The following is a 57671-nucleotide window of genomic DNA, read 5'->3' on the forward strand; positions in this document are numbered from 1 at the left end:
CCTATATGTTTGTAAAATTATTTTCGTGATGCAGACATTTATTTACATAGCGCGATATTAATTTAATCATCAGGATTAAATTATTCTCTTTCCGCGAATTATTCGTCGGGGTATGGAATTATTTAATTAAAAAAGGGCCGGCGGGTTAATATTGCTTTACGTTAAAGGATGCCGGACAATGACATTTTTAACTGACGATTAACATTACGATGAAACACCCGTTGGAATCGCTGCTGACTGCGGGGGGCATTTTATTGATGGCCCTTATCTCTTGCTTACTGCTGCCCGCGCCGTCGCTGGGTCTGGTGCTGGCGCAGAAGCTGGTTCAGACCTTTCATATGGTCGACCTGAACCAGCTCTACACCATTTTGTTCTGCGTGTGGTTTTTACTGCTCGGCGCTATCGAATTCTTCATCCTGCGTTTCGTCTGGCGCCGCTGGTTTTCACTGGCGTCGTAAGCCAATAAAAAAGCCGGGTGGCAGCGATGCCTTACCCGGCCTTTGTTTCCTCAATTTCAATGCGCCCGACTATGGTTCTCTTTGCGGTAAGCCCCAGGGGGCTGATGGAAGGTGCGGGTAAAGATGCGCGTAAACGTCTGCTGCGATTCAAAGCCGTAGCGCAGGCAGATTTCGTACACGCGCTCGTCAGATTCACGCAGATCCCGCGCCGCCAGCAGCAGCTTGCGTTCGCGAATATAGCGCCCAAGGCTTTCGCCTTTGTACTGCATAAACAGCCGCTGTAAATGCCACTTGGAGTAACCCGCGTGGCGGGCGATCTCTTCGATGCGTAGCGGCTGGTGTAGGTTGTCATCGATCCATTCGACAATCGTATCAATGACCTGAGCGGAAATCGTCATGCTGCTCTCCCCCTCTGTTTCTTGGTTCAACATTATTCCCACCACTCACGAAATTGTTGCGTGCTTTCACTCACCCGAACCGGCTCGCCCATCTCCGGCGTCAGCAGCCGATAATTTTTATCCTTGCTGGCCCGCGCCAGCTGGATCAGCGGATCGTTCCAGGTATGCTTCGCCAGCACGAAGCGTCCGTTATGCCCCGGCACCACCGCTTTCGCGTTGAGGTCCGCCGAGGCCTGCGCCGTTTCATCCGGCAGCATGTGAATGTACTTCCAGTCCTGGTCGTACTGGCCGTTTTCCATGATGGCTAAATCCACTTCGCCAAACTGCTCGCCGATGGCCTTAAAGTGCGGGCCATAACCGGAGTCGCCGCTGTAGTAGACCTTCTGCTCTGGCGTGACGAACATGAAGCTGCCCCACAGGGTCTGGTCACGCTTAATGCCGCGCCCGGAGAAGTGGCGCGCGGGCAGGACGTGAACCGTCAGCGCATCGCTGATGTGCACCGACTGGTTCCAGTCCCGTTCGTCGATAATGTCCGGGCTCATGCCCCAGTAGCGCAGGTGTGAGCCGACGCCGAGCGGCGTGACGACGCGCTTCACCTTCGGCAGCAGCGCCCGGATGGTGGCGTAGTCCAGATGGTCGTAGTGATCGTGCGAGATAATCAGCAGGTCGATTTCGGGCATGCTCTCCGCGCGCCACGGGTACTCTCCCGCAAACGCTTTATTGAGGAACGAGAACGGCGCGGCGTAGTTGCCGAGGACCGGGTCGATCAGGATGCGTTTACCCGCCAGCTGCATATACCACGAGGAGTGGCCGAGCCACACCAGCGTGTCCTGCTCCAGAGGCAGGCTCGCCAGATCGGTTTTCACCAGCGGCAGCGGCCGCGCCGGGCGGGCGTTTTCGGTTTTACGGGTGAGGAACTGCCACCACGCCACCAGCATGTTTTGCTGCCCGGTAAAGCCTGGCGTCGGGAGCGTGTTGTGGAACTTCCCGTCGCGATAGTGCGGAGAAGCCTCCACTTCCGTGAGCTGCGCACCCTGCGGCGGCTGGCCAAATCCGGCATTCAGAACAAACGGTAAACTCGCAGCTGAAGCAATAATCATGACGAACACCACGCAGATGAAGAGAGGCTTTTTCATATCCTGACCCGAAAACGCGCGCCATCCGATGGTTTACGCGGGGGAAACTTGATTATGAGTGAGTAAGCACTCATTATAGATATGATGATAAAGTCGTCAAGACGTTTTCGATCTTTGACATTCCGCGTTGCAGGCCGTCAAAGCACGTGTTTCAATCAGGGTTTTTATAATTGAAAGGGGGAAAAATTTAGTGGCACGTCCGAAGAGTGAAGATAAAAAACAGGCCTTACTGGAAGCCGCAACGGTGGCATTTGCACAGTCAGGTATTGCCGCCTCAACGGCGTTAATTGCCCGTAACGCGGGCGTCGCTGAAGGCACGCTGTTTCGCTACTTTGCTACAAAAGACGATCTGCTGAATGCCCTTTACCTGCACCTCAAGCAGGATCTCTGCCAGACCATGCTGGCGAACCTCGATCGCACCCTCACGCTTCCTAAAGAGCATACCCGCAATATCTGGAACAGCTACGTGGACTGGGGTATTCGTAACCCCGTGGCGCATGCGGCGATCCGCCAGATTGGCGTCAGTGAAAAGCTGAGCGCCGAAACGGAACAGGCGGTGAAAGAGATGTTCCCGGAACTTCACGAGCTGTGCCGCCGCTCGGTGCGCCCGGTGTTTATGTCCGATGAATTCAAAACGTTTGGCGATGCGCTTTTCTTATCGCTGGCGGAAACCACCATGGAGTTTGCCACCCGCGATCCGTCCCGCGCCACCGATTTTAAAGCGCTGGGTTTCGAAGCCATGTGGCGCGGGCTGGCTCAGGAGGATAACGATGGACAGTAATTCCCTGCAGGCGCACGCGAAACGCGTCGCGCTGGAGATGCCTTTCACCGAACACTGCTGGCCGTTTGGCCCCGAGTACGACGTGTTTAAGGTGGGCGGGAAAATTTTTATGCTGATGGCCACCGCGCACGGACGCCCCCACGTTAGCCTGAAGTCCGACCCGGAAAAATCCCTGTTAAATCAGCAGATTTACCGTGGCGTTGAGCCGGGCTACCACCTCAATAAAAAACACTGGATTTCGCTCTACGGCACCGACGACATCACGCCTGAACTGGTCGCCGACCTGATCGCGGATTCGTGGAATCTGGTCGTCGATAAGCTGCCGAAAAAAGACCAGAAGTGGATACGCCCTGCCTGATTGTTCGTCTGTGCCGAACAGTATAACCGCTCGAATCGCACTTATCTTTTGCCGCTTCGCGCGGTAATCTGCTCTCCTTTCGCGCCCGCGCAAGGGCGAATTTCATTACCAGGAGTAGTTATGGATATCATTTCTGTCGCCCTGAAACGCCACTCTACCAAGGCGTTCGACCCAACCAAAAAACTGACCGCTGAAGAAGCGGAGAAAATCAAAACCCTGCTGCAGTACAGCCCGTCCAGCACCAACTCCCAGCCGTGGCACTTCATTGTAGCCAGCACCGAGGAAGGTAAAGCCCGCGTGGCGAAATCCGCCGCGGGTACCTACGTGTTCAACGAACGCAAAATGCTGGATGCTTCTCACGTGGTGGTGTTCTGCGCGAAAACCGCGATGGACGACGCCTGGCTTGAGCGCGTTGTCGACCAGGAAGAAGCCGATGGTCGTTTCAACACGCCGGAAGCGAAAGCGGCCAATAACAAAGGACGCCACTATTTTGCCGATATGCACCGCGTGGATCTGAAAGATGACGACCAGTGGATGGCGAAGCAGGTTTACCTGAACGTCGGCAACTTCCTGCTGGGCGTGGGCGCGATGGGTCTGGACGCCGTGCCAATCGAAGGCTTCGACGCCGCTATCCTCGACGAAGAGTTTGGCCTGAAAGAGAAAGGCTTCACCAGCCTGGTGGTGGTGCCGGTTGGGCATCACAGCGTGGAAGATTTCAACGCCACCCTGCCGAAGTCTCGTCTGCCGCTGAGCACGATTGTGACCGAGTGCTGATCGTTACAGGCACGTCGGATCCGGCGTGCTTTTTCCAATAGCGATAAATGCCCCACCAGGAGAGAAAAAACAGCACCGCTATCAACACGATCACTCCATCGCAACGGTTTTTGAGCGACCCGCGCGATCATTTTACCAACAATGGTTGTCCTGAAGTGGACCCGGAAGTTTTCGCGCTTTATCCGAGAGATAAATACAATCATGATTTTCTCTCTGCAGAATATAATGCGCACACTTTCCTTATTGAAAACCCCGTCGGGGTTACACTCTCGCCTTCCCTTTATCCGGCTGTTAACGTTTATTCCGATCGCTCTTTACTGGTTGCTTTTGCTGCATATCCCCTGGGACAACAATGGGGGTTATGGACTCGATCTGCCGATGAATCTTCTTTGCTGGGGAGTGATTTCTTTACTGGCATTGATTATCTGGACCTTCATCGTACGGAGCAAGGTGCGCTACTCGTCCACGTTTTTACTGCTATTGGCTGGAGCGATATTATCCACACTTCCGGTTATCTGGTCGCCCGGTGAGGGTTTGCCTGTGGCCGCGCCGCGCCTGGCTGGGATGTGGGGAGGTGTTCTGCTCTATCTGACGCTGCTACAGCAGCCTCTTCGGGAAAAAGAGCGGATTTTTCTGTTTTACCTGCTCTGGGTCGCTGCGGTTATCGAAACGGCGATCGCGCTGACGGGACTCTTTTTTCCGGCCCGCTTGCCCTGGCCGCTGAACGATCTGGCGCTTAGTTATGGTGGAACCGCAGCAGGCATTTTTCAGCAACGTAATGTCACCGCCTCTTTCCTCGCCACCGGCCTGACGACATCACTCTTCCTGCTTGGCAACTGGCGCAGGACTGCAGCTCACCCCGCTGCTGCAAATGCCCGCACCCTCGCGCTGGCGGCATCGGTCATCGTGATGTCTGCCACCCTCGTGATTCTGTCCTCCCGTATCGGATGGCTCGGAGGAATAACCGGCATCCTGATAACATCGTTGCTCTACGGCCAATCGTCTTTTCGGTGGCGTACCTCAGGCAAACGTCGTCTCTTGCTGGTGGTGTTACCGCTGGTAGGGGGGTTGTCAGGTGTCGAATTCCTCTCCCAACCGGTGATTGAGACTCTGCGGCACGAGGGCTCAAATCATCAACGCTGGTTGACCCTTGAGTACACGCTACGCATGATTATGACGCACCCCTGGCGTGGCTGTGGACTGGGCCTGTTTGAACCGGCCTACCAATCTTTTATGGCTGCCTTGCCGTTTGATAACCCTAACCGCGAGATGATGCAGCATCCTCATAATGAGACGCTTTTTATCTGGGCTGAGGGTGGCATTGTGGCACTGATGGGGGGGTTGTGCCTTCTGGCGGGCTGGGTTGTACTCTTGCGCAGGCGCAAAAATCTGTGGCAGTGGGCAGCGCTATTGACCACGCTCCCTATACTTCTGCATACCCAGGTGGAGTTTCCACTTTACTACTCGGTGGCTCATTTCTTTGCAGTGCTGCTACTTCTGGCGGCAGCTGAGAGCCGTACCCGCACATTGCGCCTGCCTCATGCGCTGTTTCGTCTGCCGATGGCAATGGCGGCGCTGTACGGTATCGTGTTTTCCTTTCAGCTTTTTAGCGCCAGTATTTCGCTTGGTCGATTCGAGGCCGCCAGGCTGGCAGAGCCTCAAAGTATTACACGGCTGTACGTCTCATGGCTTATGCAGATGCGCTACCAGCGAGATCTCTCGCTATTACATCTGGCGGCCTTTAATAAGAGCAGGGATATCCGTGAGCTTGAAGCCTACGCTCGGGAAAATGCGGGATGGATAGCCCTTCATATGGACGAAAACGCCTGGAACGATCAGGTTGCGCTTTTAATCTATTTGCATCGTCCACGTGAGGCTGCGTTGATAAAGGCGCGGGCACGGCGACTGATGCCGTGGGATGCGCGGTTTAACTAGCGCCTTTTAAATAGGGTAATACGGAGCGGTACCCCCGCCCGTCGTTCCTGCAACGAGCCGAACGGAACCTTATGGTGAGAGAAAGAGAAACTTTTGGCACTGACTGAAGGAAAGCTCAAACAGAAAGAAGAGAGGCCGGGCATACTGCCCGGTTTTTGGGTTACTGATAGGTGATATCCAGGGTGGCAGTGGCGTTTGCTATGCCGGGTTTTACCTGATTTTTTGTTTGAATATAGCGAGCAGTAATGGGGAAACTCTCCTGTCCACCAGAAGAGGTTTTAAGCAGCAATCTTTCGTTAATTTTTAAAGGCAGCTCGTTGTAAATTAATTGCACACCAATCCCTTCCGCAACCCCATCAGCGCCTTGATTAGTCAAGGCAAGAATGCCCGGATCGTCTGCATCGCTGTTCTGGGTTCCATTTAACGTCAAATTGACGTTTGCATTAGCATCGCAATTTAATTTTAGGTCAAGCGTACTGGTTTTATCGGAAATCGTTCCTACAGACGTAAACTGGCCAGCCTGTACATTTCCCAGTTCAAAAGATAAACTATTTCCGGACGTAATCTCACATGCAACCTGCGTAATTTGCGCGGCTGAAGATAAACTCCACGTCACGTTAGCATTCGCCGCGGTATTATCATTATTCACTGATTGCAAGGTCATAAGTGCCCCGGCATCGAGCATTCCTGACGTGATATTTCCCGTTTTAACCAGTTCAATTTTAGGGGGGTAGACGCCCCAACCGCCGCTGCCAGGAAATTGAATTGCCAGCGTTCCAGGCGCAGCCGTCGCATAGCCGCCGCCGTGTGACCATGAAAAAATACTTGCCCGTATGCCAACCCCCGGAACATTCGTCTCAAAGACATTTTCCAGGGACGTAGGAATTGCACCGTGATATTTCATGACGGCATATAAATCGCATTCTCCGCCCGAATTATAATAATAAAAGCCTGGATATGCAGGCGTACCCGTTGTCGTTGCTATTACGCTGCCAACGGGGGTGTCTCGCTGAGCGATCACAGATGTAAAACTCGCGGTTTGTACTGGATCGGTGTCAGCGTAGCCATTTACGCACGCATTTACGCCAAAGGATATAAAAAGAAAAAATAACAAATAACATTTCATCAAAAATCTCATATATCGCACCTAATCATGATTCTGATGAAAACGATTCTAGTCATTCAGTTTATAATTCACAGCGCTGGTTTGTCCTTTTCAGGATCGCATCAATTATATTTCACCACAAACGATACAACGGTATTCGCTTTTCCCGCCGATACTGGCTGCGTAACGGATTCATATTTAGCTGAAAAATTCATCGTTACCGAGGTTTGCCCTGGCGAAAGCTGAAAGCCGGAGCTGGCGCTATCGGGCGGAATGATGGCACCGTTGCTGCCAAAGATCGCCAGCGCCAGACCGCTGGCGGCATCCTCTCCGCTCTCGAGTGCATAAAGCGTGTTATTTTGCGGATCCGATGTGCCGGAGAATGTCACCGTCGCCTCGCTTGCCGCCGGACCACAGTTTTTTAGCATAATTGAAAAGGGTTTCGCCGGTGAGGTATCGCCCACTTCAGAAAATTGCTCTCGCGCTACCGTCCCCATATCCACCGCCATACTTTCAGAGTCCGGGGCCACCTCGCAGGTATTATCCTGAATCGTGCCCGTAATATTAACCATCCCATCATGGCCAAGTACCACAGCGCTGCATCCCGCACTCAGCAGAAGCGCCGCGCAATATGCTATAAATATTCTCATTACACTTTGTTCACTGGTAGGTTAAATCAAAATAGAGCACCGCCGCGGCGTCCCCGGGTGTGACCGGTACTTTGGTCGACTTATAGCGCAGTAGAAAAGATAGCGTGTTTGACCCTTCGTCCAGAGCAAAGACCTGCGGTTTGGGCTTATCAAACGGGATGGTTTTACCGCCATTGTCCAGCAGCTCTACGCCGACGCCTGAAGCCACGGTCCCTCCCGTTCCGCTATCGGTAAGGCCCAGTAACGTCGGGTTATCTTTATCCGGAACACCGCTGAAAGATACGCTCACGCTGGCAAGCTTACTGTAACAGTCGGTAAGATCGATATTCATCGCCTTAAACGCCGAAGTACTCCCGACGACGGGGAAATCTTTGCCGGAGAACGTTCCAATGGTCACTTTTTTATTAAATTCTACCTCACAGCCGCTGGCGACCACTTTTCCCGTCACCTTCAGCACGCTGTCTGTCGCCCCGGCCGGAAGCTGCCCCGCAGCCATCGTCAGCAGTCCGACCGCAGGGGGCAGAATATAGGTTCTGATTTTCATGGCTTATCTTTCCCTGATTAGCGGCAAATCACTTTTGCCTGAGTTAACGGCGCGCTTTCTGCATCTTCGGGGAGCGTGTATGTGACGGTACAGTTTTTATCCCGCCCTTCTCCCCACTGCACTTTCAGCGCCCCCTTTAGCGCCAGGCCTGAGAGATAAACCTGCCCATCATCACCGACGATACTGCCTGTGCCTTCATCATCCCGCGTGACGGTCGCGCCAAAGGGTACTGGCTCGTTGTTGTGTAATAGCGTCAGCAGTGCGCGAATACCCACACGTGCATCAAACTTCGCACGCACCAGTGCCCCCTTTGTGGGCACGACATCCACCACGGCGTTATCAAGATCGACCTTGTCACCCAGCGTGGTAGTGTCCAGCGCCATGCGGTTCTTACGATAGTTGGTTGCAAAGGGCACAATCGCGTAACCGCGCCAGTCTGTTTTTACCCCAGTCACGTTATCCACATTCACCCGATTGGCCCCTGGAGCCTCAATCAGCACGTTGGTTTCTCCCAGCGGCTGGCTAAAGGTGATTCCATGACGATGGGCAACCACCCCGCCCGAGATACCATACGTCAGCTGTCGAGCGTGCCCGTTGTCGCTATAGTTGTACCCCAGGTTACTGCTGCCATAGCCGCCCTGGTGGGCAATGCTGGCGCTACCGCTGCGGCCAACGTCCTGGTTACTGTAGCCCTGCTGGACGCTGTAGCTTAGGTTGTTGTCCTTAAGCAGAGTGCCGCTAATCCCGGCGTTGCGTGAAACGCTCCCGCTATTGTCATGGTTAACGCTCATGGTTGCGAAAGCATTGCTCGGCGATAAACTCCCCTTTGGCGAGAGCCACTTACCGATCGGTAGCGACACGCTGAGCGCAATCATCTTGTCTGCCTCCGGCTGCCCGGACGATTTGCTGTAGTTGTAGCTCATGCCCATGTTGATATCGTGCCAGGTCGTGTTGTAGCCGAACTGCACCAGCGTATCCTTACCGTCGGTATGCCAATACGTTTGCTGGCTCCCGCTCAGGTAAATCGATCCCAGTCCACCGAGCTGCTGCGAGATATTTACCTGCAGCTTGCCGCGTTTGGTGTAATACAGGTTGTAATAGTCGAACCAGTGCGGATGATCGTTATTCGGATCGTTGTCCTCGTTTTCCGGGTCGCTGTTATAGCCATCCATATGCTTGTAGGTGGTATCTGCAAAGGTGTAATAGCCCGCCGTGGAATAGCGATAACCCAGCAACTGGAAGTTAGTACCCAGCTCGTTCAGAGATTTGGCATACAACATTCGTAGAGACTGTCCGGCATGTTGGCTATCGTCAATAAGCGTACTTCGGGCGTGAGTCAGATCCGCCGAAATGGCACCCCAGTTGCCCATATTTACGCCAGCCCCAAGAGCCATCGCGCGATAGTTGCCGGAAAACTGTGTACCGCCATATAGCGTAAAGCCGTGCGGCAGTCCCCAGATCAGCGTTCCTTGCCCAAAGCCGATCTCATCCTGTTGGTCGTTACTGGTACGATAGTGACCAGCCGTCAGGGCATATTTAATCCGGCCTTCACGCTGCAACAGAGGTACTGCGGAATAAGGCACCGAGTAGGAGTTTATCGAGCCGTCCTTCTCCTTTATTTCAACCGTCAGATCGCCGCTGGAGGAGGTAGGAAAGAGATCGTCAATCGCAAAGGCACCCGGCGCGACGTAGGTTTGATACACCACGTAGCCGTTCTGCTTGATAGTGACCTGAGCATTACTTTTGGCGATCCCCCGCACCGTCGGGGCAAAGCCTTTCAGGCTGTCTGGTAACATGTTGTCATCAGAGGCGAGTTGCACGCCTCGAAAGCTCAGGCTGTCGAAGATTTCGCCGGAAGTATAGCTATCACCTGCCGTCAGCTCGGCCCTGAAGGGGATGATAGCCCGCTCGATAGTGCCGTTAACATGCTGCCATTGGCTGATCGTCTCCCCATTACTGCTTGTCGTGCGATTAAAGGTGGAATACTCGCGATAGCGCCAGGGCCCCAGGTTTACGCCGCTGTTAAGCCCCAGAAAGCTGCTGTTGCTTTTTCCGGAACTGTCCTTGCTGTCTGACCCATTAAAGCTGTAGTTCAGCAAAAGGGCGTTAATACCCTCATCCCACTTTTCCGGTGGAATATAGCCGCGGGCACTGTTTTTAAGCGCCACCTGCGGCACGCTGATGTCCAGCCTCTGATGGCCAAAATCAAAACTGGCTTTTGCCCCCTCGATCAGCGAAGCAATGTTGATGCACTGCCCTTCCGCTGCCGTTTTTTTCTCTTCCGGAATAGTAATATCTACGCCCAGATCGCTCAAAGTCTTTGCAGAAAGACAGGCAACCAGCCCGGTATCGTCCGGGGCGATGGACTGCGCATCAATTGTTTTTATAGATTTAAATTCAACGTCATGGCTGGTGATGAAATCATTATTCAGAAAAATATCGACGCGGTAGATTCCAGGCGCCTGGCCAGCCCCGTTTTCAAAGCTGGAAAGATCTGCTACCTCACCTTTACCATCATTTAAAAACGCCGGGTTGAAATATTCATCGGCCTTAACAACGCCGTTAAATAAACAAAAGCCGATAATCGCCGCCAGCGGCGATAAACGCCATCTGAGTGCCAAGTTGGCACGCGAATTTTTTCTGGATCCCATTACACTTCCCCTACTGCGCTCAGGCTTTGCAGACCAGAGCAGGTGTGATTGCGCCGAAATCATTTAATGTTTGATAAGAGACAACGCCTGACGCGGCACCGGTGAGCCGTACGCTCTGGTTGCCCAGCGGTGGAATCATCACGTTAGGCTGCTTTTTGCCGCCGACGGTGAAATTAACCAGCGTGACAAAATAAGGGGAGGGGTTAGAGATCGTTAACCCGCTATCCTGCATCTGGCAACGTAGCATCGCCGGCGCATCGGCTGGCTTCACAGTCAAATGTTGCGGGCGCACAAACAGTTTAATGATCGACTGTGTTGCAATCTGCAAGGTATTGGCTGCCTGTGTTTTTTTCTCGACCGAAGGGATAGCCTTATTATTAAAATAAAAGACGCTTTCCCTGTCCTCCGGTAACGCAGCACCGTTATACATAATTCGCAGTACATTCGTTTTGTTAGGCTTAAGCACAAACAACGGCGGAGTGATAATAAAGCTCGCCACTTTAGCGCCATGCGTATCGGATACCCAAGACTGCACCAGGAAAGATTCTTTATCGTTGGTATTATTCACATTCATGCTGACCTGTTTTTCACCCTGCGGGTAAATAATACGCGTGCCGCCGAGAGCGACGCCTGCAGCATGGGCTGGATTTATTATCACTAAAGATAAAACAATCACTGCCAGTGACGAATAATGGGACAAGTTAAAAGAGAGCACAGATTTCATTTCAATATTCCAGAGTAATGAACAAATTTCCTTCTGACAGATTTTTCCAAAACAGATCATTGATAAATGACGGAAAAATTCACTGCGGCGCTGGCATCACCAGCTATAATATTCGATGAGACCGCTCGATATTTCGCAGTAAATAACAGATTATTTTCTCCATCAGCTAATGCAGTTTTTGCGAGCGGTGTGGAGTTGGGCGTAATAACATGCCCTTTATCATCAAAAATACCCAGACCTACCCCTTTGGCTGCATCCGCACCAAATCCAGCCATAAAAACCTGCGGATCCCGTGGATCCGTTGCACCGGTAAAGACAACGCTGGTGAACTGACTGATAGTGTCATCACAATTTTCCAGCTTGATTGAAAAAGGAGTTGCCGCCGCCCAGCTTCCTATGGCACTAAACGTTCCCGTTTTAACCTGATCCATCATGATGCTCTGGTGAAGGCTTTGCGCATCGATCGCACAGGCAGCATTGACCGCAGCACCATAAAAATGAATGCTCCCTCCGGACAGGGTCTGACCAGCTGCCACAGTTGCGTGGGTCATACAAAGGTATGGCACCAATATTATTGCCAGTCGTAAATACATCTTTCCCCCCTTTATGGGTATGAAATGCGCCAGGCCGGACCTGGTCTGGCGCGAGCCTGAATATCAGGAATAGGTAATTTGGAAAGTGGCGACAGATTCAACCGCACCCGCAGTAGCGGTATCACCGGTCTTAACATAATCTACGCTCATTGGGATTTTGTTAGTGCCGGTGGCCAGCGTCTGAGAGGAAGATGCTTTACCCAGATCCAGTTTGTTACCGTCCGGTCCGAACAGCTGCAGCGCAACGCCCGTCGCAGCACCTGAGCCAGCGGTGTTAGCAAGCGCACCAGCCTGATCTGGCGTTGACTGACCGTTAAAGGTTACCGTCGCGTTGGTGTACGTGGTCACATCGCAGTCTTCCAGCGAAATGTTGAACGCTTTAGCCTGACCAGAGGCCACGCCTTTTTCTCCCATACTCTCCAGGGTAACCTGATCCAGCATAATCACGCCGTTTTCAGAGTCAGCACTCACAGAACAAGGTGCGTCTGCTACTGAACCAATGAACTGGATTGTCCCGCCGCTGACGGTAGTGGTGCTTGCTGCCTGAGCAGTAAATGCCGCGCCAGCCATGATAGAGGCCACAACGATTGAGATAACCTGCTTATTCATAATAATTACTCCTGATAGTTAAATGTCCCTTATAAAGGTTCAACAAAATAACCACGTAATGGTGTTTTGTTGCTGGATTTATTTTTACAATTCAAACGAGTGGTAACAATTAAAAGCCAGTCCTATTGAGGACTTTAAAAAGGACAATATAAAAAAGGATATATTTTCACACAACCCATAAGCTATGTCCGTTCAGCAAGGATTCTGTTGTCTTTAATTTATTAGGGAAATCTAATTTTAAATATTTCTGGAGTAATCCGTTGAATATCTTTCTACGTCTTATAAGCGGCATTCTTATTATTGCTGCTGCGCAGAATACCTACGCAACTGTCGCCGTAGGTGGAACGCGTGTTTTATATGATGGTTCTAAAAAAGAGGTCTCAATCAGCGTCCGTAATCCGGATGCCACCCCTTATTTAATCCAGACAGTAGTTAATAATCTGACCGAAAACGTGCAAAAACCGCCGTTCGTCATTACCCCACCGTTATATCGTCTTAATGGCGGTAATGAAAATCTGATGCGCATTATCCTCACCGGAACCTTGCCGCAAGATAGAGAATCGATGTACTGGCTGCGTATCAAGGCGATACCCTCGGCGCCACGTGAAAAAAATACGCTGCAAATTGCTGTTGCCACCAATATCAAGCTTATTTACCGTCCGGCGGCGCTGAAAAACATGGACGTCGAAAAAGAGAGCGCGAAACTCAGTTGGCGTATTGTTGGAAATAAACTCGAAGTGACTAATGCCTCGCCATGCTTTATTAACTTCAACGAAATTACCCTCGCGGGTAAGAAGCTCACGAATGTTTCCTGGGCCGCACCTGAAAGTACCACCTCCTTTACCCTGCCCTCAGGCGTAACCGGAGGCAACCTTAAATTTAACGTCATTAGCGACTTTGGCGCTATTGGCGAAATGCACACAACCTCTATTTAATGGATTCTTATTATGCGTTATACAACTAATATCGTTTTTTCTTCCGCTCTGGCGCTGATGACAGCATTTGCGTTCCCACAAGGTGCGTTTGCTGGTGACCCTGTGAATCTTCAGGTGACGGGTACCGTGGTAGCCTCACCCTGTGAAATCTCGGGTAATGCTGATGTGCCGGTGAATCTTGGCGACAGTCTCCAGACCGCCGATTTGAACGCCGCGGGTAGCAGCTCTGCATGGATACCCGTGAATGTTTCGCTGCAAAATTGTCCGGCGGGAACTTCCAGCGTTACCGCTACCTTTAGCGGTGATGCAGATGCAGCAGATCCAGAGTCCCTTTATGTGAATAGTGGCGATGCCAAGAATGTCGCCGTTCAGCTTCAGGGTTTAGCGGATGAAAAATATGGCGATGGCAAAACTGCGACTCTGCAGATTGCTGATGCAGCAGATGGTAAACCGACATGGAATATGCAGGCCCGCGCCTTCAGCAAAAATGGCGGCGTAACGCCTGGCTCCATTGTCGCTAACATCACGATGACTTTTGCCTATAACTAAATTCTTACGCTTCATGGAACCGCCATCGGAAGGCGGTTTCGCATTGATTTACGATTCGGCAGGCATGATCTAACAACACGCAACATCTCCCTCAAAAGTTCTGATGGTAGTTCATTTTAACTCCAGGCCATAACCCTCACACCTTCTCCCGGTGGCGCAATTTAATCTGAGCCCCTCAAGCAAAATCTTCTATTATTAGTGATAAATAACATCTTTCAGGACTTTTAAGCTCATGAAACCAGTGAACCATTTTCATAATCTCATCGCAGGGATTAGCGACGCTTCTCGCATCAAAACCGCCCGCGCACGCCAGCTCATCTCGCTTGATAATCATGCGGAGCCAATGACTTTTATTCTTCATGACGGCATAGCCGCAGCATATCGCAACAGCGATCAATTGTTATTGAAATACTTTAAAGCACCAATGATCTTAGGCGTGAACGAACTGGTCGATATTAACGCGGATACATTTGTGAAGGCTTATACCACCATTCATTATGAGATTATGCCAAGCAAAAACGTTCTGGAGGTGATCAACCATGAGAGCCTGTGGAAAGATATCTCTTATGTTTATATGTATGGCATAAAACAGCTCCTTCATGCTCATAAAACGTCCGCCGGTCTTTCTACCTATGAACTTATTCGGCTAAATCTGATGGCGCTGATGAGCGAAGATGAGGATCTTCGGTCGCAAATCAACGTAAGCGATTATATTCAGGAGAAAACGCGTATCTCCCGCAGCCGAGTAATGAAAATTCTTAGCGACTTACGCAACGGCGGTTATATCGAAGTAAATCGAGGAATCCTTATTACAATTAATAAACTTCCAGAAAGATATTAACATTTCCGAATCAGCCTGATGACGGAGGGTGGTAATTTTCACTGTTTTTTTTGAACTTTTTTAGTATTCTGGGATGACGTCATCGCATGGTTATTTCTTTGTAGAGGGCGTCAACACGGAGCGTAATTTTTATATATAACGCTCTTAGGGAAAATTTAAACCTGAAGTGAACGTTCTCGCAATGATCTTATAACGTATTACGTTGATTTCCCGCTAACCTCCTGCGCAACCGCACTATGAATCGCCGAGGCGATCTCGTTCTGACAACGGTCCCCCTTCCCTGCTCCGGCCGGAAGCAGGCGATCTTCTCTTCAGGTGCATCAGCGTTGCGTTTGCATAATGAATTCACAGCGGTCATTATGGTAGCTGCAACAATACAGGAGATGTTATGCAGGAATTAATTGCTCAGGTTGAAGAGTTAGGCATTGAAATTAATCACACCACCTCTTTAGTGATTATCTTTGGTATTATTTTTCTCACCGCCATCATCGTTCATTTTATTCTGCACAAGCTGGTGCTGCGCGCATTCGAGAAGCGCGCGCAGGCCAGCAGCCATTTGTGGCTGCAGATCATTACCCAGAATAAATTATTTCACCGTCTGGCATTTACCCTGCAGGGGATAATCGTCAACGTTCAGGCGGTACTGTGGCTGCAAAAAGGCAGCGAAGCGGCGGAAATGCTCACCACCTGCGCGAAGCTGTGGGTGATGGTGTATGCCCTGCTCTCCTTCTTCTCGCTGCTGGACGTGATATTTAATCTGTCGCAAAAGATGGCGACCGCGTCGCAGCTGCCGCTGAAGGGGATCTTCCAGGGCATCAAGCTGGTGAGCGCAATTCTGGTGGGGATTTTGATTATCTCCCTGCTGATCGGCCAGTCCCCGGCGATTCTGATCAGCGGCCTGGGGGCCATGGCAGCCGTTCTGATGCTGGTCTTTAAGGATCCGATTCTCGGTCTGGTTGCCGGGATACAGCTCTCCGCCAACGACATGCTCAAGCTCGGCGACTGGCTGGAGATGCCGAAGTACGGCGCCAACGGCACGGTGACGGACATCGGCCTGACCACCGTGAAGGTGCGCAACTTCGATAACACCATCACCACCATCCCGACGTGGGCGCTGGTCTCCGACGCCTTTATCAACTGGAGCGGGATGTCCGCCTCGGGCGGGCGACGCATCAAGCGCAGCCTGAATATCGATACTACCAGCATTCATTTTCTCGACGAGCAGGAGCAGCAGAAGCTGATTCAGTCCAGGCTGCTGAAGCCCTATCTGGCCGCGCGCCATGAGGAAATTAGCCTGTGGAATCAGCAGAACGGCGAAGGGGAATCGGTATTAAACCTGCGCAAGATGACCAATATCGGCACCTTCCGCGCCTACCTGAATGAATATTTGCGCAATCACCCGCGCATTCGCAAAGATATGACGCTAATGGTGCGCCAGCTCGCGCCGGACGCCAACGGTCTGCCGATTGAAATATATGCCTTCACCAACACGGTAGTCTGGGCGGAATATGAGGAGATTCAGGCCGACATCTTCGACCATATTTTCGCGGTGGTGGATGAATTTGGTCTGCGTATTCACCAGTCGCCAACCGGGAACGATATTCGCTCCCTGGCGGGCGTTATCGCAAAATAATCAGGTGCTGGCGCGGGAAATAAAGCGCCAGTCCATCATCACCCTTTCCGTGGGCGCATCCGGGTTGTCGATCTTGTTTAAGAGCAGATCGACCGCCTTGCGCCCGATATCCCGCGACGGCTGCTCAATGGTGGTGAGCGAAATCATCTCCGCCAGCTCGGTGCCGTCAAAGCCCACGACCGCAATATCCTCCGGCACCCGCAGCCCGGCCTGCTGAATGGCGCGCAGCGCGCCCGCCGCCAGCGTGTCGGAAACGGCAAATACCGCGTCCGGCGGATTCTCTTTCAGCAGATTTTGCATCGCGGCCATGCCCGCACCGGAGCTGAGATCGCTGGCATACTCCACGGCCTGATAGTCCAGATCCCGCAGGTGGATCACGCTCTTGTAGCCGCGCTCGCGCAGGCGGGCATATTTGTAGCTGAGATCGTGGTTGATCATTGCGATGCGCTTGCGGCCGCCGTCGGCCAGCCGGCTGACGGCATGCTGTGAAGCGTCCACATCATTGATGCCGACGCAGGAGACCGCGCCCGCATCGGCGTATTCGGCGCACTGCACCCACGGGGCAGAACCAATCAGCGCGGCAAGTTCCGGCAGCTTCGAGAAGGCGTCCATGGTGATAATCCCGTCGACGATTTTGCCGGAAAGCAGGCTTAAGCCCGAGCGGGAGCGCTCAATGTCCGAGCCGGAGTTGCACAGCAGAATGCGGTAGCCGTTTTTCTCGGCCTCGGCTTCGATGCCCTTCACCACCTCGGCGCAGAACGGGTTGGCAATGTTGGACACCATCACCAGGATCATATAGCTGCGGGCGGTGCGCAGCTGACGGGCGAGCAGGTTTGGCTGGTAGTTGCTCTCCTGAATCGCCCGCAGAACGCGCTCGCGGTTTTTCGCCTTCACGGTGTCGCTGTTATTCAGCACGCGGGAGACCGTCGCCACGGAGACCCCGGCCAGCTGAGCGATTTTCTGAATTGACATAGCGACGACACATCCTGCGGTTAGCGTTTTGTGCAGGCTACCATAAATTTATTGCCCGGCGAACCGGGCAACGCGTTATTGTTCCACGCGCACCCAGCGCTGCTGCTGATGGCTTTTCACAATAGCATCAATGATATACATCACGTTTGCGCCATCGTGAAACGTTGCAAACTGCGGCGCCTCCGGCATCGCGCCCGCCTGCACGGCGCGGTAGAACTGCGCCATCATATTTTTGAAGGCGTCCGGCCAGCCTTCAATATGCCCGCCGGGGAAGTGGGCGCTGTCGGCAACGTCAGGGTTCATCAGCCCCGGATCGTCGGTGAGCGTCTGGTTGGCCTGCGCGCGATGGCCGATCCACAGCTGCTGCGGCACCTCCTGATCCCACGCCAGCGAGCGCTCGCTGCCGTTGATCTCAAACGTCAGGCGGTTTTTACGCCCGGCGCTCACCTGCGAGACGCTAAAGCTGCCCTTGCTGCCGTCGTCAAAGCGGAACAGCACCGAGCCGAAGTCTTCGGTGGTAACCGGTTTGTCTTCATACTCCGCCTGCTCGTCGTGGGAGAAGGTTTGATTTCCGCCCCTGCTGGCCCTGCGCGTCGGCCAGACGATGGAGAGATCCGCCATCACCTCGGTAATGCGCCGCCCGGTGACGAACTGCACCGTGTCGCACCAGTGGGAGCCGATATCCGCCACCGCGCGCGATGCGCCGCCGAGCGCGGCATCCACCCGCCAGTTGTAGTCGGTTTCCAGCAGCATCCAGTCCTGCAGATAGCTGCCGTGCGAGGCAAAAAGCCGCCCGACGCTGCCCGCACGCAGCATGCTCGCCGCCTGGCGCACCATCGCAAACTGCCGATAGACGAAGCTCACGCCGTGCACCGCGCCCGCCTGCTCCGCCAGCGCCACCAGCTCGCGCGCCTCGTCCGGGGTCATGCACAGCGGCTTTTCGGAAAACACGTGCTTGCCCGCGCGCAGGATCCGGCGGTTAATCTCGGCGTGAAGGTGGTTCGGCGTGCAGTTGTGCACTACGTGCAGATCGGGGTGCGCCAGCAGATCCTCTACGCTGGCGTAGACGTGCGGCATATTCATGGCACGCGCCTTTTCCTGCGCTTTGGCAAGCGTGCCGTCGCAGAGGGCCACAACCTGCACAAAACCGAGACGCCGCAGCGCCTCGATATGCGCCGGGCCGATAAACCCGCTGCCGATAATCCCGACGTTAATCATGCTTGCCTCCAGCGGCGAAATCATCAAACGCGCGCCCGGAGACCGGAATGATGTGGCGGCGAATAAATTCGCTGCCTTCGCGCGCGCCGGTATCGCCGTCCTTCAGGCAGCACTCCCACTCCAGCACCGCCCAGCCGTCATAGTCGTACTGGGTCAGCTTGCTGAAAATGCCCTTAAAGTCGATCTGCCCGTCGCCGAGCGACCGGAAGCGACCGGCGCGGTTGATCCACGGCTGGTAGCCGCCGTATACGCCGCTGCGTCCGCTGGGGCGGAACTCCGCATCCTTCACGTGGAACGCCTTGATGCGCGCGTGGTAGATGTCGATAAAGGTCAGGTAGTCCATCTGCTGCAGCAGCATATGGCTCGGGTCAAAGAGAATATTGCAGCGCGGATGGTTATCCACCTGCGCCAGAAAACGCTCGAAGGTCACGCCGTCGTGCAGATCTTCCCCCGGGTGCAGCTCAAAGCAGACGTCCACCCCCTGCTCGTCGAAGGTATCCAGAATCGGCCGCCAGCGGTTTGCCAGCGCCTCGAACGCTTCCTGAAAACGCTGTTCGTTATGGGGCGGCCACGGGTAGAAAAACGGCCAGGCCAGCGAGCCAGAGAAGGTGGCGTGCGCTTTCAGGCCTAATCTTGCCGAGGCGACCGCCGCCTGCTTAAGCTTATCCGTGGCCCACGCCCGACGCGCCGCATCGTTACCGCGCACGGACGCGGGCGCGAAGTGGTCAAACGCGTCGCTGTAGGCGGGGTTTACCGCCACGAGCTGCCCTTCCAGATGGGTCGACAGCTCGCTGATGGCCAGCCCGTTCGCGGCCAGCTTACCGCTGATGTCATCGCAGTAGGCCTGGCTCTCTGCGGCTTTCTCCACGTCAAAAATGTGCGGATGGTTGCAGGGGATCTGCACCGCCTTATAACCTTTATCTGCCGCCCATCCAGCCAGCCCGTCGAGCGAGTTAAACGGCGCTTCTGCGCCAATAAACTGCGAGAGAAAAATGCCGGGCCCTTTTATCGTCCTCATACCACCTCCTGAACGTTACGCCTTGTCATCGTCATACTTAAACGTGAGAAGGAAAATCAGCGCGATCGCCGCGGCAGCCACCGCCGGGATCCACCAGAATGTCACCCACGCCTGCGGCACGGTCTGCCCGGCCACCAGGCGGTTATAGAGCGCGCCGGAAATCTGCGAGCCGAGGAGCATGCCGATGCCGTAGGTGAACATCACGATCATGCTCTGGGCCTGACCTTTCACCTTTTCGCCCGCCACGCGGTCGGTGTAGATAAAGCCGACGACAAAGAAGAAATCGTAGCAGACGCCGTGGAGCAGAATGCCGAGGTACAGCAGGATGCGCCCCTCCTCGCTGACGCCCAGCGCGAACATGGCGTAACGCACAAACCACGCCAGCATGCCGATCAGCAGCATGACCTTCACGCCCAGACGGCGGAACAGCAGCGGAATGACCAGCATGAAGAAGATCTCGGACATCTGCCCGAACGACATGGCGGTGCTGACGTCCGCAATCCCGGCATCCGCCAGGTACGAGGCGGTGTAGGCGTAGTAGGTGCCGAGCGGAACGGAGATCAGCATCGCGCAGACGGAGAAAACGAAGAAGTGGCGGGTTTTGAGCAGCGCAAAGGCATCCGCGCAGAAGAGATCGCGCACCTTCACCGGCAGGCCTTTCGCCGGAGCAGGCGTGTGCGGCAGCGTCAGGCTGTAGAGAGCCAGCAGCACGGAGCTGGCCGCCGCCACCTGGAAGATGGTGACGCTGGACGCCACGCCGGTGACGCCAATGAAAATGCCCGCCACGATCCAGCCGATGGTGCCGAACACGCGCACCACCGGGAAGGTTTTATCCACGTTCGCCAGGCTGTGAAACGCGATGTTGTTGGTCAGCGCCAGCGTCGGCATGTAGCAGAGCGTGTAGCCAAACAGCAGGCCAATCAGCAGCGCGCCGTTTTCGGCAATCAGCGCGCCCGGCACGAACCAGAGGATTGCAGCCCCCGCCAGGTGCATCACCGCCATCACCTTCTGCGAGGCGAAGAAGCGGTCCACCAGCATCCCGAGCACGAACGGCGAGAGAATGGAGGCGATTGGCCCGGCGGAGAACGCATCGCCAATCAGCAGAGACATGTTGTGCTGGGTCATCACCAGGCCGAGCGTAACTGACCAGCTACCCCAGATAAAAAACTGCAAAAACATCATTAGCGACAGCCGCGGCACCAGCAGCCGGTGCTGCGCTATCGCCTTTTCACTACTTTCAGTTGACACCATGATAAGCCCCACCCGGAAAAAGTAATCGATTACAAAACGGTTCAGATAAAAAGTAATCGATTACAAAATAAAGATCCTGTGGATCGTAGAAGATTTGGGAGAGGGGTCACGATAAAGATGGAGCAGTCTTTTGTAGGCCCGGTAAGCGCAGCGCCACCGGGGGTGAAGGCGGGGTGATGGTGCGGCCTGGTGCCCTCACCCCAGCCCTCTCCCACAGGGAGAGGGTGCAAACACTAAAAACGGCAACCAGGTTGCCGTTTTGCTTTTACCTTCGAGAGAGCTTAAACGCAATAAACAGGAACACCACCCACACCGGCAGCAGCATTGCCGAAAGTCGCATCTCATCCATAGTGCACATCAGCACCAGAATCAGCCCCAGGAACGCGATACAGATATAGTTCCCCGCCGGGTAGAGCAGCGCCTTAAACTGCGTCTCGCGCCCCTTGCGGCGCATCGCCGCGCGAAAGCGCAGGTGCGCCAGGCAGATCATGATCCAGTTCAGCAGCAGCGTGGCAACCACCAGCGCCATCAGCAGGCCGAAGGCCTGTTTCGGCAAAAGGTAGTTAATTAGCACTACCAGAGAGGTAATCGCGCCGGAAAGGAACAGCGAGTTAACCGGCACGCCGCGACGGCTGACGCGGGTGAGGAACTTCGGCGCGTTGCCCTGTACGGAGAGGCCAAACAGCATACGGCTATTAGAGTAAACGCCGCTGTTATAGACCGACAGCGAGGCCACGAGGATGACGAAGTTCAGCGCCGAAGCCACCACGTTGCTGTTGAGATCGTGGAAAATCATCACGAACGGGCTGCTGTCGGACTTCACTTCCACCCACGGGTAGAGCGCCAGCAGCACCACCAGCGAGCCGATATAGAACAGCAGAATACGGTACACCACCTGGTTGACCGCTTTCGGAATGCTTTTGTGCGGGTCGCGCGCTTCGGCAGCGGTGATACCGATCAGCTCCAGCCCGCCGAAGGAGAACATGATCACCGCCAGGGAGAGGATCAGCCCTTTCCAGCCGGTCGCCAGAAAGCCGCCGTGCTGCCACAGGTTGTCGATAGTGGCCCGCTCGCCGCCGTGGCCGGAGAACAGCAGCCACAGGCCAAAGCCGATCATGCCGATAATCGCCAGCACCTTGATCAGCGCAAACCAGAACTCGGTTTCGCCATACAGCCGCACGTTGACGAGGTTAACGGCGTTAATGATGATGAAGAAGGCCGCCGCCCAAATCCACGTGGGCACGTCCGGGAGCCAGTACTGCATGTAGATGCCTGCGGCGGTCAGCTCCGCCATCCCCACCAGCACGAACATCACCCAGTAGTTCCAGCCGGAGAGGAAGCCTGCGAACGGGCCCCAGTATTTATAGGCAAAGTGTGCGAAGGAGCCTGACACCGGCTCTTCAACGACCATCTCGCCGAGCTGGCGCATGATCAGGAAGGCGATAATCCCGGCGATAGCGTAACCCAGCAGAACCGCCGGGCCGGCCATCTGAATGGCGGGGCCGATACCGAGAAACAGCCCGGTACCTATCGCGCCGCCGAGGGCAATTAACTGAATATGTCGATTTTGCAAACCACGTTGCAGCGTCGGATTCTGATCCGACGAGGCTTCAGCGCTACCATGGCCTGAAGCGGATGACGCGTCTTTCACGCCCTACCCCTGTCTCTTTTTTAGAAGGGGCACGTTTTAACACTTCATGCTGGTGGTAGCAAGCTTAACGCCGGGCCAGCGCGTGCGCCCGGCGGATAAACGTCACGACCCGATAATTCCGCCGTCCGCTTTAACTATCACTACCGTTGACGAACGCGGGCGTCCGTTCGGGCTGGCGTCCGGCCAGTTGGAGACGGCGCGCGGATTGGCCGGATCGGTAATATCATCCCCGCCCTCCCCCGGATGCTGAATGTTGATAAACAGCGTCCGGTTGTCCGGCGTAAACGCAATGCCGGTGATTTCGCACCCGCGCGGCCCGGTCAGGAACCGGCGATACTCGTTGGTGCCCGGAATGGTGGCCACCATCTGGTTATTACCCATCCCCTCGTAGGCTTTCTTATTGATGGTGCTGGAGGAGACGTCGGTCTGGATCCACAGGACGCCCTGATGATCGAACGACAGTCCGTCCGGGCTGCCGAATGCCGCGCCCTGCATGGAGCCTTTGGCCTTCGGATCGTCGCCGTCGGTGCGTCCGGCCATGACCAGAATATCCCACTTAAAGCGTGCAGCAGCAGGGTCCGCTCCGTCTTCGTGCCAGTGCATAATATGACCAAACACGTTGTTGGCGCGCGGGTTGGCGGCATCCACCGGCGCCTTCCCCTCTTTTCCGCGATCGCTGTTGTTGGTGAGCGTACAGTAGACGCTGCCGCTGGCGTGCGGATCGACGGCTATCCACTCGGGACGATCCATTTTGGTTGCCCCCACCGCGTCGGCCGCCAGGCGGGTTTTAATCAGCAGATCGCCCTGGCTTTCAAATCCTTTGCTTTTATCCAGGCCATTTTGCCCGAAGACCAGCGGCAGCCAGTCGCCGCTCCCGTCCTCGTTGAACCTGGCGACGTACAGCGTACCGGAGGTCAGCAGCTGCATATTGGCTTCACGGTTAGCGGGATCGTATTTTTTGTCCGAGACAAACTTATAGATGTACTCAAACTTCTGATCGTCACCCATATAGACCACCACGCGGTTATCGGCGGCGAGCGTGACGGCAGCCCCCTCATGCTTGAAGCGGCCCAGGGCGGTGTGCTTGCGCGGGGTGGAGGTCGGGTTGTAGGGATCGATCTCCACGACCCAGCCGAAACGGTTGGGTTCGTTAGGTGTTTTATCGACGCTGAACCGCTCATCCACCTCGTTCCAGCGGTAGGATTCATCGCTGTCGCTGATGCCGTAGCGTTTTTCCAGCGGGTTGCGATCGGCTTTTTTGACAAAAATATCCGACCAGTTTTCCTCGCAGGTGAGATAGGTGCCCCACGGCGTATGCCCGTTGGCGCAGTTTTGCATGGTGCCCAGCACGCGTTCCCCCTGCGGGTCAGCGGCGGTTTTCATTAAGTCCTGATGCCGCGCCGGGCCGGTAAGCTGCATCGGCGTATTGACGGTGATGCGGCGGGCATAGGAGGACGGGCGTACCACCTGCCAGTCGCTGCCCGCTTTTTTCACTTCCACTACCGAGACGCCCATCGCGTTCTGCCCCTTGCGGGCCTTGTCGAGGCTCCAGTTCGCCGTACCGTCGGTAAACAGCATCCCGTTGTCGATGTATTCATGGTTCAGCGCCAGCAGGCCATGCTCCGGATTTTGCTCCCCCTGCGGCAGGCTGAACCACGCCATGCCGTCGTGGTGCATGCCCGCCTGCACGGCCTGTTCGTCCGTGGTGTTGCTGGCGTCCGGCTTAAAGGCCGGCATGTTGCCCTTGATCCCCGTCGGGTCACCCCAGCGATAGAACGGGCGGGCAATATAGCCTTCCGGCACCCTGACCGTATCCTCCGTAGAGACGTCGATGCTGGTAAAGCCCAGGGAAACCGCCTTTGCCAGCGCGGAAGGCTTCGATACCGCGGCAACGGCATTTTCGGGTTTGATCAAAAAGGGGAATGAAACGGCAGCCCCCGCCACGGCGCCCATCTGAAGAAAACGGCGGCGGGAGAGGAACACCTCTGCTACCTCGGAGAATACCGGGTTTGCGCTGCGGTTAGCGATGTCGTCGCGATGTTCTTTTTTAAATACGGATTTGAGGGGTCTGCCCATAGCGGCTTCCTGTCATTGGCCAAGAGGTAAGGAGTTGGCGACCAGTGTAAGAAGCTTTTATTACAATTTTATAACACAGTGACGGAAGGATGGGGGCATCCGTGCCCCGGATAACGAGGTGGAACGCTTAGAACTCGTAGCCAACCGAGACCTTAAAGGTACGCGGCTCGCCCTGAGTGATGTAGGTACCGGAATCGTCCACGCTGGCCCAGTAGTTTTCGTTGGTCACGTTGTCGATGCCCGCGCGCACGGTCATCTGGTTTGCGTTGTGGTTCACCGCGAAGCGATAGCGCATGCCCAGATCCAGCGTGGTGTAGCTGTCGAGCTTTTTGGTGTTCGCGAGGTCAGCATACTGCGTGCCGGAGTGGTTCACGCGCGCGGTCGCCGTCAGGCCGTCAACCGGCTTGATGTCGTACTCCGCGCCCAGCACGGCGTAGAAGTTCGGAATGCCGATCGCATCGTTGCCCTGGTTCACGCCGTTTTTGGTTTTCGTCAGCTCCGCCTGCAGCCAGGTGGCGCTGGCGTTCAGGCGCATCCCGAGCATCGGCTCGCCGAAGACGTTCAGCTCCACGCCCCGGTTACGCTGTTCCGCGTCCAGGCCGTAGTGATTGTTAGCATCGAGGATCGCCGAGGGCATTTTGATCTCAAACAGCGCCAGCGAGCCGCCCACGCGCCCGAAGTCCGCCTTCACGCCCACTTCGTTCTGCTTAGAGTGAACGATGCCGGTGCTCTGGCCGTAGTTGGTGGCGGTGTTAGGTGCGGTTTTGCCCGGCTGCAGCGCTTCGGTGTGGTTAGCGTAGAGGGAAATTTCCTCCCACGGTTTGTAGACCACGCCGTAGGTTGGCATCCAGCGGCTGCCGTCGAAACCGTCCGCGTCGTTCTCTGCGCCGGTAATTTTGTTATACCCGCGAACGACCACTTTCTGATGGCGCGCGCCTGCGGTGAACAGCAGCGTGTCGTCCAGCACGCCCAGCGTGTCGCTCAGCAGCCAGCCCTGAGTGCGGGTGCGCCCGCTGGTCAGCGGATCGCTGTATTTACCGCCGGAGCCGTTGAAGTTGGTGCTGTCCGGCATATCAACGCCGGTGTTGTGGTAGATGTTGGTGGTCGGGTTATCCTTCGTCGCCGACATTTTCCACGCGATTTTTTCGTTTTTGGTCATTGCGGAATACCCGACGTTCACCTTGTGCGAGACGAAGCCGGTGTTGAAGTTGCCGCGAATGCCCGCCATGCCGCTGACGGAATCGCTGATGCGGTTGGTATCCAGACGGCTGACCGTCGCCTTGCCGCTCTTGTCGACCAGCTTCGGCGCGCTGTAGATCCCTTCTTCATGCGCGTGCTGCGCGCCCAGGCCGGTATAGGCCGTCCAGCTATCGGTGATGTCGTACTCGCTGCGCCACATCCCGAACTCGTTTTCGATATCGCTGTAGGCCCACTTCTGCGAGAAGTTACGATCGTTTTTCGGCGGTTCAGGCACGAAATCCACCGCCGAGATGTTGACGCTGGTCGGGCTGCCGTGGAAGGTTTTTTTCTGATAGCCCAGGTCCAGCGAGGTGCGGAAGCGGTCGCCTTTGTAGTCCAGGCCGGTGGAGAGCAGCGTGGTGCGGCGGCGATCGTTCGGTACGCCGGTTTCCCCTTCACGATGCACGAGGTTCACGCGCGCGCCGAACTGGTCGCTATCGCCAAAGCGACGGCCCGCATCCAGCGTGGTGCCAATCTGCGAATCCGAGGTGTAGTCCACGCCCACTTTCGCCTGCGGGGTGTCGCCCGCGTGTTTTGGCTCAAGGTTGATCATCCCGCCCACGCCGGAGCTTGCCGCACCGTTCATCAGGGAATTAGCCCCTTTGAAGATCTCGATGCGGTCGACCATCTGGGCATCCACCACCTGACGCGGCAGCACGCCGGACAGGCCGCCAAAGGTCATGTCGTCGCCGTCAAACTTCAGGCCGCGAATGCGGAAGGTTTCCGCGCTGTTGCCGTACCCCTGAACGAACTGCACGCCCGCGTCGTTGGCGACCACGTCAGCAATGGTTTTCGCCTGCTGATCTTCCACCAGCTTTGAGGTGTAGCTGATGATGTTGAACGGCACGTCCATGGCGTTCTGCTGGCCGAGCATCCCCATGCGTCCGCCGTTCGCCACCTGCCCGTCAAGGAAGGCCGGCACCAGCTGGTCGCCGCCGGGTTTAAAGTCGCCGGCAGGTGCAGACTGCACAACGATGGTGTCTTCTTGTTTATCCTCCGCCGCCCAGGCGGAATGTGTAACCGCGCCAATGGCGAGCGCCAGCAGCGTTTTGTGCATTTTGGTGTTGTTCATCGTTAACTCGTTTGAAAGTGCGCGCAAAAATGACCCGTTGACGGGCCTTAGAATGTTTTAGCTGCAATGCAAATGAGAACTATACGCATTATCTATACTTTGGCAAGCGCAAATGTCCGCAGGATCCTGCTCATCCTTTAGCACAATAAAAAGCGGGGGTATTTCCGAAGATGAAGAGGTAGGCAGAAGCGTTCACCGGAACGATCTGAATACTAATGCCATGGTCGCGTTGACGGAAAAAATCGGGAATAGCATGACGAAAAGGTTCGTCTTTTTTGGGGCGTTCATTCGTATCGCTGGAGATCATAATGACTCGCCCCTCTTCTCGCCAGTAACGGAAGGCAATTTTATTGCTGATGGCAACCGGCTCCTGACCCGCCTGGCTGTATTCTCCGGTGGAGTCGTAACTGCCAGTACCGTTATTAAACGTAAACGTCATGAGGGTATCTACTCGCGAATTTTCGTCAACAATAATGAGATGACTCTCACAGGTAAAATGATTCCGCTGATAATGCGTATACCAGGCATAAAAAAGTGGCGCGATAATCATCAAAAGGATGAACAGCCAGTGAACATTCCGGCTAGTCATTTTCATGATATTGCTCCCTGTACATAATGGAATCACATTGTGCACCAGCAACCTCAGGCAATTTATCGCACACAATCACCGATGTCCCATTTTGATAACGATTGAGCGTGATATAGGCCACCTCACCAGCGTTGCACTGGATGGGGTAACGTTTAGTCAGTGCAATATAAATACGCTGACTTTTTATTTTGTCATGCAACGAGGAATAAACGTCGCACCCTGCAATATTGCCGATCGGTTGATAGGTTTCAAACCCGGCGCGTTGTTCATGCAGCTGTTGAAAGAGAACCAGACACGAAAGAATAAATAACAATGCAGCGATGCCATACGCTACTTTCCCTGAGAGAAAGCGGAAACGGTTCTCCGCTGCGCGCGGTGTCGGGACAGAAGCTTCAGTATGCAGGCCGGCAGGCGAAGCCGCATCCGTCGTGATAAAGGCGTCGAGCGTACCCGTCTGAATTTGAGCGACCGACTTAAACCCCGCCTTGGGTACGGTTTGCACAACATTATCTGCCAGCCCCGCCATCTTAAGGGCTTTACGAATTGAGGCGATAGTCTGGTAGAGGGCGTTAGTCGTGACAACTGCCCCCTGTTTTTCCCATACCGCTGAGAAAAGATAACGCTGCGTAAGCACCTCGCCGTTGTGTTCAAGCAGCTGTAGCAGGCACTCGCTAACCGGAGCATGCAGGAACACAGCGCGCTCAGGGTAGCCTGAAAGTGAGCACAGTCGACGCAGCTCAGGCTCAAAAAGCACGGTGCCGTTTATCAGAAAGACGGGCTTCATGACGCACCGGCCGTTAACGTGCAGGGATTTAGTACATTCATCATTATTATACTTTCGCGTCCGTATCCGTTTTCTGATTCAGAAATTAGTGATTTATTATCAATAAACTACGCGTTTACACGCCCAGTTTTTCGTCTCCTTCCACCCCGCTTGAGGATCAACTTAATCAGTATAAATCATTTATCTTCACTCCTCTTTGCCGCAGAGGAACCGTAACCTATGCGGTATCGAAAAGGCGCTGTCAGGCTTCTCATTACCCGGCGGTGCCAACAGAAAGAAATGCTGAATCTTTTTCAAAATTTGCATTTTTATGTTGAGTGGTCGGTTGTATATCAATTTTCAGGATAAACGTAATAAAAATAAAAAACATCTGACGTTTTATTCCAAAAATACAACTTATATCGACAAAAACTCCATGCCCGGATGAGGTACAACCGGTTTCTCATAGCGCACAGGGATGTGTATTGGAAAGCATTTATTGCAGCCATATAATCCACCCTATAAACGGTATGGATTATCTCAGCGCTTATATGTAGTGATGCAAGTTCGTCTTCATTTAATATGGGTATTAGATATGGGTTATCGTCTATATGGGTTTATGATCGGAGATGACATTCATTTTGACATTTCTAACCGCAGGCTCTACCGCCTTACTGGCATCCAGAGTGATAAAAGCATTGCATTTGCCTCCATTTATTTTAATGAAACAATGCTCAGGCTTTTCCTGTATTTGTTGATGAATGGCAGAACCCAGCCCATTCCCAAAGAAGAGCTCTTTGAAGAAATTTGGGAGTCGCATAATCTGAGCCCGTCCACACAACGGCTGTGGCAGGTTCTGCGCAATCTCAATAACAAACTGAGTATGCTAGGGTTACCAGAAAATTTTATTCGCAATATTAAAGGGTGTGGTTACATCATTAATTATTCGGATGTGATCCCCGTTTATTACAGAACGAGCGAACTCCCGGCTCATTCTGTTAAAAAAGAGGAGAAGACAGATAGCCTGAGTGAGTGATGTCAACTCAGGTTCTTGCCCTGAGCACTCGCGTGCGAGGGGCTTTTTTTTGTCATCTCTCTTCTGCATCACTTTTTTCGTTAATGATTTATTAGCACTGTTGTTTGGTTTATACCAACACTGGAATTATATATGAGCATAATCAACCATTTTGCCAATTTAAAAGTTCGTAAGAAGTTATTCTTTGGTTTTTCTCTCGTCCTGCTCGTGACGATTGTTATTCTGATTTCAGGTTTGCTGGGTCTCAGCAACATTCAGGATAAAGTCGAAAAGAACGGCCATACCACGGACCTGTTTAACGCCCTGACGCAGGTTCGCTTAGGCCGGACGAATTTTCAGTACACGCTCGACCAGAAGTACCTTGATCAGACCAACGCCGCCACCCAGCGCATGCAGAGTATTGTCGCCAGTATGGAAAAATTGTCCTGGTCCCCGGAAGGAAAAAAAGCGCTGGACGATACGGCAAATGCGGTGAACAGCTACGTCGCCACCCTGCTGCCTTTCACAAAATCCCTTTCTGAGAAGAAAATCAGCGAACAGAAACTGAGCACTCAGGGGCTGTGCGATAACTCCGGCCTGGCTTCCACGCTCAGCCGCAACGGCACGCTGGACGCTTCGCACGCTCTTGTGGCCGCGCAGATTGCGTTTGTCATGAGCGACATTGATTCTCAGGTTACCCTCTATAAACAGCATCCTACGGATGCGTTAATGAAAGGGATCCGCGCGCGTCTGGACATCGCAAAATCTGACACCGAACAACTGTTATCGGTTGCTACCGAGGAACAAAAAGTTTGGCTGCAGTCAGGCCTGGAAGATATGCAAAACGTCGCGGCTGAGTTAATAAATTATCAAAGCGTCTGGAATCAACAGTCGACGCTCTCCGATACCTTAACCGGTAAAGCGATAACGCTGACGCAGGCCATCCAGACGTTATTTAGCCTGCAGCAGAAAAAAGTGTCTGATACGGTTGATAGCGTTCAGATACAGATGGGCATTGTTGCTGCCATCGGTCTTGTGCTCGGCGTCCTGTTAGCAATGGGCATCACCCTGTCCATCACCCGTCCGCTTGATGAGACCCTGCGTGTCGCTGAGCAAATCGCCCAGGGCGACCTCACCAGCACCCTGACCAGTACACGTCGCGATGAGCCAGGTCTGCTCATGCAGGCCGTTGCGACCATGAATGCAAACCTGAAAAACATCATTCATGACGTGCGCAATGGGGTGGATAGCGTCGCCCGTTCGTCTTCAGAAATTGCCGCAGGCAATATGGATCTGTCGTCGCGCACCGAACAGCAGTCAGCCGCCGTCGTCGAAACCGCCGCCAGCATGGAAGAGTTGACTTCTACCGTCGCGCTCAACGCCGAGAATGCTAATCATGCGCGCCAGCTGGCTGATGAAGCCGCGCAAAATGCGACGGAAGGGAGCCAGATCTCATTGAAGGTGATCGATACGATGAAAAACGTGCGCAGCAGTTCGCACCGCATTTCAGAGATCACCACCGTGATTAACAGTATCGCCTTCCAGACCAATATTCTGGCGCTTAATGCCGCCGTTGAGGCCGCCAGAGCGGGCGACCAGGGTAAAGGCTTCGCCGTGGTTGCCGCCGAAGTGAGGACTCTTGCCCAGCGCAGCGCGCAGTCAGCAAAAGAGATTGAAAACCTGATTAACGAATCGGTCGTGCAGGTGGATGCGGGCTTTAGTCTGGTTGAAAGCGCCGGCGATGCGATGACGAAAATAGAGACATCAGTGGCGCAGGTGCGTGACATCATGAACGAAATTGCCGCCGCCACCGATGAGCAAAGCCGCGGAATTTCGCAGATTGCCCAGGCGATGGCAGAAATGGACACCACCACTCAGCAAAATGCCGCCCTGGTGGAGGAGTCTTCCGCTGCGGCAAGTTCGCTGGAGGAACAGGCTGTGCAGCTTGAAAAAGTGGTGTCGATTTTCCGTGTATCAAACGGGCACAAAATCCGCCAAAGAGAAAGCCAGCTCACCGCCAGCGTGACCCCTCTTAAACGATCTTCTACCCATGATCGGGACGACTGGGTCAAATTCTGATAACCACCGCGCGGCTGTCCGGAGAGGGCGCCGCGCGCTTAAGGCTCACGATGATAACCACGACAAAATGGCTCACCCGCTTCAACGCCCTGTTGGCTCGCCTGCTTACCCTCGCCCCGGAAAGAACCCTGAGCGCGGCCATCGAGAAGCGCGAGATTATGCCGGTTTACCAGCCCTTTTTTGACAGCCAGACGGGCACTATCGCGGGTATTGAGGTACTCGCACGCTGGAATCATCCCCTGTACGGCCCCGTGTCTCCAGATACCTTTATCCCGCTGGCGGAGAAACACCGGCTTATCGCCCCGCTAACGCATCATCTGATTCAGCAGGTCATTGCCGATCTTCAGCATCGGATCCACCTATTCCCGGACCGGCTCTATATCAACCTTAATCTGAGCGCCTGTAACTGCCTCGATCCGCGCTTCGAGACGGATACGCTTGAGCTTTTGCAAAAACTCGTGTCGAGTCAGGTCCAGCTGGTTATCGAAATTACGGAACGCGATCCGCTACATTTCACTCCCCAGTTAAGCGAATGGTTTGCAACGCTCCGACGATCGAATATTTCCCTGGCACTGGATGACTTTGGGACTGGCTATTCCAACTTCTCTTACATTCACGCGCTGGAGCCCGAATTCATCAAGATAGACAAACTGTTTGTCGGCCAGATTAGTGAAAATGGCGATACCCGACTGGTAGACAGCCTTATCGAATTGGCGAAAAAAATGCGCCTGAGGATCATTGCCGAGGGCGTAGAAACAAAGGCTCAGGCCGACTACCTGCGCTTAAAGGACAGCGATTTTTTGCAGGGTTACTATTTCGGTAGGCCTATGAAGATCGATGAACTCGTCGGGAAAGTTAATGCTTGCTGAAGAACAGCCACTCTGCACTGGGGGCGGCTGCAATGACATTATTTTTTTGATATCGGTGCCGTGAATTTTATCGTGAGTCACGAGGGAAACAGGATCCTCATCCTGCCACTGCCCTCATTATCGCTTAGATAATTTTAACCGGCAGCGTCTCCAGCGTGCGGAGAATCAGGCTTCGATTCGACCATTTCGCGTCGCCGTCCAGAGCGATCGTCCCGCGTTCGCTTAAGGCCATCGCCAGCGTTTCAGCCTGACACTGCGCCAGCAGTTGTCCAATACACTGGTGTACACCGGCGCCAAATCCCAGCTGACGCTGTCCGTTCCTGCGGCCAGGAATAAAGCGCCACGCCTCTTCAAAGACGCTTTCATCCCGATTCGCCGAACCGAGGCATAACAAGATGTTATCCACGGCTTTAAGTTCACGCTCCAGAAACTGCACGGGAGCCACAACCCTTCGCCTGCCCATCTGCAGCGGAGACTCAAAGCGCATGGTTTCACTGACGATTTCTTTCATCCGGAGAGTGTTATTTCTGACGCGTTCCTGTAATTCAGGATGCTGTGCCAGCATATATATGAGGTTTCCGGTTAACGCTTCGCTGGTTTCACTGCCGCCGATAAGCATCGTGACGCAGTCGGTGCTAAAGCGTGCGGCAAGCGCATCCCGATCGCCGCCATATCCTTTCAGAAGGCTGCGATAAAAAAGCGAGTCGTAACCCTGTCCGTGCGCCTGCGCGAGTTGTCGAAAACTGTCATCCAGACGGGAAAGCGCCACGATCAGCCGCTCAAGTCCCTCCCGATCGATGGCGCTGGGATCCAATAAGAGCCGGATGGCATTTTTCTCTTGTTCAACCACCTCCTGCTGCGCTTCCGGCAGGTTGAGCCAGGCGGTAAACAGTTTCCCCCAGAGCGGCGCTGCTATCTGGCGTATGCCGTCAAAAGGGCCGGCGGCCGTTAAATCTGCCACCACTGAATGCGACTCCTCAGAAACAAGGCGGGTTAACGCCGCCCAGGATTCGCCGGTAAAAAGAGCCTGCAGCGCCTGACGGTGCGCGCGATGCACATTCCCGTCTTCAAACAGCACAATGCCATAGAGAAGGTCCCGCAAAGGGGGCGACAGGCTGAAGCACTGTTTTTCCATTTCGGTATGAACATCTTCAGGTATGCCAGAAGAGACAAACGCCCGCTCTTTTAGCGCCTGATAAACATCCTGATAGCGGGTAAGCACCCACGTTTTACCGATTCGCGCCACCGGCTGGTGGTGTCGCATATGGTGATAGACGCTATGAAGATTTTCCTGAAAGACAGGTGAGGCGGGATTAAACCGAAGTGCTTTGTCGACATATGCCACGGGTGAACCCTCATTGCAGGATTAATCACCTTTCAGTAAAGCAGGGATGTGTTTCAGTTCAAATGTACGTTATGACTCCGAATGTCGCATCCGGCTCACACCGTCATCGTGCATCGGTATCTCTTCCCAGCTTCCTGTTTGCAAATCCTCTAGGTGAGGATTGGGTGATTTCGGTATCGCTTTATCCTCAGAGCACTTTCCATTCGACAAACCAGTGATAAACCATTGCACGGGCTCAGTGAAGCGTTTACAACAAGCAAAGCACCGTTAATAATTCCTTCGCGATAGTGTGTAGCTCCAGTTCGAATGAAGTTTATGGCTGCGGGTCTGACTATGATGCGCTGGTCAAGCGATATGCGCTGCTCAACATAGTCTGCAGCAGGGATCGGAAATCCCATACCCCATACTGTATTCATATACAGCAATTAAGCTTTTGAAATTCATCAAGTGCTGATCAGATTGGTCTTAGGTGGTAAACTCCACTAAATTCTAAAACAACCAAACTACTCGTATGCTTAAGCTATTCTCAAAATATTTGACTGTTGGCGTTTTCAACACCGCTATTCACTGGTTCGTCTTTGCGGTATGCGTCTATATGTTTTCTGTGAACCAGGCAGCGGCTAACCTTCTGGCATTCGCGACTGCGGTAACTTTCTCATTCTTCGCAAATGCGGCCTTTACCTTCAAGTCAAAGCCAAAGGTGAGAGGGTATTTTCTGTTTGTTTCCTTCATGGGGCTTATGAGCATTCTGGTTGGAAAGATATCTGATTATTATCAGATCGCCCCCATCATAACTCTTGTTGAGTTTTCGCTGATAAGCCTAGTGTGCGGGTTCTTTTATTCAAAACACATTGTCTTTAGGGAAGAAAAATGAAGATTTCTCTGGTTGTTCCCGTCTTCAATGAAGAGGACGCGATACCAATTTTTTACAAAACCGTCAGAGAGTTTGAAGAACTTAAACCATATGAAGTAGAGATAGTCTTCATCAATGACGGAAGCAAGGATGCAACCGAGGCGATCATAAATTCAATAGCCATATCAGACCCTCTCGTTAAGCCGCTATCCTTCACGCGAAACTTTGGAAAAGAGCCAGCGTTATTCGCAGGGCTTGACCACGCAACCGGCAACGCGATTATCCCAATCGACGTAGATCTGCAGGATCCTATCGAGGTCATACCTCACCTTATCAATAAGTGGCAGGCCGGTGCTGACATGGTTCTGGCTAAACGAACAGACCGGTCTACAGATGGCAGGCTTAAGCGCAAGACGGCTGAATGGTTCTATAAGCTGCATAACAAAATCAGTAATCCGCAGATTGAAGAGAACGTTGGCGATTTCCGCCTGATGTCTCGCGAAGTAGTGGAAAATATCAAGCTCATGCCCGAAAGAAATCTCTTCATGAAAGGCGTATTGAGCTGGGTAGGCGGACAGACTGATGTCGTTGAGTATGCTCGTGCAGAACGTGTGGCAGGTAATACAAAATTCAATGGGTGGAAGCTCTGGAATCTGGCTCTGGAAGGTATTACAAGTTTCTCCACATTCCCTCTTCGCATGTGGACTTATATCGGCCTCGCCGTCGCTGGGATGGCTTTCCTGTATGGCGCATGGATGATTATAAATACCCTTGCCTTTGGTAATCCAGTTCGTGGCTACCCCTCCCTGCTTGTTTCTGTCCTGTTCCTGGGTGGCATACAGTTGATTGGGATTGGAGTGCTTGGGGAGTATGTCGGAAGGATATACACAGAAGTCAAAAACAGACCTCGTTATGTTTTGAAAAATAAAAGCTGATAGCGCAGGAATATAAAATGTTTAAAAAAGATGAGAAGACATTTCTAATCTCTCTGTCTATTATGATTTTGCTGTACATTTCACCTATCATCCTTGCTGACCGTCTTTACATAGATGATATATTGAGATCGCAGTATGGATATAAAAACTGGGGTCTTAATGGCAGACCCCTTGCAGATGCAGTAATGGCTCTGGTAAACATGACGCTTGGAGAGATCGTTGATATTTCTCCACTACCTTTGCTGATAGCTTGTGGGGCATATGTTCTTTGCTCGTTGGCATACTATAAAACAGCTATTAACTTTATTGGTCCTTTCAAGGCCGGTTTGCTTTTCTTCTTTGTAATAGCAAACCCATTCCTGCTGGAGAACCTTTCTTATAAGTTTGATGTCCTTCCAATGATTTTGTCGGCGGCGGTCTTACTGCTTCCTTTTTGCGGAATCAGAAATTTAAACTTAAAATTAGTGGCAGGAGTCCTGTGCGTAGCGGCATCGCTAAGTCTTTACCAAGCTTCAATTGGCTTCTTTTGTGCACTGGCACTTATTGAGCTCGCTATAGCTTACAGGAAAAACAACGCTACTGATTGTAACCTTCTGAAAGTTTTGTGCATAAGGGTAGCGTCACTGTTTATTGGCTATTTAGTATACAGCCTCATTGCTAAGTATTTCATTCAAGGTGACTACAACGAAACACATTCACAAATGATTGGATTTAATTCCGAGGGTTTTCAATCAGTAATTGATACATCCAGAGGAATGAATTATCAGTTAATGAGGACAGTTGGTGAAATGCCAGTTGTTGTATATGCTGTTGCAATTCTTGCTGTTGTTTTTTCGGTTTACTCAGTATACGCAAGAAAAGCCTCATGGTCCGCATCCAGATTTATCATTTGTCTGGCGGTAATAACGTCTCCTGCAACCATATATTTGCTTTCCTTTATTCACTTAAGTTTATTAAAGAATCCTATATTTGTTCATAGAGTCTTAGTGTCCTTCTGCGGCATTATAATGTACGTTGTTTTGATGACGCTTTTTTACATTCAGAGAAAGACTCTTTTGACCCTTCTCCTGGCTCCTCTATTTTTATTTGCAAATTATTACTCTTTTGCATATGGAAATGCACTAAAATATCAAAAGGAATATGACGTAAAGCTTTCTAGTGAGTTAGCCCAAGCTGTATCACGTGACGATCCAGACGGAGTTAAACAGGTTCGCATATTTGGAACCCAAGGCTCATCAATACAAAGACTAAACGCCATCAAAAGACTACCTTCTCTTGAGCCTCTTATCCCACTTTATTACACGGGTGGCTGGTGGGGAACTCATCTTATAAAAATGTATGATATTACAAATGAGATAACCGGAGAGAGCAATTTAAATAGAGCATGTGCAATGCGAGAAATTGAGGCTAATCAAAGATACAGAATTTACTCCGATAAAAGTGTAATTCTAATTTCTTTTGAAGTACCGCACTGCAACGTCGAATAAATTAAATGGCCCTTCCGGGCCATTCTTATTTTGGAGAAACAGGCCAATCTATTTTTGGTGAAGTCGATGAGTCAACCTTATCAAGTGTATCCAAATAATCCAGCCAAAGATTATACTGCGCCAGTTCGTCACCTTTAAGGCGACCTATTGCAGCCTTGCCAGGCCATTGTTTAATATTGATATTTGCATTATCCAGGCCGATTAGGCGCATTTTTCTGCTTCAGCAATAGCGATAAGTCGCTCCTGCGTAGGGGTTGGAACTTGCTCCCATGCAGGAAGACCATTATCACCGGCAACACGATATTTATCGGCATGAGCTACAGACGTAAATTCAAGAAAACAATCTTTACTTACTTCCCATCATCTGGCTAGGAGCGAGCCGCGACGTAATCATCCTTCATATCGACAGGATAAAATGCGTTGTTTTTTGCGCTGTAAATATATTCTGACATTATTTATGCTCCAATTGCTTCCCAGGCAACTGTGACAGCCATCCCTGAGTGATTGTTTTGTTGGTTAAATCGACTGCGATTACATTGAGTCGAATTTGGGTAGTTGAGATCGCTTCCGCAGTTGCGAAGCATGGTGTATTCGTAGTGGTTTGTGCGCCATTTGCTCGGAAGTTCAGAACCCCGTTAGGGAACGGAATGGCAAAAGTATCCAACGCGAAATCAGTGCTTGCATTTGCAGCAGGGATGCTGATTGTGCCCCACTGCCGAATCTGTCCTGAAGGTAGTTTTTCATAACCTTTCGTGACAGCAGACACCTGGAATGAGCTCATATCAGGTATCTGCCCAGCCCCCGCACCGACATTTTTAGTGGCAGCAGTTCCTAAACCAAGGCTTGTTCTGGCTCCTGCAGCATCGGTAGCACCAATCCCGCCCCAAGCAATAGAGAGTGCTATTATAGTTCCAGTGCTAGTCTGAGCCCCCATGTTCCGGCGTTGTCAATTACGACAGATTTTGAGGAATAAGGTGATGACATATCGGACACGCTACCTGATGCCCCGAATTGGGCAATTCCTTAATTTACCCTTGCACCAACCAGAGTATTCGCTCCGGTCCCTCCTCCTTGAATGGTTAAAGGTAATGAATTGCCAGCAGAGTCTTGTCCCCCCCCAGTTTCCTGAATTAGATACATAGAAGAAGACCCCTGAAGTTGGTGCTGATACCGTGCTTATATTCCCGCTTTATCCAAAGCTGTTCACTCCAAGGTTTGTTCTGGCACCCAAAAGCGTGTTGGCGCTAGTGCCGCCGCCCGCCAGTGGTAATGGAAGGGCATTGCCTACGGAATCCTGCCCCCCAGTATCCACTGGGGGTCACATAGAAGAAGACACCACCGGATGGAGCAGAAACTGTGGTAACCGAACCATCATTATTGAACGACTGAAGACCGAGGTTAGTCTTGGCTGTTGTCACAGTGCCGTCTGCTTTGATGTCTCCGAACGGGTTACTTCTGGAAAGGAAGTTGCCAAGGACATAGCTTACTGTGCCTGCAGTCATCATATTTGCGGCAATGTCATTTGCAGACCAGGCGCGGGCCACCGTACCCTCCTGGCGCATTGGCCTGGCAAAAGCGGGGATAGAGGACTTCCGTTTTAACGACCTCCGGCATACCTGGGCTAGCTGGTTAACTCAGTCCGGCGTGCCGCTGTCCGTTCTGCAAGAAATGGGCAGTTGAGAGTCGATCGAAATGGTCCGTCGTTATGCTCACCTGGCACCGAACCACTTAAGCGAACATGCACGGAAAATTGATGCCATTTTTGGCAACCATGGCACAAATACGACACAAGGAGAAAATCAGGCTGGGTTGAAACTGGCGTAAGTACCTATATTTAAATGGCACGCCCTGTAGGATTCGAACCTACGACCTACGGCTTAGAAGGCCGTTGCTCTATCCAACTGAGCTAAGGGCGCACTGAGAAGAGTGAACTTCGCGGTGGTGAAACGCGAAGAATTATACGGTCAATGGCAGGTGAGTCAATGCCTTTTCCGTTTTCGGGGGCAATTACCGCTAGCCGATTGTAAATACGGCTATTTTCTCAACATTTCTCGCTGTTTCACCGTAAAATTTAGCGCTGCGAAAAGGCTTAGTTGCATTTAAGTAACGCCTGCTGTTTTCCTGCTCGTCGGCTCGTCACACTAGAGCGAGGTTTCCCGGCCGCCTGGAGGCTGACAGACAACAGGACAATGGAGTGACAGCGCAAAACCCGTTCGATACGCCCCCCCGGTTACAGTTTATTTCTCAGGACATCGTCGGCATCAAACTGGAGCCTGTCGTCGCCCTCACCTCTCAGCGTCAGGTTGGCGTGGAGGTGCTTAGCATTCTGTCCGAACCGCAGCACAGCGAGGATTTTTTCCACCATCGGTCGGCAGGCTGGTCAATGACGCTGCTCGAAGCGCAGCTTGCCGCACTAAAAAAGACGCCGCACGGTAATAACCTTTTTATTAATCTGCCGATAACCGTTCTGACAGAGCCAGCGTCTTTTCAGCGGCTCATCAATCTGAAAAACACGCCGCTGAATATCGAGATTGTTGACCTCTCTGCCTTTCTGGCGTTCTCTGCCGCTCAGAAGCAGCGCGTCATTCAAAACCTGTCGAAACTCCGGGAACAGGGGCACAGTATATGGCTGGATGACATCGACGAATCTGTCATTCAGCCGTTTTTATTTTGTCGATTACCGTTGAACGGCATCAAAATTGATAAGGGCGCATTCTGGCGTTTACGCGCCACACCCGCGCTGAGGCAGCTAGTTTCACGTTGCTTTCAGCTGGCCGGGAGCGTACTCATCGAAGGTATTGAGACTGAACGCGATCGCACCTGGGCACTGCAGGCAGGCGCAGATCTCGGCCAGGGTTATTACTGGCCGTCCTGGACATGGCCGGAGGATTAAAGAGCCATTTCCAGGAGGGAGACCATGCGAATGACAGTGCGCCGTTACCGGCGGCGGCGTACAGGAAGTGATGCACTGGGATTTACGCGCTCACCTTTTGCTCCCCCCTTTTTCGACCGGCTCGAGTTTTTGAGCCAGTCCATCAGCCAGCCCCGAAAAACCGACGCTCCGTTTATCATTCTGGTCACGGAGGATCATTTTCTGCGCACCGGTTTTCTCAATGGGCAGTTTCCCCTGAGCAGCTGTTGCGACTATACCTCGCTGGATGATGCCCTCGGCGCTCAGGCCCAATGGCCTTCAGCGCGTCTGGTGGTGGATGTTGAAAGCCGTTCCACCGGGCTGATCGATCAGCTGGATCAGTTAAGAAGGCATAGCCTGTATCCCCCCTTCCTGACGCCGTGGCTACTGGTCCGGGCAGATAATTATGATACCCGCCTCTTCTGCAAAGCGGCGGGACCTTTTCACGTGCTGGAACGTCAGATGAACGCGGCAGGTCTTCAGCACAGCCTGATGGATACCCGTCCACCGCAGGGGTCCGATAAAGACTGGTTTTCCCGCAACGAATGGCCCATTTTGCAGGAGCTTGCCCGCGGTAAGACGCTACGTCAGATCGCCCTTCTGCAGAATCGCCCCTATAGCCGCATTATCTACCGTCTGAGCTGCATCCTGCTTAAGCTGGGGCTGAGCCATCGCCAGGAATTGTTACACCTTCTTAATAACCTTTCAGACTGCACGTTCTAACTTACTCACTAACCTCTTATTTCCTAAAGCGGTTTAGGAATTTACTTACCATCCATGTTATTGAATGGTTAAATTTTAACAATGTATTCGATTTTATAACTATTCCTAATTTATGGCTCGGAACCATGTGAAATGTCACAGAATGAATCAAAGGCAGCACTTTCCTCCATCCGTTAAGTGAATGCAGAAGGCGTTAATAAGATGATAATGATGTAAAAACAAGCAGCTTCGCTTCACACTCCAGGAGCGGAAAGCAAAGTGGGTAGCATGTTCTCCTGCGCGATGATGGCGTGACGTTGATGCGCCTTAAGCACTTTCAGATGAAGGTTTGACACCTTGCGAGGGCACTTTTTCGCCTCTTTTACCCTGGCTCGCCCTAAGAACTGACGCCCTCTTTCGTTAACAAACACGCAACATAAAGAGACATCTGTTATTTTTTGTTATTACATAAAGATGAAAAGGTGCGGTAAATGGGATAACAGGATATTTCCGCTAAATTTAAAAACATAGCCATTCAGATCCAGAAGATAATACAAACCAATAAGCGGAGATTAATTTACAGGGTTTTCGGAAAAAACTTACTCTGTATAATAAGATGCGTACCAAATCTGAATAAGAAAAATCTTTTTGCCAACACCAGCCAAATGAGATGACCGCGCTGAGGCACTGTTCTTTTCATTACGTAAACAAGGATGCTTTCGCTCTTTCCAGGGAAATACTACGGTATAGGGATCTGCACTTTATATCCTTCCGGCATTTCGAGAGTTTTACAAAACTCTGCATAACGCTTTTAACAATCTGAGGCATTAAAAATGAAACCGGCATCCGTTATCATTATGGACGAACATCCTATCGTCAGAATGTCGATAGAGGTCCTGCTACAGAAAAATAAAAATATCACAGTCAAGCTTAAGTCTGGCGATAGCCATGAAGTTCTTGACTGCATTCGCAATCATCCTATCGATTTGGTGATCCTTGACATCGAACTCACGGGCACAGACGCCTTCGCTTTACTGAAGAGAATCAGAAACTTAAACAAAGACATCAAGGTTCTGTTCCTCTCCTCTAAATCAGAGTTATTTTACGCGGGTCGTGCGATTCGCGCCGGGGCCAACGGCTTCGTCAGTAAACGAAAAGATTTGGGAGAGATCTACAACGCCGTAGAGATGATTTTGATGGGCTATTCTTTTTTCCCGTCTGAAACGCTGAATTTTATTAACCATATGGGTTCGGGAAAAGGGATGGCAGTGGATATGCCATTATCGAATCGCGAGGTCACGGTATTACGTTATCTGGCGAATGGATTATCCAATAAGGAGATTGCTGAGCAGTTACTGTTAAGCAATAAGACCATTAGTGCGCACAAATCCAATATTTATTCCAAGCTTGGCGTACAAAGCATCGTGGAATTAATAGATTACGCCAAAGCGCACGAGCTGCTATAACCTGAATTCACTCCCTGCAGTTTATCCGAGCTGCAGGGAGTGCGGTCAGTGCTAATTATAATTAATCATGAAGGTGGCATCCGCATCAGCCCGTCCGGGCTGAGGGTTATCGGCCGTGGCAATATAATTGGCATAAAATGACAGAGTCGCATTCCCCTGTGCATCAACCGTAACCGGCTGGCTGGCCTGCTGAAGCGCCAGACGCGTTTTATCCGCATCCCTGATCTCGACGGCGACGTGGCTCGCTGTACTGGCGTCATTCAGCGCCAGCAGCCCGCTATTGCTCCCGTCGGCCTTACCCGAGAACGTAATGGACGCCGCCCCGGGCGGACAGCCGGTCAGCTTCAGCGTGAAGGGCATAGGCTGCGTGCGGCTCCCCGTGGTGTTGAGCTGCCTGGTGGGCCAGGTGCCCAGCGTGACCGTTTTGTCGCTATCGTTACCCTCTGCCACGCAGGTGAAATCGACAATATTGCCGTAGAGCCGAATATTAATTTCGCCCAATGCGGTTTCCGCCTGAGCCTGGGTGCAAAGCGCAAAGAGCGCCACGGTGATAAAACGGATCCCGTTTCGCATATCTGCTCCTTAGTCGTAATCCACGCGCAAATATCCGCGCGAGGTAAAGCGCCCTTCCGCTGGCTTGTTGCCCGTCACGCTCACCGGCCAGACCCGGATCCCCACCTGTGCCTGCGCGCTGTCGTCCAGGCGGAACGGAATTTTGCTCGTCAGGTTGTTAGGCGTGAGCGGCGCACCGCTCTCGTTGGCAATGATGAACCCCACATCCGGGTTATCCGACACCAGCGCATTATCGGAGACCTTTTCAGCCTCGACGCGCATCGTCAGCATGGCGTTTGCCTCCACGTTGGTGCATTTAATCGCGATGGTTTTGCTCTGCGATGAGACCCCCTCCGGCTTGTTACCCACGCCCGCCTTGCTGAACAGGGAGGCGCCGATGTCGCCGAAATCAAATTCAACCACATTGCCGGCGTTGATGGCGCAGCTCTGGGGCACCTGAATGGTTCCGCTGTAGCTGATGGTGTAGACCGGCGTGGTCAACGGATCGGAGGAGGTGGTGGTGACGTAAACCCGGAACATAGTGGCACGCGGGATCACCACCATATTGATAAAGCGTCGGGTCACCTTAAGACGGAAAATAAGGCTGGAATCCTGCACGCCAAACGGTTTGTTTTTTGAAACGTTAGGATGGCTTCCCATCTGGATATAGCTTTTGGGGGGATAAAACGCGCCGGCATAGCTGTCCGTGATCTTCATCGCCCCGTCCAGATAGTCGTTAAGCTTCAGATACTGATAGCCATCGCTGGTCCCGGTGATCGGGTAATCCGTCACGTAGCTGCGCTTGGTGGTATTCCCGACGGTGCCCTTCGGGCAGACGGCGTTTACCCCCACCCACTGCGATTTCTCGCTGAGGGTGACAACCTGCCCGACCAGGTTATTCGAGCTGTTGAATTTATCCGTCAGGTCGTAATGCACCTCCGTCGGCACGCCCTTTTCATTGACGCACACGGTGGCTAACGCGTTTGTCGCGGGCAGGAGTGCCAGAAGCGACAGGGCAAAGATATGGATTTTAATCACAGCGGATCCCCTTAAGTGTGATGGCCTGTTGCAGGCTCTTTTCAGGCAAGCTGTAAGGCGCACGGCACTGGGACTGCGCCCCGTTACCCCACTGGACCAGCAGTTCGCCCTCCAGCGGCAGCCCACTCAGGTAAATTTGCCCGTCATCCCCCACCATGCTGGTCACCCCGCTCTGGGTTTCGCGCACCACCGCACCGAACGGCACCGGCTGGTTGCCGCGCGTTACCGTCAGCAGGGCGCGCACGCCAATGCGGGTATCAAAGCTGGCGCGGACCAGCGCGCCTTTGGTCGGCACCACGCTGCTCACGTTGTTTTCGATATCGGTGTTGTTGCTCATGGTATTGGTATCCAGCGCCACGCGGTTGTAGCGGTAGACGGTGGCATACGGCATGACCGCGTAGCCTCGCCAGTCGGTCTTCACGCCGGTCTGGTTTTCCACGCTGACGCCTGATGCCCCCGGCGCCTTAATCAGCACGTTGGTATCGCCCAGCGGCTGGCTGAAGGTCACGCCGTCGGCATGGCCAACCACTCCGCCGGAGAGCTGCCAGTTGAGATCGTGCTGATCGCGGGAATAGTTGTAGCCCACGCCCAGCGTGCCGTAGGTCGCCTGCCAGTTGGCGCTGGCGCTTCCGCTTGAGCCGTTGGTGCTGGCGTGTCCCTGGGTCACGCTGTAGTTCAGGTTGCGGTCCTCCAGCAGCGTGCCGCTGACGCCGGTTTGCCAGCTCGTGTCGCCATCGCTGTTTCGGCTGGCGGATGCGGTGGCATAGGCGCGATCGATCGCGCTGTCCCGGCGATAGCCCTGGCGGGTAAAGAGGCTAAACGGCACGGAGACGTTAAACGACGCGATCCGGTCGGTACCGTCGATCCCGACGGATTTGTTCCACGACCATGACAGGGAGTAGTTGACCCCCTTCACGCCCCCCGCGTAGCCCAGCTGATACCAGAGGTTCGTTTCGTCCGTCCCCCAGTAGGTTTGCTCGCTCCCGGAGATATAGACCGAGCCGTAATCCCCCAGCGACTGGGAAATGTTGAGCTGGAAGCGGCCCTTTTTATTCCACGTCAGGTTGTGATAGCTCTGCACGTCCGGCACATCGTTATCGTCCTGGCTATCGGCATACTGGTAGCCCTCCATGGAGCGCCAGGCCACGTCGTCCAGGGTATAAAACCCCTTCGTTGAGTAGCGGTAGCCCAGCAGCTGGAAGTTGGTGCCAAATCCGTTCAGCGATTTTGCATAGAGAAAACGCAGGGACTGACCTTCATGTTTGCTGTCGTCCGCGAGCTGGCTGCGGGCGTGGGTGATATCGACGGAGACTGCGCCCCAGTCACCGAGGTTTTTCCCGGCGCCGACGGCCACTGCGGTATAGCGTGACGCCAGCTGGGTGCCGCCATAGAGCGTAAAGCCGTTGGCAAGGCCGGTAATCAGGGTGCCCTGAGCGAAGAACGGTGTATCCTGGTCGCTGTTACCGCTGCGGTAGTCCCCCGCCACGAGGTCATATTTCCAGCGCCCTTCACGCTGCAGGAGCGGCACGGTGGAATACGGTACGGTGTAGCGCTGCTGGCTGCCGTCTTTCTCTTCCACCGTGACGTCCAGGTCACCGCTGGAGGAGGTCGGGTTAAGATCGGTGATGGCGAACGCGCCGGGCTGGACGTAGCTTTGATAGATAACGTAGCCGTTCTGGCGAACCACCACTTTGGCGGGCGTACGGGCAATACCGCGCACGGTCGGCGCGTAGCCCTGCAGGCTGTCGGGGTACATGCTGTCAGACGAATAGAGCCGCCCGCCGCGAAAACCGACGCTGTCGAAAACGTCATTCCCGGTGTTGCTGTCGCCCAGCACCAGCTCACTTTTCAGCGGGATAACTGTGCGCTGCGCCCAGGTGCCAATATTCTGCCACTCGCTGCGCCGCTTGCCGTTATTTTGCGTGTAGCGCCATGCGCCGTTGTTGCGTAAACGCCAGGCACCATAGTTCAGCCCGCTCTGCAGGTTCAGGTAATAGCTATCGTCTTCGCTTCCCCGGTTGCCCGTGAAGCTGTAGTTCACCAGCGCGGCGGGAATGCCTTCATCCCACTGTTCAGGCGGAATATAGCCGCGCGCGCTATTCTGCATCGCCACCTGCGGCAGGCTGACGTTCAGGCGCTGTGAGGCAAAGTTAAATGCCGTTTCGCTGCCGGGAATGGCCGTGGTCAACGGAACGCACGTTTCACCCTGCACCTTCGCCAGCTCGGGAAATGCGGCAACGTTGACGCCAAAGCGATCGAGCATCGCGCGCGTAATGCACGGCGACAGGCCGCCCGCCACCGGCGGCGTGTTCTCGGCCTGTTCAAAACGCACGTCCTGGGTGCCGATAAACTCATCGTTACGCCAGATATCCACGCGATAGATGCCGGGTGCCTGCTGGTGCCCCTGTTCAAAACGCGACAAATCCGCCACGCTGGCGGTGTCGTCGGACAAGAAGGCCGGGTTGAAGTAGCTTTCGCTCCAGCCGGCCTGCGGCCAGAGCGCGGCCATCAGCGCCAGCGCAACCGGGCAGTAACGTCCCTGGTGGTTTTTCATCGCCCTGACTCTGCTCACAGGTTGACGCTGCGCGCCGGTGTAATGGCGCCGTAGTCATTCACGCTCTGCCAGGAGAGCGTACCGCCGGCCCCGGCGGGCAGCACCTGCTGAGCCGAGTTTTTCGGCGCCACCATCAGGTTTTCCAGCGTCTGACCGCCCAGCTTCAGGTTGACCAGAGTGATGTAATACGGCGAGGCGTTGCTGACTTTGAGATGATTCCCCACGCGCTCAAAACGCAGCTGGGAAAGCGCCTCATCCGGCTGCATCGCCAGGTTATTCGGGCGCACAAAGAGCTTGATGCGCGAAAGGATCGCCAGCTGCAGCACGTTATTGTTTTCTGTTTTCGCTTTGTTCACTGACGGGATCGCCTTCACGTTCATGTAAAAGAGCGATTCGCGATCGACAGGCAGCGCCGGACCGGCGTAAATAATACGCAGCGTGTTTTCGCTGTCCGGCTCGCTAACAAACAGCGGTGGCGTGACGGCAAAGGTTTTTTCCTTTTGCCCGCTGGCATTTTCGATCCACGCGTTAATTAAATAGCGTTCTTGTTTATTGCTGTTGGTGATCGCCAGCGACGTTTGCTTCGCATCCGCCGGGTAAATAACGCGCGTGGCCCCCAGCGCAATACCGCCGGAAGCATTCGCGCATGCGGAAACCATCATTAAAATAAACGATAAAAGCAGTCCTGGTTTAATTAGCATATTCATCAAAACCGTACCTTTAATAATGTGTTCGCAGGTGTTATGGATAAATCAACGTAAACCAGACATCCGACTGAATATTGCCTGGCACGAGGTGTTCGGAAATAGCGCGATAGCGGGCGCTAAAATGAAATGCGAGCTCGCTGGTATTCACGGGCAACCAGCTGACGGCCGTCGCATTCGGGATAATCTGACGCTGCTGCTCATCAAAAAGCGCCAGCCCCACGCCGCTGCTGACAGGCGTTTCACCTGGCCGCGATGTCGCCAGAAAAACCTGCGGATCTTCCGCGGGCGTCACGCCCTGAAACTGGATCCCCACGATGCGCGAGACATCCACGCTGCAGTCCAGCAGCCGCACGGTGAACGGCACATTAACCGTTGAAAAGCTGCCCACACCGGAAAATGAATTGGTTCGGTACTGCCCCATGTCGATGCGCATATTCTGGCTGTCGGGCGCCACGGCGCAGCCGCCGTTTACCAGCTCCCCCCGAAGATGCACCTTGCCGCCTTCGATCACCACGGTATGCGCCGATGCCGGGCAGGCCATCGCAAGGGTTAACAGCAGTAGTGTTCCAGTCCTTGTCATCCTTCGTTCCTGGCAGTAGCGTATGACGGGCCTCGTCCCTGAGGCCTGAACATCCCTGTGCGAGGGTATTATTCGTATTTCATTACGAAGGTGGCGTCAGCGTTCGCCTGGCCTGGCTCGGTGGTCGCAGCCGTTGATTTGTAGCGCGCGGTGAATTGCAGGGTGTTAGTCCCTTTAATCAGGTCTTTCGCGGCAGAGAAGGTGGCACCGTCCGGGGTCAGCACGCTGGATTTGCTGTCGAGGATCTCGATACCCACGCCTTTCGCGGTGTTGTCGTTGTTACCGGACGTCACGGCCAGCAGGGTTTTGTCGGTCGCGTCGATCTGGCCGGTGAAAGCAACGGCAGCGGTTTTAGCAACCAGCGGATCGCAGTCATTCAGTTCAATGTTGAACGGAATATTAGAGGTGGTGTCGCCCACTTTGGTGAATTTCGCGGTACGATACTGACCGAGATTAACCGTCTGCTCGGAAGAATCGGTATTTACTGAACAAGCAGCATTAACCAGTTCACCTTTAAAATGCACGGTACCGCCATTTACGGTAACCGGCGTAACTGGGTCGGCTGCATTAGCGGCACCCGCGACCAGGGCCAGTGTTGCAATAACAGAAGAAGCAATGTTGCTGAGTTTCATGTCTATTCCTTTAAAATGTAAATAACCCTTCCCGCGAAAAATCGGGAATAAGAAATACGTTCAATTGCGTAATTGAAAACTTATTTCGGAGGAGACAAAGTAGCTCAGGAAGCAATTTTTAAATATGTCAAAACACTGCCATTTCGCCAGGTCACATCCTAATACCGCCTAAGAAATTGACCATCACTTAAGAAGGGTTTTTGCCCCTCACGGATGAAAACTCGTAAAGGGTGACTGACAGCGGGGCTCGCTTCTGACAAAATACAGGCAATCCCCCCTTTCAAACGTTACAGACGGAATCTTCTCTCTGATGGCAGCAAAGATTATTGACGGTAAAACGATTGCGCAGCAGGTGCGCTCTGAGGTCGCGGAAAAAGTGAAGGCGCGTAAAGCGGCCGGAAAGCGCGCCCCAGGGCTGGCCGTTGTGCTGGTTGGCAGCAACCCGGCATCGCAGATTTATGTCGGCAGCAAACGCAAAGCGTGTGAAGAGGTGGGGTTCGTCTCCCGCTCTTACGATTTGCCGGAAACCACCAGCGAAGCGGAACTGCTGGAACTTATTGACACCCTGAATGCCGATAAAGAGATCGACGGCATTCTGGTTCAGCTGCCGCTGCCTGCGGGCATCGACAACGTGAAGGTGCTGGAGCGCATCGCGCCGGATAAAGACGTTGACGGTTTCCACCCGTACAACGTGGGCCGCCTGTGCCAGCGCGCGCCGCGTCTGCGCCCGTGCACCCCGCGCGGCATCGTGACGCTGCTGGAGCGTTATAACATCGACACCTACGGCCTGAACGCCGTGGTCATCGGTGCGTCCAACATCGTGGGCCGTCCGATGAGCATGGAGCTGCTGCTGGCAGGCTGCACAACCACCGTGACCCACCGCTTCACCAAAAACCTGCGTCACCACGTTGAAAACGCCGATCTGCTGATCGTCGCGGTCGGCAAGCCGGGCTTTATTCCGGGCGAGTGGATCAAAGAGGGCGCGATTGTCGTGGACGTCGGGATTAACCGTCTGGAAAACGGCAAAGTGGTCGGCGACGTGGTGTACGAAGATGCGGCGGCTCGCGCCTCTTACATCACGCCAGTACCGGGCGGCGTTGGCCCGATGACCGTCGCAACCCTGATTCAGAATACTTTGCAGGCATGCGAAGAGTACCACGATGTAGAGGAAGCATAAGATGGCCACATTTTCATTAGGCAAACACCCGCACGTTGAGCTGTGCGATCTGCTCAAGCTGGAAGGCTGGAGCGAAAGCGGCGCGCAGGCGAAAATCGTTATCGCCGACGGGCAGGTGAAAGTAGATGGCGTAGTGGAAACCCGCAAGCGCTGCAAGATTGTCGCCGGCCAGACCGTGAGCTTTGAAGGGCAGAGCGTGACCGTGACGGCCTGAGTTCCCCCTCACCTTAACCCTCTCCCCAACGGGGAGAGGGGATCAAAAATTCCCCCATATCCATCACGGTTAATTATCGATCAACTTCAAATAATCACGATCCCCTCTGGGTGAAACGTGAAAATTATGTTGCACGTTTTTCAGACTTTCCCCACGATAAGTAGAACGTTCTACTAAAACGTTCTACTTACAATAACAGCGCCAAAAAAAGCGCTACTCGGGGGAAATCAGCATGAGTCTGATATCAGGGTTTGTTAAATCGCTGTCTAAGTTATCGATGATTGGTCGCGCCTTAATGCTGCCAATTTCACTGCTTCCCGCTGCGGGCCTGCTGCTGGCCTTCGGCGATAAGTTCCACCTGCCGCTGATGATGAACGCCGGCGGGGTTATCTTTGATAACCTGCCGATGCTGTTTGCCATCGGCTCCGCCGTGGGTCTGGCGTCCGAGTCCGGCATCGCGGCGCTCTCGGCGGCGGTTTCGGTGTTTGTCACTAACATCACCATCAGCACCGTGTTAAGCATTACGCCGGAAATGGCTTCGCAGGGCGGAAAATACGCCATGGTGGTCGGCATCCCGACGCTGCAGATGGGCGTCTTTGGCGGGCTTATCTGCGGGATCCTCGCGGCCTGGTGCTATAACCGCTTCCACACCATGCAGCTGCCGGAGTTCCTCGGCTTCTTCTCCGGGAAGCGCTTTGTGGCAATCGCCACGGCGTTCCTCTCATTCCTGATGGGGCTGCTGCTGCCGTACGTCTGGCAGCACATTCAGGCCGGTATCGACGCGCTCTCCGTGATCGTAAACGGTGATAACCAGGCGGCATCGACCTTTATCTTCGGGCTGGTGGAGCGCGCGCTGATCCCGCTCGGCCTGCACCATATCTGGTATCCGTCCTTCTGGTATTCGTTCGGGGATTACACCACCCAGGCGGGACAGGTGATCCACGGCGACCAGACCATCTGGTTCAAGATGCTGGAAGAGGGCGTGAAATCCTTCAGCAGCGACACCTACCAGAACGCCGGTAAGTTCATGCAGGGCGAGTTCCCGCTGATGCTGTTCGCGCTGCCCGCGGCGTGTCTGGCGATGTACCACGAAGCGCACACCAAAAATAAGAAAATCGCGGCCGGTATTCTCTTCTCCGCTGCCCTCACCTGCTTCCTGACGGGGATCACCGAGCCGGTAGAGTTCACCTTTATCTTCGTGGCGCCGATTCTGTACGTCTTTAACGCCATCATGGCGGGCCTGGCGTACATGACCATGTACCTGCTGCACGCACATATCGCCAAATCGTTCTCGGCGGGCTTTATTGACTACCTGTCATTCGGGATCCTGCCGTCGTTTAACGGCTATCAGACCAACTTCCTGAGCGCCATTATCATCGGCATTCCGATGGCGCTGATTTACTACTTCACGTTCCGCTTCGTGATCCGCCGCTTCGACGTGAAAACGCCGGGCCGTACGGAAGTGACCGCCAGCGCGAATGACAAGTCCGATTCCGAACTTGCTACCGAAATCATCGGCCTGCTGGGCGGCGCGCAGAACATTGACTCCGTCGGCTCCTGCATCACCCGCCTGCGTCTGGAAGTGGCGAAGAGCGATGCGGTGGACAGGGACGGACTGAACGGGCTCGGGGCGCGCGGCGTGGTCTTCGTCGGCGACAACGGGATCCAGGTAATTTTCGGTGCCAGAGCACAGTTTATCGCCCAGACCATGTCCACCATGATCGGCAAATAATAAGATGCCTGAACGACACGTCTCCTGTACGCTGGGAGCCGTGTCTTATCCGGCTGATATTCGGTACATTTCAGGGAGCGGTTTTGAAGAAAGTCAGCATCATTGATGTCGCAAAGCACGCGGGCGTCTCGGTCTCTACCGTCTCGCTGGTGCTACGTCAGAAAGGGAAAATCTCAGAGGCGACGATCGAGAAGGTCAATGCCGCCATCACGACGCTGGGCTATGTTCATAACGTTGCCGCTGCCAACCTCCGCGCCAACACCTCCAATCTTATCGGCCTGATCCTGCGCGACTTCAGCGACAGCTTTTCCATCAAGGTGATGGCGAGCATCGTTCAGGAGCTGGAGAAGCAGGGTTATATGGTTTTTCTCGGCCAGCCGCTCAACGACGGCGAACATCTGGAACGCACCCTGCTGTCGTTTAAGCAGCAGGGCGTCGCGGGCGTTATTTATCTCGCGTCTGACACCCGTAACGCCGCTTTACCGGAGCAGATCCGCCAGTGCCCGCTGCCGCTGGTAGCTGTCTCGCAGTCTCTGCTGGATGAAAAATGCAATCTGGTAATGCGCGATAACCGTCAGGCGGCGAACCTTGCCGCACGCTATCTTATCGAGCGCGGACACCGCACGATCGCCTACATTGGCGGGCGCGAGGGCTGTCTTATCCGCGAGCAGCGCCTGCTCGGCTTTCGCAGCGCGATGACGCAAAATGGGCTGGTCTGGCGCGATGATTATTCACCGGCCTGCAGCGACGACACCCAGGCCGCCGCGATGGCAACGCGCCAGCTGCTGGAGAAAAACAGCTCCATCACCGCCCTGCTCTGCCATTCGCCGGATGCGATGATTGGCTCCATTTCAGGCATTCATCAGGTGGGCCGCACCGTGGGGAAAGACGTTTTCTTAACCCAGCAGGTGGCGCTGATCGGTTTTGAAGATATGCTGCACGTCAACCTCACCTCCCCTTCCTTCACCTACGTCTCCTCGGCCAGCGATGAAACCGGGCGACAGGCGGCGGGGCTGATTATCCGCAAGCTGAAGGAGCCGGATCTGCAAACCCAGCGCATTACGCTGTCCGGGCAGCTTATCGCGCGCGAGTCGGCGTAAAATCAGAATTTGACACAGGTTTGCTGCAGCGGATTCGCTGCTATATTGCCATGATTTGCCATGGATAATTGCAATGCCTACCGTTATCACTCACGCTGCTGTCCCTCTTTGCCTGGGCTTAGGTCTGGGAACGAAAGTCATCCCTCCCCGCCTGCTGTTTGCCGGTATCGTGCTCGCCATGCTGCCGGACGCCGACGTGCTGGCGTTCAAATTCGGCGTCGCCTACGGGAATATTTTCGGCCACCGCGGCTTTACCCATTCGCTGCTGTTTGCCTTTGTTGTGCCGATACTGTGCGTGCTGACTGGACGACGATGGTTCCGGGCCAGCCTGACGCGCTGCTGGCTGTTTTTAACCGTGTCTTTGCTGTCGCACAGCCTGCTGGATTCGATTACAACGGGCGGGAAAGGCGTTGGCTGGCTGTGGCCGTGGTCGGATGAACGCTTCTTCGCGCCGTGGCAGGTGATTAAGGTCGCGCCGTTTGCGCTGTCGCGCTACGCCACGCCGTACGGGCATCAGGTCATTATCTCGGAACTGCTGTGGGTGTGGCTGCCGGGGGTAGTGCTGATGGGGTTGCTGTGGTGGAAGCGTGCACGCTGATGCCCTCACCCCGGCCCTCTCCCATAGGGAGAGGGAGACAACCGAACGATCCCCTCTCCCTTAGGGAGAGGGTTAGGGTGAGGGGGAAAATTACTTACGACGCCAGGTCGTCCCCTGCGGGCCGTCTTCCAGAATGATGCCCATCTCGGTCAGACGGTTACGCGCCGCATCCGCCGCCGCCCAGTCTTTCGCCTGACGCGCTTCCAGACGCGCTTTGATCAACGCTTCAATTTCCGCCACTTCACCGTCGTCCGCCTGCGCGCCGCTCTGCAGGAACGCGTCCGGCTCCTGCTCCAGCAGGCCGAGCACGGAAGAGAGCTTGCGCAGATGGGACGCCAGGGCATTCGCCGCCGCCATGTCCTCTGACTTCAGGCGGTTCACTTCGCGCGCCATGTCGAACAGCACGGAGTAGGCTTCCGGGGTGTTGAAGTCATCGTTCATCACCTCAACAAAGCGCGCTTCAAACGCTTCGCCGCCCGCTGCAGGCACAGATTTGTCGGTACCGCGCAGCGCGGTGTACAGACGCTCCAGCGCCGAGCGAGCCTGCTTCAGGTTCTCTTCGCTGTAGTTCAGCTGGCTACGGTAGTGGCCGGACATCAGGAAATAGCGCACGGTTTCCGCGTCGTAGTATTTGAGCACGTCGCGCACGGTGAAGAAGTTGCCCAGCGATTTCGACATCTTCTCGCGGTCAACCATCACCATCCCGGAGTGCATCCAGTAGTTTACGTACTCGCCGCCGTGGGCGCAGGTGGACTGCGCGATTTCGTTTTCGTGATGCGGGAACATCAGATCCGAACCGCCGCCGTGAATGTCGAAGTGGTTACCCAGCTGCTTGCAGTTCATCGCGGAACACTCAATGTGCCAGCCGGGACGGCCTTCGCCCCACGGGGATGGCCAGCTTGGTTCGCCCGCTTTGGACATTTTCCACAGCACGAAGTCCATCGGGTTACGCTTCACGTCAACCACGTCCACGCGCGCGCCGGCCTGCAGCTGGTCCAGATCCTGACGGGAAAGCGCGCCGTAGGTTGGGTCCGTCGGCACGGAGAACATCACGTCGCCGTTGTCCGCCACGTAGGCGTGACCGCGCGCGATCAGCTTCTCGGTGATCTCGATAATTTCGTGAATATGGTGGGTCGCGCGCGGCTCGCTGTCCGGGCGCAGAATATTTAAGGCATCAAAGTCTTTGTGCATCTCAACGATCATGCGATCCACCAGCGCAACAAAGCTTTCGCCGTTTTCATTAGCGCGCTTGATGATTTTGTCGTCAATGTCGGTAATGTTACGCACGTACTTCAGGTTATAGCCCAGGAAGCGCAGGTAGCGAGAGACGACGTCGAACGCGACAAAGGTACGGCCATGGCCGATATGACAGAGATCGTAAACCGTAATACCACACACGTACATGCCGACTTCCCCGGCATGGATAGGTTTAAATTCCTCTTTCTGGCGCGTCATTGTATTAAAGATTTTTAACATCGAAGATTCCATGTAAACACGTGTGTGGGTTGTTTGTTCCCTATAATACCCATAATTCGGAATAGGATCAGCACACAATGCAAGGTGATCGCGTCCTGTGGTTATGCTATAACAAGCCCCTATATATGACCCGAAGGCGGGTCGACGTACCACAATAACGGAACAGGATGCAAAAATGGTTACTTTCCACACTAATCATGGCGATATCGTAATCAAAACCTTTGATGACAAAGCGCCTGAAACAGTTAAAAACTTCCTGGACTACTGCCGCGAAGGTTTCTACAACAACACTATTTTCCACCGCGTGATCAACGGCTTTATGATCCAGGGCGGCGGTTTCGAGCCTGGCATGCGCCAGAAAGAGACCAAAGAAGCGATCAAAAACGAAGCGAACAACGGCCTGAAAAACACCCGCGGTACGCTGGCAATGGCCCGTACTCAGGCGCCTCACTCTGCAACCGCGCAGTTCTTCATCAACGTGGCTGACAACGACTTCCTGAACTTCTCCGGCGAAAGCCTGCAGGGTTGGGGCTACTGCGTGTTCGCAGAAGTGGTTGAAGGTATGGACGTGGTCGACAAGATCAAAGCCGTTTCTACCGGCCGCAGCGGTATGCACCAGGACGTTCCTAAAGAAGACGTTGTGATTACAAGCGTGACCGTCAGCGAGTAATTCGTGGCGACACTCTTTATTGCGGATCTGCATCTGCAAACAGAAGAACCGGCGATAACCGCCGGTTTTCTGCGTTTTTTACGCGGTGAAGCGAAAAGCGCCGACGCGCTGTACATCCTGGGCGACCTGTTTGAGGCCTGGATTGGCGACGACGATCCTAACCCACTGCACCGTGAAATGGCTGCCGCCATTAAAACGCTGGTGGATTCCGGCGTCCCCTGCTACTTCATTCACGGCAACCGTGATTTCCTGCTCGGCAAACGCTACGCCCGCGAAAGCGGCATGACGCTGCTTCCGGAAGAGCAGGTGCTCGACCTCTATGGCCGCAGGGTGCTGATCATGCACGGCGACACGCTCTGCACCGACGATACCGGCTACCTGGCGTTTCGCGCCAAGGTCCACACCCCGTGGATCCAGAAGGTGTTCCTTGCCCTGCCGCTGTTTATCCGCAGCCGCATCGCCGCCAGAATGCGCGCGGGCAGTAAAGCCGCTAACAGCAGCAAATCCCTGACCATCATGGACGTCAATCCGCAGGCGGTGGTGAACGTGATGGAAAAGCACCGCGTTCAGTGGTTGATCCACGGTCATACGCATCGTCCTGACGTGCATTCTCTTATCGCCAACGGCGAACCGGCCCATCGCGTGGTGCTCGGCGCGTGGCACAGCGAAGGCTCGATGGTCAAAGTCACGCCAGAGGGCGTGGAGCTGATCGCTTTTCCGTTCTAGTCCCCCCTTTACACTCATTCTATTTTTTTGAACGATACAGGCAAATTGTTTCGATTTTAATCAGTCCGTGGTCGGCCTATTATTTATCACATCAGGGCAACACGCCCTATCCCAAACAAAATACTTAAGGAATACGACCATGAAATCCATCAAAACTTTCGTTGCAGTTGCTGCTCTCTCCCTGGTTTCTTTCGGATCTTTCGCTCAGACCGTGAGCGCAACCGGTTCAACCCTTGACCGTGCGGAAGCGAAAATTGCTGCCCAGGCTGCGGAACAAGGTGCGTCCTATAAAATCACCAGCGCACAGTTCAACAACCGCGTGTACATGACCGCAGAACTGACGAAATAATGATTGCCGCTCGACGAAAACAGACCGCCAGAACGCGGTCTGTTTTGTTATGAATTGATGGCAACAACGGCTCAAGATTTAACCGCGCAACCGTTTTCCTTGCCCGTATAACATGCTATTCTCTGTGCCCTCGAAAGCAGTGTGTTTCGCACCACAGGAGTTTTAAGACGCATGTCTTCCCGCAATAATCCGGCGCGTGTCGCCATCGTGATGGGGTCCAAAAGCGACTGGGCTACCATGCAGTTCGCCGCCGAAATCTTTGAAATCCTGAATGTTCCGCACCACGTTGAAGTGGTCTCCGCGCACCGTACGCCGGACAAACTGTTCAGCTTCGCCGAGAGCGCCGAAGAGAACGGTTACGAGGTGATCGTTGCCGGTGCGGGCGGCGCAGCACATCTGCCGGGCATGATTGCCGCCAAAACGCTGGTGCCGGTTCTGGGCGTTCCGGTCCAAAGCGCCGCGTTAAGCGGTGTCGATAGCCTCTACTCCATCGTCCAGATGCCGCGCGGTATTCCTGTCGGCACGCTGGCGATTGGCAAAGCGGGCGCGGCGAACGCCGCCCTGCTGGCCGCGCAAATTCTTGCGACGCGCGACAAAGATTTACGCCAGCGCCTGGCGGAGTGGCGCAAAGCCCAGACCGACGAGGTGCTGGATAACCCGGACCCGCGGGGTGCGGCATGAAGCAGGTTTGCGTCCTCGGTAACGGCCAGCTGGGCCGCATGCTGCGTCAGGCCGGCGAGCCGCTGGGTATTGCCGTCTGGCCCGTCGGGCTGGACGCCGAGCCGGAGGCGGTACCGTTTCACCAGAGCGTGATCACCGCCGAAATCGAACGCTGGCCGGAAACCGCGCTGACCCGCGAGCTGGCGCGCCATAACGCCTTCGTGAATCGCGACGTGTTCCCGATCATCGCCGACCGTCTGACGCAAAAGCAGCTGTTCGACAAGCTCGGCCTTGCGACCGCGCCGTGGCAGCTGTTGTCTGAAAAAAGCGAGTGGAATGACGTCTTCGCCATGCTGGGCGAGCTGGCGATCGTGAAGCGCCGCGTCGGCGGATACGACGGCCGCGGCCAGTGGCGCCTGCGCGCGCATGAAACCGCCGAGCTGCCGGACGACTGCTACGGCGAGTGCATCGTTGAGCAGGGCATCAACTTTAGCGGCGAAGTGTCGCTGGTAGGCGCCCGCGGGCACGATGGCCGCACGGTGTTTTACCCGCTGACGCATAACCTGCATCAGGACGGCATTCTGCGCACCAGCGTCGCCTTCCCGCACGCCAGTCCCGACCAGCAGGCGCAGGCGGAAGAGATGCTCTCTGCCATCATGCACGAGCTGGGCTACGTGGGCGTGATGGCGATGGAGTGTTTCGTCACGCCGTCGGGTCTGCT

55 protein-coding genes, 1 tRNA gene and 2 pseudogenes (1 of these 58 running past the window's edge) are annotated in these 57671 nt (G+C 54.0%); 29 read left to right on the plus strand and 29 right to left on the minus strand.

The annotated features are described in order from the left end of the window. Positions 1 to 209 precede the first annotated feature (209 nt). On the plus strand, positions 210 to 458 hold the full coding sequence (locus UTO39_RS12540; protein ID WP_041910998.1) for a DUF1158 domain-containing protein: 249 nt from the start codon (positions 210 to 212) through the stop codon (positions 456 to 458). Positions 459 to 514: 56 nt separating this feature from the next. Here UTO39_RS12540 and UTO39_RS12545 read toward each other — a convergent pair whose 3' ends face one another. Both UTO39_RS12545 and UTO39_RS12550 read right to left on the minus strand, forming a co-directional pair. Further along, positions 515 to 856 (minus strand): RamA family antibiotic efflux transcriptional regulator, encoded by a 342-nt coding sequence (locus tag UTO39_RS12545; protein ID WP_028012253.1) that lies wholly within the window; start codon positions 854 to 856, stop codon positions 515 to 517. 32 nt (positions 857 to 888) lie between these two features. Continuing rightward, the gene (locus tag UTO39_RS12550) at positions 889 to 1992 is read right to left on the minus strand and encodes a RomA family MBL fold metallo-hydrolase (protein WP_320727292.1); all 1104 of its coding nucleotides are present in this window, start codon (positions 1990 to 1992) and stop codon (positions 889 to 891) included. 190 nt (positions 1993 to 2182) lie between these two features. Here UTO39_RS12550 and UTO39_RS12555 point away from each other — a divergent pair, with 190 nt between their 5' ends. The 4 genes from UTO39_RS12555 to UTO39_RS12570 all read left to right on the plus strand — a co-directional run bounded on the left by UTO39_RS12555 (position 2183) and on the right by UTO39_RS12570 (position 5840). Beyond that, entirely contained in the window at positions 2183 to 2773 is a 591-nt protein-coding gene (locus UTO39_RS12555; RefSeq protein ID WP_028012251.1) for a TetR/AcrR family transcriptional regulator, read from the plus strand. Next, complete coding sequence (locus UTO39_RS12560; protein WP_163330525.1) at positions 2763 to 3131, plus strand: MmcQ/YjbR family DNA-binding protein; 369 nt, start codon at positions 2763 to 2765, stop codon at positions 3129 to 3131. Before UTO39_RS12555 ends, UTO39_RS12560 begins: the two co-directional genes overlap by 11 nt. A 120-nt stretch (positions 3132 to 3251) precedes the next feature. Then, a complete protein-coding gene (nfsB, locus tag UTO39_RS12565; RefSeq protein WP_061098960.1) occupies positions 3252 to 3905 on the plus strand; it encodes an oxygen-insensitive NAD(P)H nitroreductase in 654 nt (217 codons plus the stop codon). Between the two features lie 225 nt (positions 3906 to 4130). Further along, on the plus strand, positions 4131 to 5840 hold the full coding sequence (locus tag UTO39_RS12570; protein WP_320727293.1) for a Wzy polymerase domain-containing protein: 1710 nt from the start codon (positions 4131 to 4133) through the stop codon (positions 5838 to 5840). A 160-nt stretch (positions 5841 to 6000) separates the two neighbouring features. On the opposite strand, the gene UTO39_RS12575 is transcribed toward UTO39_RS12570, so the two are convergent. From UTO39_RS12575 to UTO39_RS12605, 7 genes are all read right to left on the minus strand, one after another. Beyond that, positions 6001 to 6978, minus strand: coding sequence for a fimbrial protein (locus UTO39_RS12575; RefSeq protein WP_320727294.1), 978 nt, complete (start codon positions 6976 to 6978; stop codon positions 6001 to 6003). Positions 6979 to 7067: 89 nt separating this feature from the next. Further along, complete coding sequence (locus UTO39_RS12580) at positions 7068 to 7538, minus strand: fimbrial protein (protein WP_320727295.1); 471 nt, start codon at positions 7536 to 7538, stop codon at positions 7068 to 7070. 67 nt (positions 7539 to 7605) lie between these two features. Further along, positions 7606 to 8139: a fimbrial protein gene (locus tag UTO39_RS12585; RefSeq protein ID WP_320727296.1), complete on the minus strand. Its 534-nt coding sequence runs from the start codon at positions 8137 to 8139 to the stop codon at positions 7606 to 7608. 17 nt (positions 8140 to 8156) lie between these two features. Then, a complete protein-coding gene (locus UTO39_RS12590; protein WP_320727297.1) occupies positions 8157 to 10790 on the minus strand; it encodes a fimbrial biogenesis usher protein in 2634 nt (877 codons plus the stop codon). A 19-nt stretch (positions 10791 to 10809) separates the two neighbouring features. Then, positions 10810 to 11514: a fimbria/pilus periplasmic chaperone gene (locus UTO39_RS12595; protein ID WP_320727298.1), complete on the minus strand. Its 705-nt coding sequence runs from the start codon at positions 11512 to 11514 to the stop codon at positions 10810 to 10812. A gap of 56 nt (positions 11515 to 11570) precedes the next feature. Continuing rightward, entirely contained in the window at positions 11571 to 12107 is a 537-nt protein-coding gene (locus UTO39_RS12600; RefSeq protein WP_320727299.1) for a fimbrial protein, read from the minus strand. A gap of 63 nt (positions 12108 to 12170) precedes the next feature. After that, positions 12171 to 12716 carry a fimbrial protein gene (locus UTO39_RS12605; RefSeq protein ID WP_320727300.1) on the minus strand — a complete coding sequence of 182 codons (546 nt, stop codon included), beginning with the start codon at positions 12714 to 12716 and terminating at the stop codon, positions 12171 to 12173. 260 nt (positions 12717 to 12976) lie between these two features. Between UTO39_RS12605 and UTO39_RS12610 the strand changes: the two genes are divergently transcribed. From UTO39_RS12610 to UTO39_RS12625, 4 genes are all read left to right on the plus strand, one after another. Continuing rightward, positions 12977 to 13651 carry a molecular chaperone gene (locus UTO39_RS12610; protein WP_320727301.1) on the plus strand — a complete coding sequence of 225 codons (675 nt, stop codon included), beginning with the start codon at positions 12977 to 12979 and terminating at the stop codon, positions 13649 to 13651. A gap of 12 nt (positions 13652 to 13663) precedes the next feature. Next, positions 13664 to 14200: a fimbrial protein gene (locus UTO39_RS12615; RefSeq protein WP_320727302.1), complete on the plus strand. Its 537-nt coding sequence runs from the start codon at positions 13664 to 13666 to the stop codon at positions 14198 to 14200. A 232-nt stretch (positions 14201 to 14432) separates the two neighbouring features. Continuing rightward, positions 14433 to 15041 carry a helix-turn-helix domain-containing protein gene (locus tag UTO39_RS12620; protein WP_320727303.1) on the plus strand — a complete coding sequence of 203 codons (609 nt, stop codon included), beginning with the start codon at positions 14433 to 14435 and terminating at the stop codon, positions 15039 to 15041. Between the two features lie 388 nt (positions 15042 to 15429). Next, positions 15430 to 16674 (plus strand): mechanosensitive ion channel family protein, encoded by a 1245-nt coding sequence (locus UTO39_RS12625; protein ID WP_320727304.1) that lies wholly within the window; start codon positions 15430 to 15432, stop codon positions 16672 to 16674. Here the strand turns inward: UTO39_RS12625 and UTO39_RS12630 are convergent, their stop codons facing one another. From UTO39_RS12630 to UTO39_RS12670, 9 genes are all read right to left on the minus strand, one after another. Beyond that, on the minus strand, positions 16675 to 17646 hold the full coding sequence (locus UTO39_RS12630) for a LacI family DNA-binding transcriptional regulator (RefSeq protein ID WP_266178600.1): 972 nt from the start codon (positions 17644 to 17646) through the stop codon (positions 16675 to 16677). A 75-nt stretch (positions 17647 to 17721) separates the two neighbouring features. After that, complete coding sequence (locus UTO39_RS12635; RefSeq protein ID WP_320727305.1) at positions 17722 to 18864, minus strand: Gfo/Idh/MocA family oxidoreductase; 1143 nt, start codon at positions 18862 to 18864, stop codon at positions 17722 to 17724. Beyond that, positions 18857 to 19882 (minus strand): sugar phosphate isomerase/epimerase family protein, encoded by a 1026-nt coding sequence (locus tag UTO39_RS12640; RefSeq protein WP_320727306.1) that lies wholly within the window; start codon positions 19880 to 19882, stop codon positions 18857 to 18859. The genes UTO39_RS12635 and UTO39_RS12640 overlap by 8 nt, the downstream gene beginning before the upstream one ends. Before the next feature lie 15 nt (positions 19883 to 19897). Further along, positions 19898 to 21133 (minus strand): MFS transporter, encoded by a 1236-nt coding sequence (locus UTO39_RS12645; RefSeq protein ID WP_126345080.1) that lies wholly within the window; start codon positions 21131 to 21133, stop codon positions 19898 to 19900. 265 nt (positions 21134 to 21398) lie between these two features. Beyond that, positions 21399 to 22784, minus strand: a complete 1386-nt coding sequence (pheP, locus tag UTO39_RS12650; protein ID WP_061098970.1) for a phenylalanine transporter — start codon at positions 22782 to 22784, stop codon at positions 21399 to 21401. 102 nt (positions 22785 to 22886) lie between these two features. Further along, complete coding sequence (locus UTO39_RS12655) at positions 22887 to 24860, minus strand: PhoX family phosphatase (protein WP_320727307.1); 1974 nt, start codon at positions 24858 to 24860, stop codon at positions 22887 to 22889. Positions 24861 to 24987: 127 nt separating this feature from the next. Beyond that, complete coding sequence (locus tag UTO39_RS12660) at positions 24988 to 27171, minus strand: TonB-dependent siderophore receptor (RefSeq protein WP_320727308.1); 2184 nt, start codon at positions 27169 to 27171, stop codon at positions 24988 to 24990. Positions 27172 to 27301: 130 nt separating this feature from the next. Then, the gene (locus tag UTO39_RS12665) at positions 27302 to 27766 is read right to left on the minus strand and encodes a hypothetical protein (protein WP_061098973.1); all 465 of its coding nucleotides are present in this window, start codon (positions 27764 to 27766) and stop codon (positions 27302 to 27304) included. After that, entirely contained in the window at positions 27753 to 28544 is a 792-nt protein-coding gene (locus UTO39_RS12670; RefSeq protein ID WP_320727309.1) for a winged helix-turn-helix domain-containing protein, read from the minus strand. The genes UTO39_RS12665 and UTO39_RS12670 overlap by 14 nt, the downstream gene beginning before the upstream one ends. 574 nt (positions 28545 to 29118) lie before the next feature. Between UTO39_RS12670 and UTO39_RS12675 the strand changes: the two genes are divergently transcribed. The 3 genes from UTO39_RS12675 (at position 29119) to UTO39_RS12685 (ending at position 32486) form a co-directional block, all read left to right on the plus strand. Continuing rightward, positions 29119 to 29559: a winged helix-turn-helix domain-containing protein gene (locus UTO39_RS12675; protein WP_061098975.1), complete on the plus strand. Its 441-nt coding sequence runs from the start codon at positions 29119 to 29121 to the stop codon at positions 29557 to 29559. A 132-nt stretch (positions 29560 to 29691) separates the two neighbouring features. Next, complete coding sequence (locus UTO39_RS12680; protein WP_320727310.1) at positions 29692 to 31617, plus strand: methyl-accepting chemotaxis protein; 1926 nt, start codon at positions 29692 to 29694, stop codon at positions 31615 to 31617. Between the two features lie 50 nt (positions 31618 to 31667). After that, positions 31668 to 32486: an EAL domain-containing protein gene (locus UTO39_RS12685; protein WP_320727311.1), complete on the plus strand. Its 819-nt coding sequence runs from the start codon at positions 31668 to 31670 to the stop codon at positions 32484 to 32486. 124 nt (positions 32487 to 32610) lie between these two features. Here the strand turns inward: UTO39_RS12685 and UTO39_RS12690 are convergent, their stop codons facing one another. Next, a complete protein-coding gene (locus UTO39_RS12690) occupies positions 32611 to 33831 on the minus strand; it encodes a cytochrome P450 (protein ID WP_320727312.1) in 1221 nt (406 codons plus the stop codon). A gap of 511 nt (positions 33832 to 34342) precedes the next feature. On the opposite strand from UTO39_RS12690, the gene UTO39_RS12695 reads away from it, so the two are divergent. The 3 genes from UTO39_RS12695 to UTO39_RS12705 are packed head-to-tail and all read left to right on the plus strand — an operon-like array spanning position 34343 to position 37106. Beyond that, positions 34343 to 34705, plus strand: a complete 363-nt coding sequence (locus tag UTO39_RS12695) for a GtrA family protein (RefSeq protein WP_320727313.1) — start codon at positions 34343 to 34345, stop codon at positions 34703 to 34705. Continuing rightward, on the plus strand, positions 34702 to 35619 hold the full coding sequence (locus tag UTO39_RS12700) for a glycosyltransferase family 2 protein (RefSeq protein ID WP_320727314.1): 918 nt from the start codon (positions 34702 to 34704) through the stop codon (positions 35617 to 35619). The genes UTO39_RS12695 and UTO39_RS12700 overlap by 4 nt, the downstream gene beginning before the upstream one ends. 17 nt (positions 35620 to 35636) lie before the next feature. Beyond that, positions 35637 to 37106, plus strand: a complete 1470-nt coding sequence (locus tag UTO39_RS12705) for a glucosyltransferase domain-containing protein (RefSeq protein ID WP_320727315.1) — start codon at positions 35637 to 35639, stop codon at positions 37104 to 37106. A gap of 25 nt (positions 37107 to 37131) precedes the next feature. Here the strand turns inward: UTO39_RS12705 and UTO39_RS12710 are convergent. Next, positions 37132 to 37558 (minus strand): annotated as a pseudogene (locus UTO39_RS12710) (tail fiber assembly protein). Next, entirely contained in the window at positions 37558 to 38040 is a 483-nt protein-coding gene (locus UTO39_RS12715; RefSeq protein WP_320727316.1) for a hypothetical protein, read from the minus strand. The pseudogene UTO39_RS12710 and the gene UTO39_RS12715 overlap by 1 nt, the downstream one beginning before the upstream one ends. Positions 38041 to 38657: 617 nt before the next feature. Between UTO39_RS12715 and UTO39_RS12720 the strand changes: the two are divergent. After that, positions 38658 to 38930: pseudogene (locus UTO39_RS12720) on the plus strand (tyrosine-type recombinase/integrase); the annotation flags it as partial. Positions 38931 to 38945: 15 nt separating this feature from the next. On the opposite strand, the gene UTO39_RS12725 reads toward UTO39_RS12720, so the two are convergent. Continuing rightward, positions 38946 to 39022: transfer RNA gene (locus tag UTO39_RS12725), tRNA-Arg, on the minus strand. Between the two features lie 278 nt (positions 39023 to 39300). On the opposite strand from UTO39_RS12725, the gene UTO39_RS12730 reads away from it, so the two are divergent. The 3 genes from UTO39_RS12730 to fimZ all read left to right on the plus strand — a co-directional run bounded on the left by UTO39_RS12730 (position 39301) and on the right by fimZ (position 42185). Continuing rightward, on the plus strand, positions 39301 to 39999 hold the full coding sequence (locus tag UTO39_RS12730) for an EAL domain-containing protein (protein ID WP_320727317.1): 699 nt from the start codon (positions 39301 to 39303) through the stop codon (positions 39997 to 39999). 24 nt (positions 40000 to 40023) lie between these two features. Beyond that, positions 40024 to 40740, plus strand: coding sequence for a response regulator transcription factor (locus UTO39_RS12735; RefSeq protein WP_061098980.1), 717 nt, complete (start codon positions 40024 to 40026; stop codon positions 40738 to 40740). Positions 40741 to 41552: 812 nt separating this feature from the next. Continuing rightward, positions 41553 to 42185, plus strand: a complete 633-nt coding sequence (gene fimZ, locus UTO39_RS12740; protein ID WP_061098981.1) for a fimbria biosynthesis transcriptional regulator FimZ — start codon at positions 41553 to 41555, stop codon at positions 42183 to 42185. Between the two features lie 51 nt (positions 42186 to 42236). Here the strand turns inward: fimZ and sfmF are convergent, their stop codons facing one another. The 6 genes from sfmF to fimA form a co-directional block, all read right to left on the minus strand. Next, positions 42237 to 42758, minus strand: coding sequence for a fimbria assembly protein (gene sfmF / locus UTO39_RS12745; protein WP_320727318.1), 522 nt, complete (start codon positions 42756 to 42758; stop codon positions 42237 to 42239). Between the two features lie 9 nt (positions 42759 to 42767). After that, positions 42768 to 43775, minus strand: coding sequence for a type 1 fimbria D-mannose specific adhesin FimH (fimH, locus tag UTO39_RS12750; protein ID WP_320727319.1), 1008 nt, complete (start codon positions 43773 to 43775; stop codon positions 42768 to 42770). Further along, complete coding sequence (locus UTO39_RS12755) at positions 43768 to 46329, minus strand: fimbrial biogenesis usher protein (RefSeq protein ID WP_320727320.1); 2562 nt, start codon at positions 46327 to 46329, stop codon at positions 43768 to 43770. Before UTO39_RS12755 ends, fimH begins: the two co-directional genes overlap by 8 nt. A 14-nt stretch (positions 46330 to 46343) precedes the next feature. After that, positions 46344 to 47036 (minus strand): type 1 fimbria chaperone FimC, encoded by a 693-nt coding sequence (gene fimC / locus UTO39_RS12760; protein WP_320727321.1) that lies wholly within the window; start codon positions 47034 to 47036, stop codon positions 46344 to 46346. A gap of 34 nt (positions 47037 to 47070) precedes the next feature. Next, the gene (fimI, locus tag UTO39_RS12765) at positions 47071 to 47616 is read right to left on the minus strand and encodes a type 1 fimbrial protein subunit FimI (RefSeq protein WP_028012227.1); all 546 of its coding nucleotides are present in this window, start codon (positions 47614 to 47616) and stop codon (positions 47071 to 47073) included. Positions 47617 to 47684: 68 nt separating this feature from the next. After that, the gene (gene fimA, locus UTO39_RS12770; RefSeq protein WP_028012226.1) at positions 47685 to 48248 is read right to left on the minus strand and encodes a type 1 fimbrial major subunit FimA; all 564 of its coding nucleotides are present in this window, start codon (positions 48246 to 48248) and stop codon (positions 47685 to 47687) included. 310 nt (positions 48249 to 48558) lie between these two features. Here fimA and folD point away from each other — a divergent pair, with 310 nt between their 5' ends. The 5 genes from folD (at position 48559) to UTO39_RS12795 (ending at position 53069) form a co-directional block, all read left to right on the plus strand. Further along, entirely contained in the window at positions 48559 to 49425 is an 867-nt protein-coding gene (folD, locus tag UTO39_RS12775) for a bifunctional methylenetetrahydrofolate dehydrogenase/methenyltetrahydrofolate cyclohydrolase FolD (RefSeq protein ID WP_028012225.1), read from the plus strand. Between the two features lies 1 nt (position 49426). Next, a complete protein-coding gene (gene ybcJ / locus UTO39_RS12780) occupies positions 49427 to 49639 on the plus strand; it encodes a ribosome-associated protein YbcJ (RefSeq protein ID WP_028012224.1) in 213 nt (70 codons plus the stop codon). Between the two features lie 232 nt (positions 49640 to 49871). After that, positions 49872 to 51371, plus strand: coding sequence for a PTS transporter subunit EIIC (locus UTO39_RS12785; RefSeq protein WP_028012223.1), 1500 nt, complete (start codon positions 49872 to 49874; stop codon positions 51369 to 51371). Positions 51372 to 51454: 83 nt separating this feature from the next. After that, positions 51455 to 52471 (plus strand): Mal regulon transcriptional regulator MalI, encoded by a 1017-nt coding sequence (gene malI / locus UTO39_RS12790; RefSeq protein WP_253540979.1) that lies wholly within the window; start codon positions 51455 to 51457, stop codon positions 52469 to 52471. A gap of 73 nt (positions 52472 to 52544) precedes the next feature. Next, positions 52545 to 53069 carry a metal-dependent hydrolase gene (locus tag UTO39_RS12795; RefSeq protein ID WP_320727322.1) on the plus strand — a complete coding sequence of 175 codons (525 nt, stop codon included), beginning with the start codon at positions 52545 to 52547 and terminating at the stop codon, positions 53067 to 53069. 90 nt (positions 53070 to 53159) lie between these two features. Here UTO39_RS12795 and cysS read toward each other — a convergent pair whose 3' ends face one another. Next, positions 53160 to 54545 (minus strand): cysteine--tRNA ligase, encoded by a 1386-nt coding sequence (cysS, locus tag UTO39_RS12800; RefSeq protein ID WP_320727323.1) that lies wholly within the window; start codon positions 54543 to 54545, stop codon positions 53160 to 53162. A 175-nt stretch (positions 54546 to 54720) separates the two neighbouring features. On the opposite strand from cysS, the gene ppiB reads away from it, so the two are divergent. The 5 genes from ppiB to purK all read left to right on the plus strand — a co-directional run. Next, entirely contained in the window at positions 54721 to 55215 is a 495-nt protein-coding gene (gene ppiB, locus UTO39_RS12805; protein ID WP_000256009.1) for a peptidylprolyl isomerase B, read from the plus strand. A 3-nt stretch (positions 55216 to 55218) separates the two neighbouring features. Then, on the plus strand, positions 55219 to 55941 hold the full coding sequence (lpxH, locus tag UTO39_RS12810) for a UDP-2,3-diacylglucosamine diphosphatase (RefSeq protein ID WP_320727324.1): 723 nt from the start codon (positions 55219 to 55221) through the stop codon (positions 55939 to 55941). Between the two features lie 139 nt (positions 55942 to 56080). After that, positions 56081 to 56290, plus strand: coding sequence for a YdgH/BhsA/McbA-like domain containing protein (locus tag UTO39_RS12815; RefSeq protein ID WP_151413926.1), 210 nt, complete (start codon positions 56081 to 56083; stop codon positions 56288 to 56290). Between the two features lie 171 nt (positions 56291 to 56461). Continuing rightward, complete coding sequence (purE, locus tag UTO39_RS12820; RefSeq protein ID WP_320727325.1) at positions 56462 to 56971, plus strand: 5-(carboxyamino)imidazole ribonucleotide mutase; 510 nt, start codon at positions 56462 to 56464, stop codon at positions 56969 to 56971. Then, positions 56968 to 57671: the 5' portion of a 5-(carboxyamino)imidazole ribonucleotide synthase gene (gene purK / locus UTO39_RS12825; protein ID WP_320727326.1), read on the plus strand. Its footprint extends 364 nt past the window's final position; 704 of the gene's 1068 nt are visible here — the first part of the coding sequence; the start codon lies at positions 56968 to 56970; its stop codon lies off the right edge, out of view. The genes purE and purK overlap by 4 nt, the downstream gene beginning before the upstream one ends.

Source organism: Enterobacter sp. 118C5 (genome assembly GCF_034107645.1).
Classification (GTDB): domain Bacteria; phylum Pseudomonadota; class Gammaproteobacteria; order Enterobacterales; family Enterobacteriaceae; genus Enterobacter; species Enterobacter nematophilus.

Bases quoted from the DNA above. Each gene is read 5' to 3' on its own strand.
- UTO39_RS12540 (WP_041910998.1), top strand. From the start codon at position 210: ATGAAACACCCGTTGGAATCGCTGCTGACTGCGGGGGGCATTTTATTG.
- UTO39_RS12545 (WP_028012253.1), bottom strand. From the start codon at position 856: ATGACGATTTCCGCTCAGGTCATTGATACGATTGTCGAATGGATCGAT.
- UTO39_RS12550 (WP_320727292.1), bottom strand. From the start codon at position 1,992: ATGAAAAAGCCTCTCTTCATCTGCGTGGTGTTCGTCATGATTATTGCT.
- UTO39_RS12560 (WP_163330525.1), top strand. From the start codon at position 2,763: ATGGACAGTAATTCCCTGCAGGCGCACGCGAAACGCGTCGCGCTGGAG.
- nfsB (WP_061098960.1), top strand. From the start codon at position 3,252: ATGGATATCATTTCTGTCGCCCTGAAACGCCACTCTACCAAGGCGTTC.
- UTO39_RS12570 (WP_320727293.1), top strand. From the start codon at position 4,131: ATGCGCACACTTTCCTTATTGAAAACCCCGTCGGGGTTACACTCTCGC.
- UTO39_RS12575 (WP_320727294.1), bottom strand. From the start codon at position 6,978: ATGAGATTTTTGATGAAATGTTATTTGTTATTTTTTCTTTTTATATCC.
- UTO39_RS12585 (WP_320727296.1), bottom strand. From the start codon at position 8,139: ATGAAAATCAGAACCTATATTCTGCCCCCTGCGGTCGGACTGCTGACG.
- UTO39_RS12590 (WP_320727297.1), bottom strand. From the start codon at position 10,790: ATGGGATCCAGAAAAAATTCGCGTGCCAACTTGGCACTCAGATGGCGT.
- UTO39_RS12595 (WP_320727298.1), bottom strand. From the start codon at position 11,514: ATGAAATCTGTGCTCTCTTTTAACTTGTCCCATTATTCGTCACTGGCA.
- UTO39_RS12600 (WP_320727299.1), bottom strand. From the start codon at position 12,107: ATGTATTTACGACTGGCAATAATATTGGTGCCATACCTTTGTATGACC.
- UTO39_RS12605 (WP_320727300.1), bottom strand. From the start codon at position 12,716: ATGAATAAGCAGGTTATCTCAATCGTTGTGGCCTCTATCATGGCTGGC.
- UTO39_RS12615 (WP_320727302.1), top strand. From the start codon at position 13,664: ATGCGTTATACAACTAATATCGTTTTTTCTTCCGCTCTGGCGCTGATG.
- UTO39_RS12620 (WP_320727303.1), top strand. From the start codon at position 14,433: ATGAAACCAGTGAACCATTTTCATAATCTCATCGCAGGGATTAGCGAC.
- UTO39_RS12625 (WP_320727304.1), top strand. From the start codon at position 15,430: ATGCAGGAATTAATTGCTCAGGTTGAAGAGTTAGGCATTGAAATTAAT.
- UTO39_RS12630 (WP_266178600.1), bottom strand. From the start codon at position 17,646: ATGTCAATTCAGAAAATCGCTCAGCTGGCCGGGGTCTCCGTGGCGACG.
- UTO39_RS12635 (WP_320727305.1), bottom strand. From the start codon at position 18,864: ATGATTAACGTCGGGATTATCGGCAGCGGGTTTATCGGCCCGGCGCAT.
- UTO39_RS12640 (WP_320727306.1), bottom strand. From the start codon at position 19,882: ATGAGGACGATAAAAGGGCCCGGCATTTTTCTCTCGCAGTTTATTGGC.
- UTO39_RS12645 (WP_126345080.1), bottom strand. From the start codon at position 21,133: ATGGTGTCAACTGAAAGTAGTGAAAAGGCGATAGCGCAGCACCGGCTG.
- UTO39_RS12655 (WP_320727307.1), bottom strand. From the start codon at position 24,860: ATGGGCAGACCCCTCAAATCCGTATTTAAAAAAGAACATCGCGACGAC.
- UTO39_RS12660 (WP_320727308.1), bottom strand. From the start codon at position 27,171: ATGAACAACACCAAAATGCACAAAACGCTGCTGGCGCTCGCCATTGGC.
- UTO39_RS12665 (WP_061098973.1), bottom strand. From the start codon at position 27,766: ATGAAAATGACTAGCCGGAATGTTCACTGGCTGTTCATCCTTTTGATG.
- UTO39_RS12670 (WP_320727309.1), bottom strand. From the start codon at position 28,544: ATGAAGCCCGTCTTTCTGATAAACGGCACCGTGCTTTTTGAGCCTGAG.
- UTO39_RS12675 (WP_061098975.1), top strand. From the start codon at position 29,119: ATGGGTTATCGTCTATATGGGTTTATGATCGGAGATGACATTCATTTT.
- UTO39_RS12680 (WP_320727310.1), top strand. From the start codon at position 29,692: ATGAGCATAATCAACCATTTTGCCAATTTAAAAGTTCGTAAGAAGTTA.
- UTO39_RS12685 (WP_320727311.1), top strand. From the start codon at position 31,668: ATGATAACCACGACAAAATGGCTCACCCGCTTCAACGCCCTGTTGGCT.
- UTO39_RS12695 (WP_320727313.1), top strand. From the start codon at position 34,343: ATGCTTAAGCTATTCTCAAAATATTTGACTGTTGGCGTTTTCAACACC.
- UTO39_RS12700 (WP_320727314.1), top strand. From the start codon at position 34,702: ATGAAGATTTCTCTGGTTGTTCCCGTCTTCAATGAAGAGGACGCGATA.
- UTO39_RS12705 (WP_320727315.1), top strand. From the start codon at position 35,637: ATGTTTAAAAAAGATGAGAAGACATTTCTAATCTCTCTGTCTATTATG.
- UTO39_RS12715 (WP_320727316.1), bottom strand. From the start codon at position 38,040: ATGGGGGCTCAGACTAGCACTGGAACTATAATAGCACTCTCTATTGCT.
- UTO39_RS12735 (WP_061098980.1), top strand. From the start codon at position 40,024: ATGCGAATGACAGTGCGCCGTTACCGGCGGCGGCGTACAGGAAGTGAT.
- fimZ (WP_061098981.1), top strand. From the start codon at position 41,553: ATGAAACCGGCATCCGTTATCATTATGGACGAACATCCTATCGTCAGA.
- sfmF (WP_320727318.1), bottom strand. From the start codon at position 42,758: ATGCGAAACGGGATCCGTTTTATCACCGTGGCGCTCTTTGCGCTTTGC.
- UTO39_RS12755 (WP_320727320.1), bottom strand. From the start codon at position 46,329: ATGAAAAACCACCAGGGACGTTACTGCCCGGTTGCGCTGGCGCTGATG.
- fimC (WP_320727321.1), bottom strand. From the start codon at position 47,036: ATGAATATGCTAATTAAACCAGGACTGCTTTTATCGTTTATTTTAATG.
- fimI (WP_028012227.1), bottom strand. From the start codon at position 47,616: ATGACAAGGACTGGAACACTACTGCTGTTAACCCTTGCGATGGCCTGC.
- fimA (WP_028012226.1), bottom strand. From the start codon at position 48,248: ATGAAACTCAGCAACATTGCTTCTTCTGTTATTGCAACACTGGCCCTG.
- folD (WP_028012225.1), top strand. From the start codon at position 48,559: ATGGCAGCAAAGATTATTGACGGTAAAACGATTGCGCAGCAGGTGCGC.
- ybcJ (WP_028012224.1), top strand. From the start codon at position 49,427: ATGGCCACATTTTCATTAGGCAAACACCCGCACGTTGAGCTGTGCGAT.
- UTO39_RS12785 (WP_028012223.1), top strand. From the start codon at position 49,872: ATGAGTCTGATATCAGGGTTTGTTAAATCGCTGTCTAAGTTATCGATG.
- UTO39_RS12795 (WP_320727322.1), top strand. From the start codon at position 52,545: ATGCCTACCGTTATCACTCACGCTGCTGTCCCTCTTTGCCTGGGCTTA.
- cysS (WP_320727323.1), bottom strand. From the start codon at position 54,545: ATGTTAAAAATCTTTAATACAATGACGCGCCAGAAAGAGGAATTTAAA.
- ppiB (WP_000256009.1), top strand. From the start codon at position 54,721: ATGGTTACTTTCCACACTAATCATGGCGATATCGTAATCAAAACCTTT.
- UTO39_RS12815 (WP_151413926.1), top strand. From the start codon at position 56,081: ATGAAATCCATCAAAACTTTCGTTGCAGTTGCTGCTCTCTCCCTGGTT.
- purE (WP_320727325.1), top strand. From the start codon at position 56,462: ATGTCTTCCCGCAATAATCCGGCGCGTGTCGCCATCGTGATGGGGTCC.